Here is a 56,090-nt window from a genome sequence, read left to right on the forward strand (position 1 = left end):
GATGGCCCGCGGCGGGCTCGACCTTCACGACGTCGGCGCCCGCATCGACGAACAGCTTCCCGCAGTAAGCGCCGGCGATGCGGTCGCTGATCTCCACGACGCGCAGGTCACAGAGCGGAGTAGGTGCTCCGTCACTCACGCGCACAACCTCCCAGGCGTTTCTTTGCCATCCTAGTAACTTTTGCCGGATAGCGATCCCGTAGACCCCAGGTAGCACGGCTATCGCTGTTAACATTGCCACGCAATGACAACATTGGGAATCGGCCCAGAGGCCCGCCGCCGGCTCGGGGCCCGCAGAACGGCTGAGATCGTCGCCGATGAGCTCCGTCGTCAGATCATCGACGGCGAATTGTCCGACGGCGACCTGTTGCCGCGGCAAGAGATCCTCGTCGAGCAGTTCAACGTCAGCCTGGTGTCGTTGCGGGAAGCCTTGCGAATCCTCGAGACCGAGGGCTTGGTGTCGGTCCGACGCGGCAACCGCGGCGGCGCTGTGGTGCATGCGCCTGCCAAGGCGAGTGCGGCGTACATGATCGGTCTGTTGCTGCAGAGCGACACAGTGCCACTCGCCGACCTCGCAACCGCGCTACAGGAACTCGACCCGATGTGCACCGCGCTCGCGGCAAAACGTGAGGACCGCAGCGAGACCCTCATCCCGAAACTCAGGGCAATCAACGACTCGATGGCCGAGCACATCGAAGACGGCGCCAAATTCACCGAGATCGGCGGCCAGTTCCACGACGAGATCATCCGTGGCTGCGGCAACCACACGATGATCGCTGTGGTCGGCAGCCTGGAGACGCTGTGGTCCGGCCATTTGAACCTGTGGGCGAAGGAAACTGCGGCACGCGGGGAATATCCGTCGATGAGTAAACGGCGCATCGCGTTGACCATTCACAACAAGCTGACCGACGCGATCGAGGCCGGAGATGCGGACCGCGCGCGCAAGATTGCCGCCCGCCATATCGCTGACACCCAGACGTATTTCAGCGCAGCCGATCCTGAGCAGCGGATCGTCGCGCTATCGCCGCAGGCGTTGGCCCGGCGCCAGCGCTGAAGGTGCTGTGTGCGTACGGCGTTGATCACCGGTGGCAGCGGCGGCATCGGCAAAGAGTGCGGCCGCAAGCTCGCTGAGCTGGGCTATGACGTCGTACTCACCGCTCGCCGCGAGGAGCCGCTGCGGGCAGCCGCCGAGAAGATGGGGGCTCGTTATGTGGTGGCCGACGCCAGCGATCCGGAGAAATTCGCACCTGCGGTCGAGGCTGCCGGTGCAATCGACCTGGTCGTGCACGCATCAGGAATTCTCGGTGGAACATACGCCCGCAAGCAGACTTTCGACCAATGGCGGGCGACGATCTCAGCCAACCTCGACTCGTGCTTCGTCGTCACGTCCGCGGCGCTGCCTCGGATGAAGGCGGGTTCGCGGTTCGTGTTCATCTCGTCGTCTGCTGCCCACGAACCGATGATGGCGAGGACGGCGTACTCGGCATCGAAGGCGGGCATGAACGCATTCGCGGGCGCGCTGGCTCGCGAGGTCGACCGCGACGGCATCAACGTTCACATCGTGACGCCCGGGCCGGTCGAGACCGAGATGCTGCAGGACGTGCCGTTCGAGATGTATGCGATACGCGCGTCGGATGTCGCCGACGCCGTTGCGTGGCTAGACACACTCGACCCGTCGGTCGACCTACCCGAGATCCGACTGCACGCGATCACCCGCGGCCCCTCGGCACGATCTCCCGTCGTCCCAATGGAAGTCGAGCGCCGGACCACCAAGTGATTTCGGCGCGCTAATCGACGGTCAGCGCACGTAAGCGCGCCGAAATCGCTAGATCTCGCCGGGGAGTGCTTTGACGGTCGACGGCAGCCCGTAGAGCGCGGTCGCGTTGCCGCGCATGATCCGCTCCCGCTGCTCTGCCGGGAACCGCCGGATCGCCCAGTCCGGAGCGTCATAGCTCCAGTGCGGGTAATCCGTGGAGAACATGATGCAGTCGCCGAGGTCCATCATCTCGATGTACTCCCGGTACTCCACCACGTTGACCTCCTCGAGTGGCTGCGTGGTGAACCGCACATGCTCGCGGACATAATCGGACGGCCTGCGCCGCACATGAGGCAGATCGGCTTTGCGGTGTTCCCAGATTCGGTCCATGCGCGACATCACCGGCATGGCCCAGGTGAAGCCGCCCTCGACGAAGACGACTTTCAAATCGGGATGCCGGTCGAATGCGCCGTCGAACACCAGGCTCATCAGATGTGACACGTACAGCAGCGGCCATGACGCGAAGAAGTCGTGCCAGTGAGCCGGGTTACCGACGGGGTAGATCGGAATCAGCTCGTAGGGTGTCTGTCCCATCAGGTGGGTCGCCACCGGAAGGCCGTTGCGGGCGGCGGCCTCATACATCGGGTCGAAATGTGGACTGCCAAAAGATATTCCCCGAGTCTGGGGTGTCATCAGCACTTCGGCCATGTACGGGTGGCCGGCCCACCGCTCGATCTCCCGGGCGGCCTGGCCGGGATCCTGCGCGGTGACGCTGATCGCCCCGCGCCAACGGCCGTGCCAGTTGTTGTCGCCGAGCCATACATCGGCCAGCCAGTCGTTGTAGGTGGCCTTGAGCACGTGTTCGGCCTGCGGCAGCTGGGCGTCGCACATCGGCTCCAGCACGGCGATGCTGACACCGGCGTCGACCAACAGCTGCTTGGCGGCGAAGTCGGGATCGCTGCCCGCCGCTCCCCCGCGCGGCGGCGATGCGTCCACACGCAGCGAACTCGTCTTGTAGGCATCAGGTGTGTCATAAAAGTACGACATGGGCGACACAGCGTTGCCGGTCGGCCAGAGCTTGTCCTTCCACTCCGGCGGCGCATAGGACTTGAGCACCGCACCCGACACCGGCAGCGGATGCACGTCGGTGTCGACGATCGTCACCGCAATATCCTGCGCGACAGCGTCTTCCGTGCGTTCGACCGTCGTCATTTGCTACTTCCTTCCACCTTCGCCGTCACGCCGTAGGTGTCACTTGCGTTGCGCCACAGGACCTTTTCCCGCTGCTCGCCTGACAGGCCCGCAACAGAAGTGTCGGGGTCAGACGCCGACCAATGTGGATAACCCGACCCGAACATCAGCAGATCCGCCTTGTCGGTGAAATCCAGCCACCGCTCGGCCTGGCGTTCGTCGGTCGGCCCGTCCAACGCGGACGTGCAGTAACGGACATGGTCGGCAAGGTATTCGCTCGGATAACGGTCCACCCACGGCGTCTGGTCACGCATCGACATCCAGAACGTGTCGAGCCGCCACATGAGGGGGGTGAGAAGGTCGTAACCGCCGTCGGCGAAGACGAATTTCAGGTCGGCATGCCTGCCAAAAACGCCCTCGATGATCAGCGTCGCGAGGTGGACGAACGAGTTGAGCGGCATGAACGCGGCATAGCCGGGATAGGTGGAGGTGTGTCCGGCGAAGGTCGGCGCGTAGTCCACACCGTTGCCGCCGTTGATGTGCACCGCGACGGGTAACCCGTGCCCGGCGGCCGCCTCCCAGATCGGCTCGAACACCGGCTTTCCGTAGGGCTCCCGCGATTGCATCGGAACGCCGACCTGCACCATTTTCGGATGGTCTGCCAGGCGTTCGATCTCGCCGACCGCACCCTTGGCGTCTTCGGGATTGACGCGGATGGTCCCCAGGAAGCGTCCGGTGGCGTCGGGCTCGAGCCAACGATCGATCAGCCAGTCGTTGACACCGGCGCAGATCCGGCTGTTGAGCAGATAGTCGGCGATGTTGCCCCGCGTCAGCGGATTGAGGATCGCGCAGTCGGCGCCGCCGTCGTCGAAAAGGTGCCTGGCCACCGTATCGGGGTCAGACGCCGGATAGCCGTCGCCGTACAGATCTTCGCGGTAATCGCCGCCCGGTGCCTGATACCACTGCTGCTCGACGTCGGGGATCGCGCGCAGCTTGTGCGCGGGCGACAGATAGCGGCGGATCTCGGAGTTGTACCGGAAATGCGGCTGAACGTTGGTGTCGATGATCATGCGCCGACCTCGCAGGCTCCGCCGGCGCATACTGTGCTGTCGATTCGCTCGCCAGCTTCGCTCATGCCGTCAGGTACACCTGTCCGTCGTCGACATCCACTTGATACGTGCGGACCCGCTTCTGCGGGTCGGCCAGGTTGACCCCGGTGGTGATGTCGAACTCCCAGTTGTGCCATGGGCACCGAGCGATCTGGCCTTCACGCACGTAGCGGACCTGGCCGGGCGCGTCGGGCGCGAACTCGGTGGTGCCCACGACGTAGCCCGCGCACAGCGGCGCGCCCTCATGTGAGCAGTAGTTCGCGATTGCATAGACCGACCCGTCGATGTTGTAGACACCCACGCCGAACTGGCCTGCCTCGACCAGCTTCATGGTCCCCGGGGGCAGGTCCTCGATCGCACACACAGGACGGCGTTGCATCCACGACCCCTTTTCCTTGACCTAGAATACTAAAATAGTAAAGATAGAGCGACCGACCCGCTAGACGCTGCGCCGGGAGGCACGTGTGACCATCAGCACCGATTCGCAGGATCCGTCCAGCGCCCCCGACTTGGTGAACGATCCCTATCCCTACTTCGAGCACATGCGCAGAACGGCGCCGGTATGGCGCGGCACGCTCATGGAGAGCGATCTGATGCCCGACGAGCTCAAGGTCGAGGAAAACTGGACCTTGTTCGACTTCGAGAGTGTCTTCGCCGCGTTCCGCGAGGACACGGTGTTCGCATCCGAGATGTACAACCAGACGATCGGCCTCGTTTTCGGGCCGACGATCCTCGGCATGCACGGCAAGGAGCATCACGACCATCGCAGCCTGGTGAGCAAGGCTTTCAAACAGAGTGCGCTCAACAAGTGGGAACCCGAGGTGATCGACCCGATCTGCGATCAGCTCGTCGACGAGTTCAAGAACGACGGCGGCGCCGATCTGGTCAAGGCGTTGACATTCGAGTTCCCGACCCGTGTGACCGCTGCGCTGCTTGGCCTGCCCCAGGAAGATCTGGAGATGTTCCGACGGCTGTCGCTGCAACTCATTTCGATCACCGAGGACATCGAGGCGGGCCTGACGGCGTCGGTCGAATTGGGCACCTACTTCCAGGAGCAGGTCGATCAGCGGCGCAGCACGATGACCGACGACGTGATCGGCGATCTGGTCGCCGCGGAGATCGACGGCGAGAAACTCACCGACGACGCGATCATCTCGTTCCTGCGGTTGCTCCTGCCCGCCGGGCTGGAGACAACATACCGTTCCTCGGGGAATCTGTTGCAGCTGCTGCTTACCCACCCCGACCAGCTGCAGGCGTTGCAGCAGGATCGGAGCCTCATGTCGGCTGCGATCGAGGAAGGGATCCGATACGAGACCCCGCTGGTCCTGGTGATGCGAAACACCACCCGCGACGTCGAGATGCACGGGACGACTGTTCCCAAAGGCGCACAGGTGAATCTGTGCATGGGGTCGGCCAATCGCGACGCACATCGTTGGGAGCACCCGGACGCGTTCGACATCCACCGGCCGCGACGTGCGCACATCTCGTTCGCGGGCGGGATCCACAGCTGCCTCGGCATGCATCTGGCCCGCGTGGAAACCAAGGCCATGCTCAACAGCCTCTTCGATCGGGTGACGGACTTGCAGTTGATCGCAGACGTCGACACCAAGATCGTTGGCATGCCGTTCCGTTCGCCCAAGCACCTGCCCGTGACATTCCGCCCCCTCGCATGAGGACCCGTGCGGCGATCCTGCACGACATGGGCCAGCAGTGGTCGGTGGAGGATTTTGAACTCGACCCACCCAAGGCCGGCGAGGTTCTGATCGAGATGGCCGCCGCCGGGCTGTGTCATTCCGACGAGCACATCCGCAACGGCGACATGTCCGTGCCCAACGACGTGATGGAGTCGTTCGGCCTCCCCGGCATGTTTCCGATGATCGGCGGCCACGAAGGGTCGGGAGTGGTGGCCGAGGTCGGCGAGGGCGTCACCGAGTTCGCGCCTGGCGACCACGTAGTGACGTCGTTCGTGGCGGTCTGCGGGCAATGCCGATGGTGTAGCTCAGGCATGGAGTACATCTGTGACATGGGTGCGCAGGTGATGATCCCCGGTATGCCCACCGACGGCACCTTCCGCCACCACACCGCGGACGGTCGCAATCTCGGGCACCTGTCGAAGGTCGGCGCTTTCTCCCAACACACGGTCGTTTCCACTGATTCCATCGTCAAGATCGACCCGCATCTGCCGTTGCTGCCGATGGCGCTGTTGTCGTGCGGGATTCCGACCGGATACGGCTCCGCGGAGAACCGCGCGAAGGTGATGACCGGGGACACCGTCGTGGTCATCGGGGTGGGCGGAATCGGTACCGGGGCGGTCCAGGGCGCGCGGATCAACGGGGCCGCGCACATCATCGCCGTCGATCCGGTAGAGTTCAAGCAGAAGTCGGCGCTGAGCTTCGGTGCCACGCATAGTGTCTCGAACACGGATGAAGCCGCCGACCTGGTCCGCGGTCTGACGCACGGCGTAATGGCGGACAGTGTCATCGTCTCCCCCTCGCTGATTTCCGAGCACGACGTTCAGGCGGCACTGAGCCTGACGCGCAAGGGCGGCACCTGTGTTCTGACGGGCATGACCGCCACCACGACGAATTCCATTTCGATCAACCTGCAGGAGTTCATCCTCTGGAACAAGAGCCTGGTCGGCACCGTACTGGGATCGTGCAACCCGCGGGTTGACGTCGCTCGGTTCGCCAAGCTCTATGAGGCGGGACTACTCCAGCTCGACGAGATGATCACCCGGCGTTACCGGCTCGACGACATCAACGAGGGTTATCGCGACCAGCTGAGCGGCGAGATTGTGCGCGGCGTCATCGATTTCTCGCTCTGATCACACGATGCGCGACGTACGGCCCTGCCAATAGCGCTCGCGGATCCGCCTCTTGTACAGCTTGCCGTTCGGGTCGCGTGGCAGCTCGGCGTCGAATTCAATGGTGCGCGGGCACTTGTAGGCCGCGAGATTCGCTCGACAATATTCGATGAGCTCTGCCTCGAGTTCCGGAGCGGCCTGCACTCCTTCGACCGGTTGCACGACAGCCTTCACCTCTTCGCCGTACTCGTCATTCGGCACGCCGAATACCGCTGCGTCCAACAGCTTCGGGTGCATGACCAACAGATTCTCCGCCTCTTGCGGGTAGATGTTCACCCCGCCCGACACGATCATGAACGTCGAACGGTCGGTGAGGTACAGGTAGCCGTCCTCGTCGATATAGCCCATGTCACCCAGCGAACGCCATCCGCGATCGTTGGACACCGATGCCGTCTTCTGAGGGTCTTTGAAATATTCGAACTTCGGCCCGCCCTCGAAGTACAGCTCGCCGGATTCGCCGACGGGCAGTTCGGCACCATCCTCGCCGACGACGTGTACGGGACTGAACGGCTTGCCGACTGAACCAGGGTGGGCGAGCCATTCGTCGGGGCCGATGATCGTGCCCGCGAATCCCTCAGTGCCACCGTAGTACTCGTGGATGATCGACCCGAACCAGTCCATCATCCGATGCTTGACGTCGACCGGACATGGCGCGGCGGCATGGATGACACACTGCAGGCTGGAGACGTCGTAGCGTTCGCGAATCGACTCCGGCAGCTTGAGCATCCGCAGGAACATGGTCGGCACGAACTGGGCATGTGTGACGTGGTGCTCCTCGATCAGGCGCAGCACGGTTTCGGCGTCGAACCTGGGCATCAGAATCGAGGCGGCTCCTACCCGGTGCACCGCCATCGTGTAGTTGATGCCTGCTGCGTGGTACAGCGGCGCCGGAGACAGATACACACTCGACGAACTCATGTCGTATCGCTGCGTCAGCGAGTGCTCGAGCACTTTCTGCGCCCACGATCCTTGGCCGTCCTCGGGTAGCGGGCGCCGAACGGCTTTGGGTCGGCCGGTGGTGCCCGACGAGTAGAGCATCTCGGACCCGTCCGCAATCGCTGGAGCCGCATCGCGTTCAGTTACGGCATCGTCGTAAGGCCGCCACCCCGGCAGCGGAGCGCCGACACTGATGTGCACGTCGACACCGTCGTTGACAGCGAGGATCCGCTCCCCGAGCTCGGCCATCGACGCGTCGATGAAGACTGCCCTCGCGTCGGAGTCGCCGATGACGTAGGCCACCTCGTCGGGCGTGAAGTGCGTGTTCACTGCACTGTAGTACAGCCCGGAAAGCTGGCAGCCCCATGTGATGTCGAAGAACTCGGGGCGGTTCGGCAGCACCAGTGCCACCCCGTCGCCGCGTCGCAGCCCCGCCTTGTGCAGCAGGGCGGCGACGCGTTGGCTCCGTTCGAACAACTCGCCGTACGTGACCGTGGCGCCGTCAACGACGATCAAGGCCGGTGAGTCGGGGTCACCCTCCGCGTGGTCGGCGAGGTTCGCCACTGAACGGTCCTACGTAGCCGCGCCGTCTGACGCGGCCGCAGCCTGGCGACGCGCATGTTCGGACGGCAGCACCTTGTCCTTGAACACCTGCTGGATCAGCTGCTGCACGTCCTTGCTGATCGACGCGAGCGCGACCAGGTCGTTGGAGCTCTGCCAGTGCACCCGCATGCCCATCAACTCCCAGGCCCGCTTGAGGTTGGCCTTGGTGAGCATCAGCGTCGTCAGCGGAGCCTGGGCGATGTGGCGGGCGATCGCATCGACGCGCGCGTCGAGGTCCTCGCGCTTGACCACCTCGTTGACGAGGCCCACTTCCAGCGCCTTCTTGGCGTCGATCACCTCTGCTGTGAAGAGGTAATAGGCGGCTCGGCGCCAGTTCATGAAAACCCACGGCTCGATGGAACATTCGCCCGACGGCATGCCGAAACCCTGCAACGGCGGATAGGAGAAGTACGCATCGTCGGATGCGATCACGATGTCGGTGGTCAGGCCCATGTGGGTGCCGCCACCCACGCAGTAGCCGTGCACCTGCGCGATAGTCGGCTTGGAGAACTCCCACAGGTTCAGTGTCGGCTTGACGAAGAGGTCGGACTGCGCCTTCCAGGGGTGGCCTGTGATCATCGCGTTCTCCACGAACGCCGGATAGTCGGTGGCGTTGTCACCGATCGCATGTCCGGAGCAGAAGCCCTTCCCGTTGGCCTTCAGCACCAGCACCTTGATGTCGTAGTCACGATCGGCATCGAGCAGGGCGGCGTCCACCTCTTCGGCGAGCTTCTGGTCCTGCGCGTTGGCCTTCTCGGGCCAGTTCAAGGTGATCTTCGCGATCGGTCCATCCTTCTGGTAGATGATTCTTTCGCGAGTCTCGTTCATATCCATATGTCCTCCTGGCGATTTCGTTATGACGTGATGACGCCGATTTCGGCGCCGATGTCGTAGGTTGTGCCCACCGATCCCGTCCACTGCACGGTCCCCGATGCACCCGCTTCGATTTCCTGTTCCACCTTCTCGGTGGCGATCACATAGATCGGTGTTCCCTCCGCTACATGCTCGCCGTCGCCGACGAGAAGTTCGGTGAGCTCGGCTTCCGAGACGGCCACCGATACACGTGGGATACGGATGACGAACTCAACCATCGGCATCCGCTTTCTCCAACGTCCGCGCAACAGCTTCGACGACGCGCGCCGCCGACGGATAGATCTGCGCTTCGAGCGTCGGCGCGGCGGGTGTCGGGACAAATCGTGCAGCCACCCGCTCGATGGGCGCGGCGAGGTCACCGAAGCATTCGGCCTGGAGGACCGCGACGATCTCCGCGCCCGGGCCTGCGAACTCGACCGCGTCGTGCACGACCACCGCACGGCCGGTCCGTCGCACCGACTCGACCATGGTGTCGACGTCGAGCGGCACGAGAGTGCGCAGGTCGATGACTTCGGCGCTGATGCCTTGTTCATCCAATGTCTTGGCGGCGGCGAGCGATTCGAGCACGCTACGGCCGTAGCTGATCAGCGTGACATCCGAGCCGGGTCGCTTGACGTCGGCCTGACCGAGGGGAATCCGGAAGTCCGGATCGGTTGGCACCAGACCCTTCTGGGCTTGAAGCCGGATCGTCTCGACGAACAGGCACGGATCCTCGTCGAAGATCGCCGATGACAGCAGACCTTTACCGTCGCGCGGGGTGGAGGGCACGATGACCTTCATCCCAGGGATGTGCATGAACCAGGCTTCCAGCGTCTGGGAGTGCGTCGCTCCCGTCGCGAGACCGCCGTAGACCTGGGTGCGCACGGTGATCGGCGCGGTCGTCCGGCCAGCGGTCATGAACCGCAGTTTGGCGGCGTTGTTGATCAGCTGGTCCGCCGCGATGCCGATGAAGTCCATGATCATGATCTCCGCGACAGGCAGCAGCCCATCGATCGCGGCACCGATGGCCGCTCCGACGATCGCAGCTTCGGAGATCGGTGTATCGAGCACGCGGTCATGGCCGTATTTCGTCGACAACCCCGCCGTCGGGCCGGACGCACCCGGATCTGCGATGTCCTCGCCGAGCAGGAAAACCCGGTCGTCGGCGGCCATGGCCTGATCGAGCGCGAGGTTCAGCGCCTCGCGCATCGACATCTCTTTTTCGTCCATGGCCTTCCTCAGACGGGATACTTGATCGGGGTGGCGTACACGTCTCGGTCGAGTTCGTCGGCCGACGGTGGCTCCGCCGCCAGCACCGTCTTCAGCGCTTCCTCGACCGCGGTCAGCGCGCCCTCGTCGATGCCGCTGAGCTCGTCGTCCGACGAAAGACCTTTGTCGATGAGCCTGCGGCGGAACGCGGGTACCGGGTCGGCAGCCATCGCCGCCTCCAGCTGGTCCTTCGGGATGTAGGGCATCCGGTCGCCGAAGTAGTGCCCTCGGAACCGGAACGTCTCACACTCGATGAAGGTGGGTCCCTGGCCGCCGCGGGCTTTGCCGATGGCCTCGGCAAGCGCATCCGCGACCGCAAGCGGGTCGTTGCCGTCGACTCGGACGCCGGGCATGCCGTAACCGGCCGCGCGGTCGGCGACATGCTTGATCTTCATCGTGTCCGTGGTCGGCGTCATCTCGGCGTACATGTTGTTCTGGCAGACGAACACCATCGGCAGATCCCACAGCGCGGCCATGTTCGCCGCCTCGTGAAACGAGCCGGTGTTGGTCGCGCCGTCACCGAAACTGACGACCGTCACCCGGTCGAGCCCCTTGCGTTTGGCGGCCATCGCCAACCCGACACCGACCGGCGGCCCCGCGCCGACGATCCCCGTCGACAGCATCACACCTTTCTCGGGTTTGGCGATGTGCATGGTGCCGCCCTTACCGCGGCTTGCACCGACGGTGCGGCCCATCATCTCGCCGTAGATCTCTTCCAGCGGAACGCCTTTGCCGATCAGGTCGTGCAGACCGCGGTAGGTGGTCACCAGCTGGTCGTCTTCGCGCAGCGTGACACCCATTGCCGCAGCGATGGCCTCCTGGCCGCGCGACGGCCAGTACACGCACATGAACTCGCCGGTACCGATGCCCTTGGAGAGCCGGTCGTCGGCGGCCTTCATCAGCACCATCAATGCGTAGATGCGCCGCTGCACCTCGGCCGACGGTGTCATTTCTGGTACGACCCGATCTCCCGATAGACCTTGGGGATCGGCGGCGTCTCCATGTTGAGCAGTTCCAGCGACGACATCTTGCCGCTCCTGCCGAGCTCGCCCAGCCGGCCGACGACCGCGTCGAGGTCGTCGCACTCGAGTTCGTAGATGGCGATGAACGGACCTTCGCCGTCGGTGGGGGCGAAGCGGCGCGCGGAGACGATCCCGTCGACGGAGCAGATCTCAGCGAGATGAGTGTCGTTGTACCACTTGTGGTATTCCTCTTCGCGGTCCGGTGAAACCGGCCTCGTCTCCAGGTAGATGATCCCTTTGGCCATCCTCACTACTCCTTTACGCCGACCACGGTTTCACTTTGAGGAACCCGCCGGCGTCCACTCGAAGCTGTTGGCCGGTGATGTATCGCGCTGCGTCGCTGGCGAAGAACACCACCGCCTCGCTGATGTCCTCGGGTTCCACGTAGGGCACCGGCATCGCCTGCACCACAGGGAAAACCAGTTCGGCCTCCTCGCGTGTCGGCTCCTTGAGGTCCGGCCGAAACGCCCGGTACATCGGCGGGCTGTGCAGCATGTCGGTGTTGACGTTGGTCGGGTGGATCGCGTTCATCCGAATCGAGAACGGTGCGAGCGCGAGCGCGAAGTCGTTCACGTAGTGCGCCCCTGCCAACTTCGCGAATGCGTAACCCGCACCACCTGGACCGCCGTCGATACCGGTGGTGTTCATCGATGACATGAACGCCGCGTTCGATCCGGTCACGACGATCGACGCGCCCGCCTGCAGATGTTTGAGGCTCGCGTGCACGAGGTTGAGGACGCCGAGAAGATCCACGTCGACGGCGTCGGCGAACGCCTGCGGCGGCAGGCCCGCAGTCAGCGGACAGATACCTGCGTTCGCGACGACGATATCGAGCCTGCCGAACTCGGCAACCCCGCGATCGATCGCCGCCGACAGCGCGGCGCGGTCGCGCACATCAGCGATCTCGGCGTGCGACCGTCTGCCTTCCTTCTCCACCAACCGGGCGGTCTCGTCGAGGTCCTCGGGCCGGGCGAGCGGATACTCGTTGGTCTCGATGTCCTCGCAGATGTCGACGGCGATGATGTCAGCACCTTCGGCGGCCAGCAGTTGCGCGTGCGATCGACCCTGACCTCGCGCCGCCCCGCTGATCAGCGCAACCTTGCCCTCGACCCTGCCCATCGTCGCCCTCCTTGACTGTCCGCACGAGCCGGATTGGGAACCTTCGAGTCACCTCGCAGAAATCGCTATACTACCTAAAATTATAAAGATGCCAATCAGCCCGATCTCGAACAGGACACCGTGGACTTCTCATATCCGGCGGAGGTGGAGCAGTTCCGCAAGGAGTTGCGCACCTGGCTCGCGGCGAACCTGACCGACGACGTCAGGAGTGCCGACCGAGTCCGCGGCCGCAACCCCGATGCCTTCGACGTGCTTCGCGCGTGGGATGCGGCAGTGGCGGACGCGGCATGGGGTGCAGTGTCCTGGCCGCAGGAATACGGCGGCCGCGGTGCGACGGTGCTCGAACAACTCGTCTACGCCGAGGAGATGACACGAGCGCGAGCTCCGGTGCCCCTCAACGTGATCGGGATGAACAACATCGCGCCGGCGATCATGCAGTACGGATCCGACACGCAGAAGACGACGTTGCTCCCCCGCATGGTCCGCGCCGACGACATCTGGTGTCAGGGCATGTCGGAGCCGGAGGCCGGCTCTGATCTGGCGTCGCTGCGCACCCGGGCCGTCCGCGACGGCGATCACTTCGTGGTCAACGGCCAGAAAATCTGGACGTCGCTGGGTCACCGGGCAGACTGGTGTCAGCTGTATGTGCGCTCCGACCCCGAGGCTGCCAAGCACAAAGGCATCTCCTGTCTCATCGTCGACATGGCGCTGCCCGGCATCGAAGCCCGCCCGCTCGTCACGCTCAACGGCACGGCCGACTTCGCCGAGGTGTTCTTCAACGATGTCCGCGTGCCCGCCGACGCGCTGCTCGGTCCGTTGAACGCGGGATGGCAGGTCGCCACCACGACGCTCAGCCATGAGCGCGCAGGAGCGGCGCGCCTGTACGCGCAGTTGGAAGTGCTCTTAGCCGACCTCGTCGCGGACCTGACCGGGCACACCGTCGACGGCAAGCCGGTGCTCGAGGACGGCGTGACGTTGCGCAGGCTCGGCGACATCGCGGTGCGGATCAACTACCTCGAGTTGCTCTGCAAGCGGTCGATCTCGGCGACCTTGCACGGCGGTGACGCGCTCGGGTCGGCCAGCCTGGCCAAGAGTGTGTGGGCCGAGTTGGGACAGGAAGTCGCCGAGCTGGCATTCGACGTGCTCGGCGCGGATAGCGCCGGCCAACGCTGGGTGGACCGCCGCCTGTCGTCGCGCTCGCTGACCATCGCGGGGGGAACGACGCAGATCAACAAAGGCATCACCGCTACCCGGGTGCTGGGGCTTCCGCGGCGATGAACCTGGAGCTGACGGAAGATCAGGTCGCGCTTCGCGACACCGTGCGGCAATACCTCGCCGAAAAGGCAAGTGTGGCAGGGCATGTGCGGCCGCTGCTGGATGATCCGACGGGCAGCACCGACGCCGTGTGGCGTGGGCTTGCGAACCTCGGCGCGACCGGCGTGGTCGTTCCCGCAGAGCACGACGGCGCGGGTATGACGATGGTCGAGGCGGGTGTCGTCGCCGAGGAAATGGGCGCCGCGCTCAATCCCGGCCCCTGGTTGTCGAGTGCGGTCGCCTCGGCCAGAGCGCTGACCCGGACCGGTGCGGACCACGGGTTGCTGGCTGAAATCGCCGGTGGGGAAACGATAGCCACGGTCGCACCGCTCACCGGTGCGAGGCCTGTCGCCGACGGCGCGACGCTGCGCGGTCAACTGACCGCCGTCCCCGATGCTGCAGCCGCGAACGTGCTGTTGGCGCTCGTCGACGGATCGGCCGGTGCCGGGCTGTACGCCGTCGACCCCACCTCCGACGGTGTGACGGTGACGGCACGGTCGCATGTGGATCCGACGCGGAAACTGTTCGACGTCCGACTCGACGGCGTGACGGGAAGGCGGTTGGCCGACGCGCCAACGGATGCGATCGAAGGGCTCGTCGACGATGTGACGATCGCCCGCGCGGCGGATGCACTCGGGGCCGCCACTGCGGTGATGCACATGGCCATCGAATACGCGAAGGTGCGCAGGCAGTTCGACCAGCCGATCGGCAGCTTCCAGGCCGTCCAGCACCTGTGCGTCGACATGTACGAGGCCGTCGAACTTGCCCGAAGCGGCGTCGTTCACGCCTTGTGGGCAGCCGATGCGGCCGAACCCGCGGAGCGGCATCGTGCCGCGTTGCGGGCCAAGGCATTCGCGGGCCGGCTCACCGCCGTCGGTGACACCGCGATCCAGGTGTTCGGCGGCATCGGGTTTACGTGGGAGCACGACGCTCACCTCTACCTCAAGCGCCTCCTTGGTTGGAGTGCATACCTCGGCGCACCTGACCGTTACCTCGAGGAGGTCGGCGCGCAACTCGTCAGCGAACTGAATCGAAAGGTGCTGCAATGAGCCAAGTCCTGAGCGGCGTACGGGTCGTCGAGCTTGCGTCCTGGACTTACGTACCCTCAGCAGGTGCGGCACTGGCGGACTGGGGCGCCGACGTGATCAAGGTGGAGGACGTGAAAGCGGGTGACCCGGGGCGGGCGCTGGTCATCGGTGGTTTCACGCGACAGAACGCACGGGCCGACGTCGACTTCATCCTCGAGATCGGCAACCGCGGGAAGCGCAGCGTCGCGATCGACATCAAGACCGACACCGGCCGCGACTATTTCGGCCGCCTGCTGGCCACCGCCGACGTCCTACTGACGAACTGGCGTCCCGGCGCGCTGAAACGCGCGCGGCTGACCGTGGAGGACATCCGCTCGTTCAACCCGAACATCATCATCGCTCGCGGCACCGGCGCAGGCGTGCGTGGCCCGGACCGCGAAAAGGGCGGGTTCGACGCCGCCACCTACCTTTCGCGCGGCGGGGTGTCCTACACGATGACGCCGTTCGGCACCGAGACGCCCGCCGTGCAGGGCCCGGGGTTCGGCGACCTGCAGGGTGGAATCACGCTCGCGGGTGGCGTGTGTGCTGCGCTGTTCCATCGGGAGCGCACCGGCGAGCCGTCCGTCGTGGACTCGTCCCTTCTGGCACAGGCGATGTGGACCATCGCCCCGTCGATCTCGGTCGCCGATCTGTTCGGCATCGACGGGATCCCCGGTGCACCGCCGGGGCTGGCGATCAACCCATTGGTGAACCGCTACAAGACCCGCGACGGCAGGTGGCTGCAAATGGTCTTCCTGCAGCCCGACCGGTTCTGGGCCGGCTTCTGCGAGCGGATCGGACTGCCCGAGCTTGCGACCGACGAACGTTTCGTGCCGTCGAGCAACCTGATCGCGAACGCGGACGAAGCGTGCAAGCTCGTCGGCGAGAGGTTCGCCAGCGAGGACCTCGAGTACTGGCGCGAGGCGCTGGCCGACGAGCCGGGCGTGTGGGCGGCGCTGGCGACGCCGAAGGAAACGCTCAACGACCCGCAGGTGAGGCCGAACGGGTACGTCGTCCCCAATCTGGATGACCAAGGGGTTGAGTACCAGATCGTCGCCGCGCCAGTCCAATTCGACGAAACTCCCCCGTCGGCGGCGCGAGCTCCCGAACATGGGCAGCACACCGAAGAGATCCTGCTGGAGCTCGACCTCGACTGGGACGACATCTCGGCGGCCAAGGACAGCGGCGCGATTCTGTAGAGGGGAAGCGACCAATGACGATGGAGCGGCGCGAACTCGAAGCGGTCATCTACGAGCGTGAACCGCCGATCGCGCGGATCATCCTCAACCGGCCCGAGAAGGCCAACACGAAGGACGCGACCCTGGTGCAGGAAGTCGACGCCTGCCTCCACGAGGCCGACCGCGACAAAGAGATCAAGGTGGTGATCCTGAAGGCCAACGGCAAGGGCTTCTGCGGCGGCCACGTTGCGAAGTGGGGACCCGACGAGGACCCGTATCCCGATTTCGGCGACACGTTCGAGGATCTGTACAAGGGCACAGCCGACCTGTTCCTATGGCCGACCCTGTACCTGTGGGAGTTCTCGAAGCCGACGATCTCCCAGATTCACGGATACTGCATGGGCGGCGGAATCTATCTCGGGCTGCTGACTGACTTCTGCGTCGCATCCGACGACGCGTACTTCCAGATGCCGCTCGCCCAGAGCCTCGGCGAGCCCGGTGGCCACACGATGATCGAACCGTGGCTGATGATGAACTGGCATCGCACGATGGACTGGCTTCTGCTGGCGCCGACGCTTTCCGCGCAGGAGGCGCTCCAGTGGGGTCTGCTGAACAAGGTTGTGCCGAAAGACCAACTCGAGGACACCGTCGAGGAGATGGCACGCAAGATCGCCCAGATCCCGCTGACCACGTTGATGGCCGTGAAGAGCAACGTGAAGCGGGCGTGGGAGCTGATGGGGATGCGCGTGCACCTGCAGATGAGCCACGTCATGACCAACATGGTCGGTGCGGCATCCGACGTGCAGGCCCGCCGCGCCGAGCTCATCCAGTCAGGCTTGAAACCAAGGGATTTCGTCGCCGACGCGGAGACTCCTCCCGGCGAGTAACCGCTAGCGGCGCGCGGCGTGCAGGGCCGCGACGTAGCCGAAGATCATCGTGTTGGCGATGCTGCCGCCTGCACCCAGATAGTTGCGCCCCATCACCGTGGCCGTGATGTTTCCGGTCGCGTACAAGCCGTCGATCACCTCGTCGCGCTCGTTGAGCACCTGGGCGTGCTCGTTGGTGATCAGTCCCCCGCACGTGCCGACGTCGGCAGGCAGCACTCTGGTGGCGTAGTACGGCGCACGGTCCAGCGGCCCGAGCGCGGCGTTGGGTTTGTACCCGGGATCGCCCAGGCAGGCGTTGTAGGCCGACTGCCCGCGTCCGAAGTCAGGGTCGAGGCCCTTGACCGCGAACTCGTTGAAACGGTTGACGGTTTCCTCGAGCGCGGCGGGCGGGACTTCGATCTGGCGCGCCAGGTCGGCGATCGTGTTGGCCCGCTTGACCGCTCCCTGCTCGATGAGCGCTTCGGACAGCGTGCGCTTCTTCAACGGGTTGGCACCGGACACATACCGGCCGACGTATCCCTCGTCGAAGATCTGCCAGCACGGCACGGCCTTGGCGGCGTACATCGCCTTGCCCACCTCGACGTACGAGTTCGACTCGTTGCAGAACCTCTTGCCTGCGCCGTCGATGTAGATGGCACCGGGACGCTGCCGCCCGGACCCGAGCGACGCGGCGCCGGGATCCTGGAGGAAAACCATTGGCAACCACCATGCCTCGTCGAGCAGATCCGTCTTCGCGCCGAGATCCATCGCCGTCTGAAGGACTTCGCCGGTGTCGCCGGCGTTGGCGATCGACCACGATCCGTCGTTGGGCTGATTGCCGCTGTAGCGCCGCCGCATATCGGCATTGCGGCTGAAGCCACCGGCCGCCAGCAGAACTCCCCTCCGCGCCTCGATGTTGACCGGCGAGCCATCGCGGCTGACACGCGCGCCCACTACGCGGCCGTCTTCGACGATGAGATCTTCCATCGCTGCGTTGGTCCACACCGGCGGGTCGCCCGTGAGGTCGATGAGGACCTTCAGGATCTGACCGATGAAGGACGCGCCGTTGGTCATCAGGTCGCGCCGCCGGAGCTTGGCGATGTTGGTGCGCAGGAAGACCCGCATCGCGACGGCGAACGCCTTCGGGGATCGGTTGAAGTACTGCACCGAGCGCAGCTCATTCGTCTTGACCACGAACCCGTAGTTCTTGGCCATCGACGGCTGAACCTTGTCGCTCCAGTCGCCGAGCGCGGCTGAATCGTAGGGAACACCCTCGACGGAGCGGCCTGCCGCGTTGCCGCCCTTGTGGTTCGGGTAGTAGTCGCTCCACCCGGGACACCGAACCAACCGAACTCCCTTGCGCATCAGCAGGTCGATCATCTCGTAGCCGGCGGTCAGGAAGGTCTCGCGGCGGGCGGGTGAGGACGCAGCGCCGATGTCGCCGACGACGTCCTCGAAGTAGGCCAGCCCGTCCTCATGCGAGTCCGGTATGCCCTCGGCCCGCATCAGCGGATTGTTCGGCAGCCAGACCATGCCGCCCGACATCCCGGTGGAACCACCGATGAGATCCTGCTTTTCGACGACCAGCGGCTCGATCCCCGCGTCGATGGCGGCCAGAGCGGCGACCATTCCGCCTCCGCCGCTGCCCGCGATCAGCAGATCGACAGACTTGTCCCACTTCACCATGCATTGTCCTTCGGGGAATCAGGCATCCGACAGGAGTTTGTCGGTCAGCGCGAGATCGGCGACGGGTACGTCGATGGTGGTGTTGGTGGCTTGGATCGCCGGCACAAGCCGCTCGTAGGGCAGGCCGGCGAGAAAGCCGTCGATGACGCGCTCGAAGTTCGAGATCAGCCCCTCGATCTTGTCCGACAAGCGCATGTACTCAAACCCCTTGGCGTGCAGGCCTTTCTGCTGCTTGGGCAGGTTGGAGAAGTCCTGTGCGGGGATCATCGGCCAGCTCGGGTCGTCGGGTGCCAGGGGCTCCGGCGCCGTGGGCCTGCCCTGCGACTGGTCGTTCGGATACCGGGTGAGCGACCACACCTCGAACAGGGTCTGCTCCGGCCCGAGCGGGCGGATCCGGTACGACGAGGCGCTGCTGTACTGCGGTAACAGGAAGTAGTGCGGGAACGCGAATCCGATCGGATCGATCACGCGGCGGCGCTCCAGGTCGTTCAGGTCAGGAAAGTCGCAGTCGCGAGCCCGGTGCCACTTGGTGACCGCGTCATTGACCGCCCCACGCCAGGTCGCCATCGCGTGAGCAGGATCGTCGGGGAGCGACATGTGCTGCAGCCCCTCGGCGATCCGGATGTCGTTCTCGTGGGTCATCCCACCCATGCCCGAGCCGAGGGTCCGCATGAAGTACAGGCTGGCCTGGATCATTGGGTTCACCGTCGACGAGTCCGGCCGGAAGGATGCGGGCAGCAGCTGCGGATGCGTCTGCGGCACGTGATAGCCCTCCATGAAGGCCGCGGTTGCCAACTTCCAATTCACCGGCAGGAGACACGACTTCCACCACTCGATGCGCAGCGCCGACACCTTGAACTCGTCGTGTCGAGAGGCGAACGGCTCGATACAGTCGCGCAGCGGCGGAGCGTCGTCGTCGAGGTTGATCCACGCGCAGCCGCCCCAGAGGTCGCAGCGGACAGGGGCGAGTGCGAGGTCGTCGGCGCAGAGATTGTCTTCGTCGAACTCGTCGGAGCGAAGAACGAAGGTGCTCTTGCCGTCGAGACCCCAGCACCAACCGTGGAACGGGCAGACGAAGCTGCGGCGAGACCCGCTGCCCTCCACCAGCTTCATCCCGCGGTGGCGGCAGGAGTTGTAGTAGGCGCGGACGGTGGAGGCGTCGACCCGCACCACGATGATCGACTGGTCGAGGATCTCGTACTCGACGAAGTCGCCGGGTTTCGGGATCTCCTCGAGCCTGCACGCCATCTGCCAGACCCGCGGCCAGAAGAGCTCGGTCTCCAGCGCATAGAACTCCGGGTCGTAGTACCGCTGCTTGGGGACCCTGTCCACGGACTGGACCGCCCATGGCACCGCCAACGGTGTCCAGTCCACTTTCGCCAACTCGCTCACCCCTCGTCGGTGGCCCGGCTTCTAAAATAGCAAAAATAGCAAGACGGGCGGGAGCGCTTCTAGCCGGCGGTGATTACCTGGTAAATGTCGATCATCTCGTCGGCCGGCCCGGCGGGGATGGTGTGCTCCGATGGATCGCGGATCTGTTCGAAGTAGGCGCTCACATCCTCCAAGGTCAGCGACGGGTTGTAGTAGCCCTTGGTTCTGCCGATGAAGAACCGGGACACCTGACCTCCGCCGACCGTGTAGATCTCGCCGGAGACCGGGCAGTCTGCGTGGGCGAGAAACGCCACCACGGGGGCGACGAGTGCGGGGTCGAGCCGATCGAGGAACGGACGCATCAGCTGCTCCGCCTCGGCATTGTCGACCGTGGCGGCGCTGCCCATCGAGTAGTCCATCATTCGAGTGGCGGCGACGGGGACGATCGCGTTGACCTTGATGTCGAGGCCGGCCGCTTCGGCTGTGAGCGCGCGCGTCAGCCCGATGATCCCGGTCTTGGCGGCGCCGTAGTTGGTCATCCGCGGCGCGCCGAGGATGCCCGCCGCCGACGAGGTATTGATGATGCGGCCAAAGTTTTTCTCTCGCATGAATTTCCAAGCTGGCCGGGTGACGAAGAACGCACCCTTGAGATGCACGTCGACCAGCGGGCTCAGCCGCTCTTCGGTCATGTCCTCGAAATCCGCATCGCTCACGGTTCCTGCGTTGTTGACGAGGATGTCGACGCGGCCCCACGTGTCGATCGCGGTGTCGATGATCGCCTGGCCGCCGTCGGGCGTCGCAACGCTGTTGGTGTCCGCGACAGCGTCCCCGCCGTTGTCCTTGATCTCCTGCACGGTGTCGTTGGCGGGATTGCCGCCCGCTCCGTCGCCGGTCACCGAGCCGCCGAGGTCGTTGACGAGGACGCATGCGCCCCGTTCGGCGAGAAGCAGCGCGTACTGCCTGCCGAGCCCCCGGCCTGCTCCGGTGACGACGGCGACCCGGTCGTCGAATCGCAATTCGCTCATCAGACCGGCCACTCCTCAAGAGGTTGCGCGTACTGGATGGGCACCGGTCGAGGCAGTCGACTCGGGTTAGATGTGGATATCGCGTCGATCATCAGCGCGACGTACCGCTGCCAACCATCAGACGCGGGATCCATGGTCGCGAGAACGCTGTAGAGCATCGCGACCATGCGCGGCAGATCGTCGGCGACGAGATCAGCACGGACGAGACCAGCCTCCTGCGCCCGCCGGGTGAGTTCGGCCAGTGCCGCGTCCAGTTGCACCGAGACGTCGGCCAACGACCCGTTTTTCCGCGCCGCTGTCAATACATTGTGTTCGCGCGCGCCGAGTGCGACCGCCGCTTCGATCAGCTTCGCCAGGCCGCGCAGCGGGTTGCGACTGCGCAGCGCACGCCCGATCACCGGCGAGAGAGTTTCGGCGATGCGCTGGTCGATCACCGCCCTGGCCAACTCGCCCTTGGTGGGAAAGCGCCGGTACAGCGTCCTCTCCCCCACTCCGGCACGCCGAGCGATGGCGTCCAGAGGGGCGTCGGGTCCGAGCTCGGCATAGATGTCACGGGCGGCGCGCAGGATGCGATCGGCGTTGCGAGCCGCGTCCGCGCGCAGCGGACGGTCCGTCACCACAGTCACGACATCAACTGTAACTGACAGTTGACTGTCACTAAAGCCGGTTCTACGCTCACCACAACTGACAGTCGGCTGTCGATTGAGGAGCAGTGATGACGACGACCTCGGCCCACGGCGAAGGCACGGCACCCCCGGCCGTTCCAATTCCGCGGGACCGGCGGTGCCCGTTGAAGCCGCCGCCTGAGTTCGACGACTGGCGGGCATCCGACGGCCTGCAGCTGGTCCTGTGGCGTCATGAGCCGACGTGGTTGATCAGCCGCTACGAGGACATCCGGGCGGCCTTGACCGATCCGCGGCTGTCCGCGAACACACTTCCCGAACCCCTACGGGCCAAGTCGTACGACGACGACGACGTTCCTGTTGTCTTTGCTCGCATCGACGATCCCGAACACAACCGGTTGCGACGCATGATGACCCGCGACTTCACGTTTCGCCGTGCCGAAACGATGCGCCCGCAGATTCAGGAGTTGGTCGACGGCTTCCTCGACGACATGGTCGACAAGGGGGCGCCGGCCGACCTGGTGCGCGATTTCGCGCTGCCCGTGCCCTCGCTGGTGATCTCACTGCTGCTCGGGGTCCCCTACGCAGACCACGAGTTTTTTCAGAAGAACAGCACAAAAGGTCTGGACGCGCGATCGACCGACGACGAGAAGATGGCGGCGATCGGCGCGATGTTCGACTACATGTGGAAGCTCGCCGACCTCAAGGCGAAGGAGCCCGGCGATGATCTGATGAGCCGGCTCATGGCCGACTATGTCGCCACCGGCGAACTCAACCGCGCAACCGCGGTGATGAACTGCGTGATCCTGTTGCAGGCCGGGCACGAAACCACGGCAAGCATGATCTCGCTGGGCACCGTGGCTCTGCTGCAGCACCCCGACGCACTGGACCGGCTCCGTCGAACTGACGACCCTGCCCTGGTCGCCAATATCGTCGAGGAGTTGATGCGCTACCTGACGATCGTGCACACCCAGGTGGACCGTGTTGCCCTTGAAGATCTCACGATCAACGGTCAACTCATCAAGGCGGGCGAGCAGGTGCTGATGAATCTGCCCGCAGGCAATTGGGATGCGGCATTCGTCGACCGCCCCGACACCCTGGATATCGACCGAAATCCCCGCGGACACCTCGGCTTCGGATTCGGGGTGCACCAGTGCATCGGACAGAACCTAGCTCGTGTCGAGCTGCAGGTCGCCCTCGGGTCGCTGGCGCGTCGACTGCCGGGCCTGCGGCTGGCAGTCTCCCCGGAGGACCTGAGCTTCGCGGGCCAGCAGGAGATCTACACGATCCACGAGCTGCCTGTCACATGGTGACTCAATTGAGCGCGTAGAAGCGCTGTGCGTTCAGCCCACCGATCTTCGCGCGCGTCTCCTCGCTGATGTCGGGCCGGGTACGTAAATGCTTTGTGCTCTCCGGCCATTCGCCGTCCCAATGTGGGTAGTCGCTGGCGAACATGATGAAGTCGTCGCCGAGCACGTCGATGACGCCAGGCAGGATGGGCTCCTCGGGTTCGCAGGTCGCCCAGATGTTTCCGGCCGACAGATACTCCTGCGGGTCCCGCTGCCAACCGCCGTCGATCCAGTCACCGCGCTTCTCGAAATGTTCATGGAGCCGATCGATGAAGAAGGGCACCCACCCGACCCCGGCTTCGAGAAACGCGACGCGCAAATCCGGGTGCCGGTCGAAGACCCCGCCCGAGACGAGCGCGGTCATCGCCGTCATCTGGTCGAACGGAAAGCTGATGCAATGCACCTGAATGTAGTTCGTGAATCGGTCGACGCCGATCTTCGGAAGGTGGACACCCGGGGCGCCGTGGATGCCGAGCGGCATCTGCAGCTCGACGGCGGCGGCATAGAACGCGTCGAGATCCGGGTGGTCGAGGTTGCGGGCCTTGAGCGCGGGCGGGAGATGGGTGGCGACCAGGCCGAGATCCTTTGCCTCGCGCATGATGTCGATCGCCACCGCGCCGTGCTCGATGGGCGTTACGGCGATGCCGTGCAAGCGGCCGCCCGATGACCTGCAGTAGTCCGCTATCCACTCGTTGTAGAGCCGGGCGAAGCCCGCGGCGAACTCGGGGTCTTCGAGCGTCGGAGTGCACAGGCCGAGGCTGGGATAGAGCACCATCGTGTCGATCTGGTCGCGGTCGGCGTCGCCGAGCACGCCCTCTGGCGATCTGCAGTTGATCCCCTCCGCGGCGGAGATGCCGTGCTCGGTCGGGCAACCGGCGCCGGGTCCGCTGGACTCGGGATAGTTGCGGCCCTCGATCACCAGGCCCAACGAGTCCGTACGCGGCACGATGTGGTCCGGCCAGCGCCGCATCGCTTCGGCCGCCAGTGATGCCCCCTCGGCGACGTGACCGTCGGCGTCGATGATCCGCATCCTTATAAAGATACGACCGCCGGACGTACCGATAGCCTTTTCGCTCGTGATCGTGTTGCTGCCCCCCTCTGAGACCAAGCGGACCGGAGGCGACGGACCGCCGTTGCGGCTGGATGCCCTGAACTTCCCCGCGCTGTACCCGGTGCGCGCCAGACTCGTCGACGAGCTGGTGGCGCTGGCGGCGGATCCCGCGGCTTGCAGGCGCGCGCTTGGGCTTTCTCCATCCCAGGATCACGAGATCGATCGCAACGGTGCGCTCACCGCCGCGCCCACCATGCCCGCGATCCACCGGTACACCGGCGTGCTGTACGACGCACTCGACATCGAATCCCTACGTGGCACAGCACTTTCCCGGGCACGCTCTCGGCTCACCGTCGGCTCCGCACTGTTCGGGCTTCTGCGCGCAGACGATCCGATACCGGCCTACCGATTGTCGGCTTCCTCGAAGCTGCCCGGACAACCGACCCTGGCGGCGCGCTGGCGTCCCGCGCTTGAACCCGTCCTTGCCGACCTCGCGGCCGACGAACTCGTGGTCGATCTGCGTTCAGGCTCCTATGCGGGGCTGGGCAGACTACCTGCCGCGGTGCGCGTCGACGTCGTCTCCGAACTCGCCGACGGCCGACGAACCGTGGTCACTCACTTCAACAAGGCACACAAGGGCAGGTTCGCGCGGGCGCTCGTCAGCAGCAGGGCCGAACCCGACGACGCGGCCAAATTGGCCGCAGTCGCGAGGAAGGCCGGTATACGGGTCGAGCGTTACGGCAATGAACTGACCGTCGTCGTCGACGCCTAGCGATTTCGGCGCGCTGATCGACGCTCAGCGCACGTGAGCGCGCCGAATCACGCTTTGGCGAGCTGCTTCTGCTCGTAGAGCCGCGCCCACTCCTTGCGTGGTCTGATCGAGACGTCGACATCTGTGGCGTTGGCGCGCAGAGCAGCGACCGTCGCCTGCTCGCGAGGTGTCCGGGCGAACGGATCCCAGCCGAAAAACCGGCAGGAGTTCTGCCAGGTGATCTTGTTGATGTCGCCGTCGTCGGCGCCCGCCGCGTTGAGTTCGGCAAGCACCTGCTCGGGCGCGTCGGGCCAGAAACAGTCGGAGTGCGGGTAGTCGCACTCCCAGGCGATGATGTCGATGCCGATCTCATGGCGCAGCTTCAGCGACGTCTTGTCGGTGACGTAGCAGGCCAGCGAGTGCTCACGGAACACATCGCTTGGCAGCTTGTCGCCGAAGTCGCGGCGCAGCCACTTCTGGTTGGTGTAGTGCCGGTCGCTGCGGTCGAGGTAGAACGGGATCCAGCCGATGCCGCCCTCCGAGAACGCGAACCTCAAATCCGGATATTTGCGCATCGCCGGACCCCACAGCAGATCCTGTGCGCACATCGCCGACACCTGGGTCGCCAGGATGATCAGATTGTCGATCGGCGCGTTGGGGGCCATGCTGATCGCCCCGAAACCGGTGCCGATGTGCAGGCACATCACGACATTCTCCTCTGACAGAGTGCGGAACACCGGGCCCCAGTAGTCGTCGTCGTGATAGCTCGGAAGTCCTTCAAGGTGCGGCAGTTCCGGCATGGTGACCGCGCGACAGCCCTTGGCGGCGACCCGGCGGATCTCGGCACACATCGCCTCGGGGTTCCACGTCGGCAGGACTGCGATCGGGATGAATCGGTCCGGGTAACTGCCGGCCCATTCGTCGATGTGCCAGTCGTTGTAGGCCGAGACCATCACCAGCGTCACCTCCTCGCGGTGCATGTTGAGGTGCCTGGCCGAGAACCCGGTGAAGGTCGGGAAGCACATCGACGCGAGGATGCCGTTGCGGTTCATGTCCCTGACGCGCTCGTGCACGTCGTAAACGCCGGGGCGCATCTCGGCGAAGCCGGCCGGGTCGCGCCCCCACTCCTCGGGCGGCCACGACACCACGGCGTTCAGCCCACTCACGCCCTGCGGCCTGCCCTGATACATCCACTGGTCGACGCCTTTGTCGTCCGTGACGACGATCGGCGCCTCGGCCTTGTACTTGGCGGGCACGTGGTTGAGGAACATGTCCGGGGGCTCCACGACGTGGTCGTCGATGCTCACCAAGATCAGGTCGTCGGTCTGCATAGTTCAGTAGTACCGTCTACCGGTGTGACCGTCTCTGCGCTATCGGACAGAGGTTTAGCCCAACCGGCCAATGACCAGCCCGGCGATTCCCGGCACCCCGCCGGGCGGGTGATCGAACTCCGCCGCGGCGGCCGGGCGTTGGGCGGGAGCTATCTCTATGAGGGCGAGGGTCTGATCACCGGTTGGCACAGCCACGAGGTGCACCAGATCGAATACGCGATCGGCGGAGTCGTCGACGTCGAGACCGCCTCTGCGCACTACCTGCTGCCGCCCCAGCAGGCGGCGTGGATTCCGGCCGGGCTCGAGCACCAGGCGACGATGGCGCCGGGCGTGCGGACCGTCGCGGTGATGTTCGATGCGCTGATGATTCCCACCGGCGGTGACCGGGCCCGAATCCTGGCGGTATCGCCGCTGATTCGGGAGATGATGATCTATGCGCTGCGGTGGCCGATCGATCGCCCGCACGGCGACGACATCTCCGACGCGTTCTTCCGTACGCTTGCCGACCTGGTTGTCGAGGCCCTGGATCACGAAGCGCCACTGAGCCTTCCGACCTCCGAGCATCCGATCGTCGACGCGGCGATGGCCTTCACGAAGAAGCACCTGCAGTCGGTGAGCGCCGACCGGGTGAGCCGCGCGGTAGCGGTCTCGGAGCGCACGCTTCGCCGACTCTTTCACGACGAGCTCGGCCTGTCCTGGCGGACCTATCTACTGCACGCGCGGATGCTGCGGGCGATGGCGCTTCTGGCCTCACCCGGGCAGACGGTGCAGGAAACGTCGACCGCAGTAGGCTTCGACAGCCTCAGCTCGTTCACCCGTGCCTTCACGCAATTCAGCGGGGAGACACCATCGACGTACCGGAAAAGGGTTGCCCGCGAGAAGGTTTGACGCCGGATGGATGACGTTTAATCGGGACGGCGGAACAGTCCCTCGCGCAGCAGCATCGTGACAGAAGAGTGCCATCGTTGAAGCTGCGCGGGGCTGGTCAACGGCTCGGGCAGGTTGCGCTCGATGTGGCCACGCAGAATGAAGGTGCCAAGAGCCAGCACAAGCGAGTTGACGGCAGCCCACGTCAGATCGATATCCGGGCGGGTTTCGCCGCGTTCCCCTCGCTGATTCCACCGCGCCGTGCCGGCATTCAGCAGGGCGTCGAAGATCATGAATCCCACAGGCCGCCCGTCGATCAAAGCGCGGCCGACATAGTTCGTGACGTCGGGATTCTCGGAGATCATCGCGGTCACGCGGTCACTGATCTCGGCTACCGAATCCGACGTGGTGTCCGGAACCGGCTGCGTGATCTGGTTGATCACCGCCGCGAAGACGTAGTCGTCCACAGCCTTGATCAAGCCTGCCTTCGTCGCGAAGTGGTGCTGCACCAGACCGAGGGACACCCCTGCGGCCGCGGCCACCGCACGTAGCGATGTACCTGAGACGCCCTGAACGGCAACCATTCGCAATGCCGCATTGCGGATTCGCTCGACGGTAGTGAGCTCTACCGCGCCGACTCTGTCGGCTTCCGGTAGCAGGGTCATCGTTCGCCGAAATCAGTGGTCACACGCTCAGAGTAGACAATACAACTGTATCGTGTCTACGATACAAGCGTATTGCCGTTCACAGGATGTCGGGAGGTTCAGTCCACGTACCCCATGCTGATAGACGAACCGTCGACCTTCGCCTGTACACGCGATCCCGATCGGTGGACGACCAGGGCCGACGACGGCGCCAAGGCGCTGTGCCGCGCATGCCCCCGTCGCTGGGCCTGCGCTCGAGAAGCCTGTAAGACACAGGGGGCCGAGGGCGTATGGGCAGGCATTTTGATACCCGAGGCAGGCCGCGGCCGTCGGCACGCGCTCAAGCAACTGCGTGAACTGGCAGAACAAAACGGGTTTCCGGTCCAAAGCACCTGAACTCGCCGCATGACGGCGACCGGGCTGTTAGTTTCGTTTCCGCCGAAACGGGGCAACATCTGATCGTCATGTTCGGCTAGTCACCAGGGGGACCTTCGTGGATGAGCGGCTCGCTCCTTCTGACCAACCGGCGTCCGAGGCCATCGCGACGACGGGGCTCTTCCTTAACATCGCCTCGGTGATCGCCCTCGCGGTGAGCCTCGCCAGCTGGGGCGCGTCCGATGTCGTCATCGCCTCGCTCGCAGGCGTGACTGCGGTGCTCGCCTTCGTCGGCAGCCTGATCTGCTTTGCGAAGCAGGCCGAGGACGACGAAGCTCGGCAACCCGCCTGAGCGCTCGCCTGGCGGCGTGCCGCCCCTGCACACCGACGCTCTTGACGACTTAGAGTGCGGGATAGACGATCCCGTTGCGGCAATGTCTCGGGCCCGAGATTTTGGGCCGATAATTGCCTTGAAGGAGCACTAAATGATCTTCATCGTCGTCAAGTGGCGGCCGAAGGCCGAGTACGTCGAGGACTTCACCGACCAGGTTTCCGAATTCACCGCGGCCACCCGCAACGAGGCAGGGAACTTGTTCTTCGAATGGTCACGCGGTGTGGATGATCCGTCGGAATACGTTCTGGTGGAAGGGTTTCGCGACGCCGACGCAGGCGAGGCCCACGTCACCAGCGAGCACTTCAAAAAGTTCGTCGCCAGCGCCCCGGCACTGCTCTCATCGACACCGCGGATCATCAGCCACGAGATCGATGCGGATGAGTGGGGCGAAATGGGCGAGATAAAGGTCGACTAGCGCGGTCACTGCTCAGGCGGCGGCGGCACCAGCGGGCGGCAGTCGTTGATCACCGGATCCCACCAGCCGTCGGGCGAACAATTCTTTGGCAGCACCAGACCGGTCGGGCGGCACTCGTTAGCCATCGGATCCCAGTACTCGGTGCCGAAGGTGCAGTCGGCGTGGCTGACTGCAGGCGAGATGACAGTGACAAACGCGAGCGGAGCGATCCCGGCCGCGGCGACGGACGCAATGCGACTAATGATTTTCTGCATAGTCGGAGGTTCTCCGGTGAACCGACTTTTCAAACACGTAATTAATTGACGACGATTTAAAGAATTGCCACATCGCCGACTTCTGCATGAGGGCCGTTGTCTGCGCCAGATCACGACCCTGCTGCAGAAGTCGAGAGAATTTCGGGGTGCGCGAGGGGGGACTCGAACCCCCACGCCCATAGGACAATGGCACCTAAAGCCATCTCGTCTGCCAATTCCGACACTCGCGCGTGAGCGCAATGATGGTATCGCGGTACCGTTGAACGGTGTCCACTACGCGGCGTAGGAGACCGGCGCTCATCGCGCTGGTGGCCGTCGCCGCCGCTGGCTGCCTGATGCTGGCCTGGTGGCAATGGACCCGCTTCGAGTCCGCGTCGGGCACCTTCCAGAACCTCGGCTACGCCCTGCAATGGCCGTTGTTCGCCGGGTTTTGTGTGTACGGCTACTACAAGTTCGTCCGTTACGAGGACGCTCCGCCGGAACCGACGAACCACCACGCCATCACCGAGATCCCTTCGGGGCTGCTGCCCGAACGACCCAAGCCCGCAACACGATCCGACGACGATCCCGCGATGCGGGAGTACAACGCCTACCTTGCCGACCTAGCCGAGAAAGACAAGGAACCGTGACCGATACCCCCGTACCGACCACCCCCGTCGAGTCCATCCGCAAGGCGCTGGTCGGCTATCGCGTGATGGCCTGGACCACCGGCCTGTGGCTGATCCTGCTGTGCTACGAGATGGTCGCCAAATACATCTACAGCGTGGAAGGCCTGAACTGGATCGCGGTTGTGCACGGATGGGTCTACTTCGTCTACCTGCTTTTCACCGCCAACCTCGCGGTGAAGGTGCGCTGGCCGATCGCCAAGACCATCGGCGTGCTGCTGGCAGGCACCATCCCGCTGGTCGGCATCATCGTCGAGCACTTCCAGAGCAGCGACGTCAAGGCAAAGTTCGGCATCTAGCCATCAGTGAGGTGATTGAGCACCTCTTCAGCCAGGCGCTCACCACGATCTTCCTGAAGGAAGTGCGACGCCCCTTCGACCTTCACCTGCTCTCCAGCGGTCGAGATCAGATCGCAGAACACTTGGCCGGCTTTTGGATATGGGAAAATCCGGTCCTGGTCCGAAAACGCCACCAGCGCAGGCTTCTGCCAGCGCGACAGTTGGTCGGCAACCTCTCGCATCACATCGGCACCTGCCGCATCCTCCGACGTCGGAACCAACAACGGGAACTGCGCGGCACCGGATTTCGACTCCACATTTGGGAACGGTGCCTCATAGGCGGCGATCACGTCCTGCGGCACCTCTGTTGCGGTCGCACCCTGGATCACGAACCCCACCGGCAGATCCGGGTTCTTCTCCGCGAAGGCACGCCAGGCGAGAAAGCCCTTCGAGACGCGGCCCGTGAACAAGCCCGTATTCGAAATAGACAATGCCGCAACACGATCGGCATTGTCGACGGCCCACCGCAGGCCGATCGCACCACCCCAGTCTTGGACTACCACGATCGCGTCATGCAAATCGAGACTGCCGAGCACCCCGCTCATCAACTCGCTGTGCCGGTCGTAGGTGTACCAACGCCTATCGGTGGGTTTGTCCGACCGGCCGAAGCCCGCAAGATCAGGAACGATTACCCGGTGCCCAGCGTCGACGAACGGGCCGATCATTTTGCGGTACAGGTACGACCAGCTCGGTTCCCCGTGGAAGCAGACGATCGGCTTCCCCGTTTTCGGTCCCTCGTCCAGGTAATGCATCCGCAGACCGTCGACATCGACATAATTCGGAGCGAAGTTGTACCCCGGCAGGTTCTCGAATCGCTCGTCCGGAGTTCGAAACACGTCGACTTCAGCGGTCATCGGAGCAACCTATCGGTAATGCACCGGCCCGATTACTGTGTCCTCGTGAAACCATTTCCTTAGCTGAGCTATAGAATTCGCGGCTACACTCGACGCGGTGTTGGCCAGCCCTGAAGTGCGCTGCAGCGGCGCGCTCCGAGGTAGCGGCCACAGTGAGCCGCTTGAACGCAACGGAAAACGCGACACCCGCAGCCCGGCCCTGACCGGCATGCGGGCCGTTGCTGCGCTCCTCGTCGTCGGCACGCACGCAGCTTTCGCCACCGGCCAGCTCAGCCACGGATACCTCGGCGCCGTCTACGCGCGCCTCGAGATCGGTGTCGCGCTCTTCTTCGTACTTTCCGGGTTCCTGTTGTTTCGACCGTGGGTAGCGGCCGCCGCCGCCGGCGCCAGACCACCGGGTCTGGGCCAATACGCACGGCGTCGGGTACGGAGAATCGCGCCCGCCTACCTGGTCACGGTGTTGGCGATTTTCGAGCTGTACGTGGTGTTCACCCCTGGGCCGAACCCCGGACAGACGTGGCACGGATTGCTCCGCTACCTCACGCTGACGCAGACCTACACGGACGACTACCTGACGACATACCTGCACACCGGGCTGTCTCAGATGTGGAGCCTCGCCGTCGAGGTGTCGTTCTACGCCGCGTTACCCGCAATCGCCTACGTGGTTCTGCAACGACGCCGGCCGCAGTGGCGGGCCGCCCGCGTCCTCAAGGCGTTGGCGGCAATCGCCGCGGTGACCCCGGCGTGGCTTCTGGTCGTCGCCGCCACCGACCAATTTCCGAATTCCGCGGGGATGTGGCTGCCCGCGCACCTTGCGTGCTTCGCGGGCGGTATGGCGCTGGCGGTCCTTCGCATTGTCGGTAGACGTTGGCGCGCGGATGTCGCGCTGCTGTTGGCCGGTGCGCTGTTTCTGATCGTCGCCACACCGCTCGGCGGCGCGATCGTCGGACCCGTTCCCGTTTGGGCACTGGCAACCAAGGCCGTGCTGTATGCCGCGATCGCGACGCTGACGGTCGGCGCCCTCGTACTCGGCACATCGGACCGATATGCGCGGATGTTGGGCAACACACCGATGGTGCGGATCGGCGAGATCTCGTACGAGATTTTCCTGCTGCACGCGGCCGTCATGGCGGTGACGATGAACCTGCTATTGCGCTGGCCACTGTTCACCGGATCGCTGACGGTTCTGTATGCGACGACGCTTGCGCTGACGATCCCGTTGGCGTGGGCCCTGCACCGGGTGACCGGACCCCGGCCGGCGCGGACTCTAAACCAGCTCGCTCAAGGCGGGCACCAACAACGCCAGCGCCCTGCCGCGATGCGACGCCGCGTCCTTCTCCTCCGCAGATAACTCGGCCGCCGTCCGCGACGAACCCTCCGGAAGGAAAACCGGGTCGTACCCAAATCCCCCGTCGCCCCGCGGTTCTCGCGCGATGGTCCCCGGCCACATGCCGCGCACCACAACTTCCTTGCGAACATCACCCGTGCCGTAGACGAGCGCGCACGCCGAAACGAACGCGCCGTGACGCCGCTCATCGGGTACGTCATGCAACTGTGCCAGCAGCAGCGCAGTGTTGGCCGCATCCTGCCCGTGCACACCCGCCCACCGCGCCGACAGCACACCCGGCATGTGATTCAGCGCGTCGACCTCGAGGCCGGAATCGTCCGCCACGCTCGCCAGACCGGTCGCCTCGAACGCGTCACGCGCCTTCGCCACCGCGTTCTCCTCGAACGTCGCACCCGTTTCGGGCGCCTCGTCGAACGCCGCCACATCATCCAACGACAACAGCTCGAGACCCGAGATGCCGGCGGCGTCGAGTACCCGCCGCAATTCGGCCAGCTTCTTGCGATTGCGGCTGGCGACGAGCAGGTCAGTCACGCGCTCAGGCTAGTCCGTGCCGAATTACTTGACAGGTCACTGTGCTCCCCTGAGTGGAAACTGCCGACTAGCTGCGTGTTCGCCAGACGATCATCATCGACCTCGCCAGCAAACTATTTGCCGGTGCAACAACTCGCAGCCGAATTTGCATTCATAGTCTCCGGCCTCGCCTACAACCCCTAATGTCCATCAAACGGGCTGATCGATCGCCCGCACCACATGGGGAGGAAAGCAAACAACATGATCACCTTCACTCGCGGACTGGCACTCGGCGCAGCCCTCATCGGCGCACAGATCGCCCTGGCAATCCCGGCGTCGGCCGACCCAGCCGCCGGGGCCTATACCGGGACCATCCTGGAGGCTGAACAGTACAACGCCGGCGATACGGCCCCGTTCACCGTGGACCCGTGCGGACCGGACTGCGTCCATGTCGTGCAGACAGGCAAAGGATGGGAACTGCACCGGCAGGGCAACATCTGGGCGGAGTCTGACGACCGCGGCTCAGCATCGCTTGACGAAGGCACGCTCGTCCTCACCGTCGATTCCGTTGCCGACGGCCACGTCGTCATCGGGCTCGTCAAGAACGCCTAACCGCCGAACGCCTTTTTCGCAGGGGCGTCGGATTCGGGAAGCACGCCGGGATAGGGCAGTTCCAGCGCCTCCTGCTGAACGACGAACAACTGGTCGCAGGCGGCCAGTGCGGCATCGAGCAGCTTGTCCAGCGTCGAGCGTGGGAACGTTGCGCCTTCGCCGGTGCCCTGGACTTCCACCAGCGTGCCGGTGTCGGTGGCGACCACGTTCATGTCGACCTCGGCCCGCGAATCCTCCGTGTACGGCAGATCGGTGCGGACTCGTCCGTCGACCACGCCGACGCTCACTGCGGCGATCGCACACGACAGCGGACGAGGGTCGGCGAGCTTTCCGCCCGCGGCCAACCAAGTGACCGCGTCGGACAGCGCCACATACGCGCCGGTGATCGCCGCCGTGCGGGTTCCACCGTCGGCCTGCAGCACATCGCAGTCGAGGGCAATCGTGTTCTCCCCCAACGCCGAAAGGTCGATGCACGCCCGCAGCGACCGCCCGATCAGCCGGCTGATCTCCTGCGTGCGCCCGCCGATCTTGCCGCGGACCGACTCGCGGTCCGACCGCTCATGGGTGGCTGCAGGCAGCATCGCGTACTCCGCGGTCAGCCAGCCAAGCCCGGAACCCTTGCGCCAGCGCGGCACGCCCTCGGTGACGCTTGCAGTGCACATGACCCTGGTCTGACCGAACTCCACCAGGACCGATCCCGCCGGGTGAGAGGTGAAACCGCGGGTGATGACCACCGGACGCAGCTCGTCGTCAAGCCTTCCGTCTTCTCGTCTGGACACCCGCCAACCCTAGCCGGTGCCCCCGTCATCAATGCCGAGTGACGGGGAAGGACTCTCCGCACACCACCGCATGCACGGGCCCGTCAAATTCCGCCTTCGCCTCGCTGATCACGTCCTCGCGCGACGTCCACGGCGGAATGTGGGTCAGCAACAGCTCGGCGACGCCGGCACGGGCGGCGGCCTGGCCCGCCTCGGTGCCTGACAGATGCAGGTTCGGTGGTCGCGTCGGGTCGTGCGTCCACGACGCCTCGCAGAGGAACACGTCGGCGCCGCGGGCGAGATCGACGAGCGAGTCGCAGGCTCCGGTGTCACCGCTGTAGACGAACGTCGCCCCGGACGGATCGGTGATCCGCATTCCGTAAGACTCGGTCGGATGGCACACCATCCGCGGCTCGACGTTCAGTGCGCCGATTCGCACGGCCTCCCGGTCAACCCAGTGTCGGATGTCGAAAATGTCGCTGAAGTCGTCGATCTCAGCGCCTTCCGGCGACGACGCCGCACCAAGGCGCGCCCACGTCTTCTGCGGGCCGAACATCAAGCCGCGCTCCGGCGCGGGCGACGGGTGGTAACGACGCCACACGAACAGACCCGGAAGGTCCAAGCAGTGGTCGGCGTGCAGATGCGAGAGCAGAACATGCACCGCGTTGGGATCTGCATGGCGCTGCAGCGCACCGAGAACTCCGCCGCCGAAATCGATAACAAGAGGAGGCGTGTCGGGTGCAGTCAGCAGATACCCGGACGCTGGCGAATCAGGCCCGACAACACTGCCGGAGCAACCGAGTACGGTGATTCGCACACTCACTAGCTTGCCATGCCCACCAGCCCGGTGGCGAAAACATCACCGCATTGACTGACGATCGTCATCATTGGGCGCCGACATGACGCTGAACAGGTCGAACGCCGTCGAGAGTCGGGCCGAGGAAACGCGCCGCGAGTGTGGTGAACGCTTCAGGATCGCCGGTCGCCTCGAACTGCCTTTTTGCCCGCGGCGCGTCATGCGGGCGAAGCAGGTCGAGCTCGGTCAGCACCCGCAGCAAGTCCTTGGCCGTTTCTTCGGCACTGGACACCAGGGTGACCTGGTCTCCCATCGCCAACTGGATGAGCCCTGACAGCATCGGATAATGGGTGCAGCCCAACACCAGGGTGTCGACATCGGCGCGCTGCAGTGGTTCCAGATACCCCTCGGCGAGACCAAGCACCTGCCTTCCGCTGGTCACACCGCGTTCGACGAAGTCGACGAACCGTGGGCACGCCACCCCGGTGATCTGGACGTCGCGCGCGGCGGCGAACGCGTCCTGATAGGCGCCCGACGCGATCGTCGCCTCGGTGCCGATCACGCCGATGCGCCCGCTACGCGTCGACGCCACGGCCCGTCGCACCGCGGGCAGGATCACCTCGACGACCGGCACCGGCGCGTAGCGCTCCCGCGCGTCGCGCAGGCACGCCGAGGATGCCGTGTTGCAGGCAATGACCAACGCCTTGACGCCGCGGCCAACCAGGTCATCGCCGATGGCCAGGGCATGCGCTCGAATCTCGGGGACGGTCAGTGGGCCGTAGGGCCCGTTGCCGGTGTCCCCGACGTAGACGATGTCCTCGTCGGGCAGTTGATCGATGATCGCCCGCGCGACGGTTAGGCCGCCGACGCCGGAATCGAAAATGCCGACAGGGGCTAGTGGTGAGGTCACGTCCCGAAAGTCTGCGGCAGCGACGCGCCGCGCTTTCTGGCCTCGCGCGCCTTCCGCTCTGGACCGGACAACAGGTACGCCGCGACCACACCCGCGACCGCTCCGCACAGATGGCCCTGCCACGAGACCCCGGGAGTGCCGGGCAGCACACCGAGCAGGACGCCGCCGTAGACGAACAGCACGACGACGCCGACCACGATCTCCCATACCGTGCGGGTGAAGAAGCCGAACACGATCAGGAACGCCAGCCAGCCGAAGATCAGACCCGACGCGCCGATGTGGTTGGTCTCGCAGGTGACGCCGACGTAGGGGCAGTGCGCACCGATGTTGCCCACCAGCCAGGTGCCGAATCCGCCGAGAATCCAGATGATCGCGGTAGCGAAGATGAACCGCGACATACCGGCGAGCGTCATCAGGAACCCGAGGATCAGGGCGGGGATCGTGTTGGCGATCAGGTGGTCCCAGTTCGAGTGCAGCAGCGGCGCGAACACGATGCCCATCAGGCCGTCGGTCTCCAGCGGCCGGATGCCGTTCTCGTCCAGCCGATGATCCGACAGCGAATCGAACAGCTCGATGACATAGAGGAGCACGACGAAGCTGAGGATCGTGACGCCGCCAACCACCCACGCCGGCCGCTTCTTCGGCGTCGGCTGGGTCGGATAGCCCGGCTGCGTCATGCGCAATCCGCTTCCGCTTCGCGCCCTGCTGTCATGCCCACAACTGCCCTTCCAAAGCGTCTTCCGCTTCGTCAAGGCTACCGGCGTATGCGCCGGTCGACAGATACTTCCACCCGGCATCACACACCACGAACGCGATGTCGGCACGCTCGCCCGCCTTGAGCGCCCTTGCGGCCATGCCGAGAGCCGCGTGCAGTATCGCGCCCGTCGAGATGCCCGCGAAGATGCCCTCGACCTGGACCAGCTCACGGGTTCGTTTCAGAGCATCGAACGAACCGACCGAGAAGCGCGTCGTCAGTACGGCAGGGTCGTAAAGCTCGGGGACGAAGCCCTCGTCGATGTTCCGCAGCGCGTACACCCCTTCGCCGTAGCGCGGCTCGGCGGCGACGATCTGTATGCCTGGCACGTGCTCCCGCAGGAACCGTCCCGTGCCCATCAGCGTGCCGGTGGTGCCGAGACCGGCAACGAAGTGTGTGATCTCCGGCAGGTCGGCCAGCAGTTCGGGACCGGTGCCGAGGTAGTGCGCATCGGCGTTGGCGGGGTTGCCGTACTGGTAGAGCATCACCCAGTCGGGGTTCTGCGCGGCCAGCTCCTTAGCGTGCGCCACCGCGGTGTTCGACCCGCCCTCGGCGGGCGAGAAGATGATCCGCGCGCCGTACAACTCGAGCAGCTGACGGCGCTCGATCGACGTGTTCTCCGGCATCACGCAGATCATCTTGTAGCCCTTTAGCAGGGCAGCCATCGCCAGCGAGATGCCGGTGTTACCGCTGGTCGGCTCCAGGATGGTGGCGCCGGGTTCGAGCAGTCCGCGCCGTTCGGCGTCCTCAACCATCCGCAGAGCGGGCCGGTCCTTGATCGAGCCCGTCGGGTTGCGGTCCTCGAGCTTGGCCCACAACCGCACGTGCGGTTCGCCGTGGGCGTCGTCCCACCGCGGCGACAACCGCCGCATACCCACCAACGGTGTGTTGCCCAGCGCCTCCAGCAGAGAGTCGTACCGCGTCAAAGTCAGCCGCCTGCGACTGCGGGCAGGATGGTGACCGAATCGCCATCGGAGATCTCGGTGTCGAGTCCGCCGGAGAAGCGCACATCCTCGTCGTTGACATAGATGTTGACGAAGCGGTGCAACTTGCCAGGATTAGCCGAGTCGACGAGGCGATCGGATATGCCCGAGTAGTTGGACTCCAGATCGCTGATGACGGCCTGCAGTGTGCTGCCCGTGGCGCTGACGCGCTTCTCGCCGCCGGTGTGGCTGCGCAGAATGGTTGGGATCGATACCAAGACAGACATGGTCGGTCATTCCTCTTCTCTTCGACGTCTAGTACTGCTCGACGATCTTGACGGGTTCCTCGGTGACGACCCCGTCGACGATGCGATAGCTGCGCAGCTCGTGCTCGTCGGGGTCGCGGGTGGATACCAGCACATAATGTGAGTCTGGCTCGGATGCATATGAGATGTCCGTACGGCTGGGATAGGCCTCGGTCGCGGTGTGCGAGTGGTAGATGACGACTGGCACCTCTTCGGCCTGGTCCATCGCCCGCCAAACCTTCAGCTGTTCCATCGAGTCGAACCGGTAGAACGTTGGCGAACGTTCGGCGTTGAGCATCGCGATGTGCCGTTCGGGGCGGTCCGAGCTCTCCGGACCGGCCAGCACGCCGCACGCTTCGTCGGGATGGTCGGCGCGGGCATGTGCGACCATCGCGTCGACCAAATCGGCGCGAATCACCAACACGACAACATCCCCTTCCTCACTCAAGCTTGTTGAGCGAACGCTCCGGGCAACATGTCCCGGTAGGTCGGTATTCCGGCCACCGACTCTGCCGCAAGCACGCCGACGAGCACCGCCCGGGCCAGCACATCGGCCGCGGCGGCTCCGACGGCGGTGATCAGGGACACTTCGGGTGACATCGACGCAGGCGTCTCGGGATCCGGCGGCACCTCGACAGCACCGGTGGCCAGCGCAAAGACGGTATCGCCGTCCAGCGGGGTGTGGCATGGCCGGATCGTCCTCGCCAGGCCGTCGTGTGCTGCGATGGCGATCCGGCGACACCCTGCCGGGCTCAGCGCAGCATCGGTGGCGACGACCGCGATCGTTGTGTTGAGCGGGCTGAATTCGACGTTCCTGGCGGCGAACGCGGCGATCTGGTCGGCGGGTGGCCGGGTCAGGCCGAACTCCTCGCTCTGGTCGGCCTGCCACGGCAACCCTGTGGCGGTGTCGATCACTTCGCCCGCGGCGTTGACCACGACGATCGCGCCGACGGTGACACCCGATTCGAGCGTCACCGACGCGGTTCCAACGCCGCCCTTGAGCACTCCGACGCGCGCGCCCGCCCCCGCGCCGACAGTGCCGAGCGCCACCTCTGTCCCCGCCGCTTCGGCGGCGGCGTAGCCGAACGCGGCGGTCGGTCGGCATTGCCAACCGCCGACGGGCAGGTCGTAGACCACAGCGGCGGGAACGATCGGCACCACGCCGCCTTCCATCGCCACCCCGCGTCCGTGCTCCTCTAGCCAACTCATCACCCCGTCGGCTGCGGCGAGGCCGTAGGCGCTACCGCCGGACAGCACGACGGCATCGACGTGGCGCACCGAGTTACTGGGGTCCAGCAGGTCGGTTTCGCGCGTGCCCGGCGCACCGCCGCGGCCATCGACCGCACCGACGGTGCCCGGTGGAGTCAGCACGACGGTGGTACCGCTCGCCCAGCCCGAACCGAGCGTCGCGTCCGCATCGACTCGATGGTGTTGGCCGACGCGGATTCCACCGACGTCGGTGATAGCGCTCATGGCTGTCTGTTCTTCGCGCAAGCGCTCATCACTTCTTATCCATCAGGCCGAGGACCAGATACTCCTGCAGCACCGTGAGCCACTGGTACACGTCGTAATGGCCTGCCATCGGATGGTCGGGAGGCATTCCGTTGGGGCCCTCCGGACCGATGTCAAGCATCGTGCCCAGCGCAAGCCGGACGTCGTTGACGGCAGCCGCCCACGCATGCGCGTCCTCGGTGGTCAGCTCGAACCGGCCGCCGCCGTCGGGCACGGTGTCCAGCACCCGTTGCGCCGCATGACGTTTGGCGGCAATGATCTCGGGCTCATGCAGGCTGCGCAGCGCGCTGTTCAGGCTCTCGGCGGTGCCTGACCCGGCAGGATGGTCGTTCTGCGGGCGGAAGAAATCGGGCAGCAGCCGCTTCATGGTTTCGTCCTCCGGGGGACGTGAGTTACCCGTCTTCAAGCCGGTAATTTCCTCGAGTTCGTCTGGCGGCGAGGATGATTCGCGCTCCTCGAGCATGGCGACCATCGACGTCACCAGGCTTGCGAGCAGCGCGGCCTCGTGCGATGCCAGGGCCGATCGAAAGCGCGTGCCACTTGCGGTGTCGACCCGCTTCCACTTGCGCACTGTTGCGTCCCGGCTCCGGTGTCTCAGCGGTCGTGTTGCATGGTCGCCCACAGGCCTGCGGCATGCAGCTTGGACACGTCGACTTCCATCGACTCGCGGCTGCCCGCCGATACCACCGCCTTGCCCTCGTTGTGCACCTGCAGCATGAGCTTGGTGGCGTGCGGCTCGCTGTAGCCGAACAACTTCTGGAAGACGTACGTCACGTAGGTCATCAGGTTGACGGGGTCGTCCCACACGAGGGTCACCCACGGGGACTCGGTGTCCTCGGCGGTGTCGACGTGCTTCTCCTCGCGAGTTCCCGGACGGGTCTTCGCTGGGGTAACCATCTGCCCAGAATAGCCGGGGCCTAGGAGGGCACGGGAACGGTTACGGTTGCGGGGTGACCGCGGCGTTGCTGACCGACAAGTACGAGCTGACCATGCTTGCGGCAGCGCTGCGCGACGGGGCCGCGCATCGGCGCACCACGTTCGAGGTGTTCGCTCGCCGCCTGCCGGAGGGGCGGCGCTACGGCGTGGTCGCCGGGACCGCGCGCTTCGTGGAAGCGTTGGCGGACTTCACCTTCGACGACACCGCGCTGCAAGCGCTTTCGGACTTCCTCGACAGCGACACCCTGGAGTATCTGGGCGACTATCGATTCCGCGGCGACGTCGACGGTTATGCCGAGGGCGAGTTGTACTTCCCCGGCTCGCCGGTGCTGGCGGTTCACGGCACCTTCGGCGAGTGCGTCGTGCTCGAAACGCTGGCGCTGTCGATCTTCAACCACGACACCGCGATCGCGTCGGCGGCGACCCGGATGGCCAGCGTGGCCGAGGGGCGCACCCTCATCGAGATGGGCTCCCGTCGCACACACGAGCAGGCCGCGGTGGCCGCCGCCCGGGCCGCCTACCTGGCCGGGTTCGCAGGATCGTCCAACCTCGAGGCCCAGCGCCGCCACGGCGTACCCGCGCTGGGCACCAGCGCCCACGCGTTCACATTGCTGCACACCTCGGCCGACGGGCCCGACGAGGTGGCGGCATTTCGCGCCCAGGTGGACGCGCTCGGCGTCGGCACCACCCTGCTCGTCGACACCTACGACATCACCGCGGGCGTCGCGAACGCGGTCGAGGTGGCAGGCCCCGAACTCGGCGCGGTGCGCATCGACTCCGGCGACCTCGGGGTGCTGGCCCGGCAGGTCCGCGCGCAGCTCGACGAGCTCGGCGCGACGAAAACCCGCATCGTGGTGTCGGGCGACCTCGATGAGTTCGCGATCGCCGGACTGCGCGCCGAACCCGTCGATATCTACGGGGTCGGCACATCGGTCGTGACCGGCTCGGGAGCGCCCACCGCGAGCATGGTCTACAAGCTGGTCCAGGTGGACGGTATCTCGGTGCAGAAGCGCAGCCTGCACAAGGAATCCCACGGTGGCCGCAAGAGAGCCACCCGGCTGGCCAAGCCGTCGGGAACCGTCGTCGAGGAACTCGTCTATCCGGCCGGCGAAGCCGCACCGCAGTCCGAGCTGGTCGCCCGCGACTTGACGGTTCCGCTGGTCGAGAACGGTGAGCCCGTCGCGGATCTCGACCTTGCCGCGGCCCGTGACCGCGTGGTGGCGGGGTTGGAGAGCCTGCCGTGGGACGGCCTGAAACTGTCCCGCGGCGAACCCGCGATTCCGACCCGGATGATTCCGTCCGCCGGCCGAGGCGCGTAGGAGGAACCACGCCCGACGCAGCTCCGGTCCCTGAATTGCTCGCCACCGCGGTCGCCGCGCTCGGTGGCAGCGAGCGCAGCGGTCAGGTCGAGATGGCCGAGGCCGTCGCCCACGCGTTCGACTCCGGCGAGCACCTCGCCGTTCAGGCGGGCACCGGCACCGGCAAGTCGCTCGCCTACCTGGTGCCCGCAATCGCGCGGGCACTCGCCACCGACGAACCCGTCGTGGTGTCGACGGCCACCATCGCGCTGCAGCGTCAGCTCGTCGATCGCGATCTGCCCGCGCTCGCCGACAGCCTGGCCGGCGTCCTGCCCCGACGGCCGACATTCGCCCTGCTGAAAGGGCGCGGAAACTATTTGTGCCTGAACAAGATTCACAACGGCTCGGCAGAACCGGACGATCGTCCGCAGGAGGAACTCTTCGACGCGGCGGCATCGACCGCGCTCGGGCGGGACGTACAACGCCTGACCGCCTGGTCATCGAGCACCGACACCGGTGACCGCGACGAGCTCACACCCGGTGTGCCGGACCGGTCGTGGAGCCAGGTCAGCGTTTCGGCCAGGGAGTGCATCGGCGCGACGCGGTGCCCGTTCGGCACCGACTGCTTCGCGGAGAAGGCACGCGACAAGGCGGGGCACGCCGATATCGTCGTCACAAACCACGCGCTGTTGGCCATCGACGCCATCTCCGACGCTGCGGTGCTTCCCGAACACGAGCTGCTGGTCGTCGACGAGGCCCACGAACTGGCGGACCGGGTCACCGGCGTGGCCACCGCCGAGCTGTCCAACGCCGTGCTCAGCGCAGCGTCCCGACGCGTCGCGCGGCTCGTCGAACCTGAACTGGCACAACGACTGGAGGCCGCGGCGGCGACGTTCACGTCTGCGATACACGACGGGACGCCGGGTCGCATCGACCGCCTCGATGACGAGATGACGACCTACCTGATCGCGGTGCGCGACGCCGCGAGCCGGGTGCGGTCGGCGATCGACATGTCACCGTCGGACCCGAAGGCCGCGTCGGCGCGCGCAGAGGCGGTGACAGTGCTGTCGGACATCAGCGACACCGCGACGCGCATAGTGGCGTCCTTCGTTCCCGAGATCCCGAACCGTGACGACGTGGTGTGGCTCGACCACGAGGACAACCGCGGATCGATCCGCGCCGTGATGCGGGTGGCGCCGCTGTCGGTGGCAGGTCTGTTGCGCGGCAGGCTGTTCGAACAGTCCACCGCGGTGCTGACGTCGGCCACGCTGACCGTCGGCGGGTCCTTCGACGCGATGGCCGCGGCATGGGGTTTGACGAGCGCGGACGACAAACCGCAGCAGTGGCGTGGCATCGACGTCGGCTCTCCGTTCGAGCACGCCAAGTCCGGAATCCTCTACGTCGCAGCGCATTTACCGGCACCGGGACGCGACGGCACCGGCTCCGCCGAGCAGCTCACGGAGATCGAGACGCTCATCGACGCCGCGGGCGGTCGCACACTGGGCCTTTTCTCCTCGATGCGGGCCGCGCGGGCCGCCGCCGAAGTGATGCGCGAACGACTGTCAACGCCGGTGCTGTGCCAGGGCGACGACACTACGTCGGCACTGGTGAAGCAGTTCGCCGACGACCCGTCGACGTCGCTGTTCGGCACGCTGTCGCTGTGGCAGGGCGTCGACGTGCCCGGTCCGTCGCTGTCGCTGGTGCTGATCGACCGCATTCCGTTCCCGCGCCCCGACGATCCGCTGCTGTCCGCGCGCCAGCGGGCGGTGGCCGCCCGGGGTGGCAACGGATTCATGGCGGTCGCGGCCAGCCACGCCGCGCTGCTGCTCGCCCAGGGCGCGGGCCGACTGTTACGGCGCACCGAAGACCGCGGGGTGGTGGCGGTGCTGGACTCGCGGATGGCCACCGCGCGCTACGGCGGCTATCTGCGCGCGTCGCTACCGCCGTTCTGGGCGACCACGGACCCGGTCCGGGTCCGGCAGGCGTTGGAACGCCTCCACACCGCCAACGCCGCACTATCGTGACGCCAATGAGCCGACGATCCGGCACCGGCGCGGTGCTCGCCGTCTGCGCAGCGCTGTTGATCGCGTCCTGCTCGACAACGGTGACGGGTACGGCGGTCTCTGTCTTCGACGATCCGTTCAAAGTGGCAGGCATGCCCGCCGTCGACGGGCCGACGGGGCTGCGGCCCGTCCCCGAGCGACCGTCCCGCGAGGTCGAGGACAGCGACGGCGGCGAGATCGACGACCTCGCCGCATCGTCGATCAGTGACATCGAGGACTTCTGGGAGACTGCCTACCCCGAGACGTTCGACAAGGACTTCACCCCCGTCAAGGAGCTGATCTCCTGGGATGCGAACGGATACGACAGTCGAGAGTTCTGCGGGCTGGACACCTACGGCCTGGACAACGCCGGTTATTGCTTCCTGGACCACACCATCGGGTGGGACCGCGGGCAGCTATTACCCGAGTTGAAGGACAACTTCGGTGACATCGCCGTCACCAATGTGCTGGCCCACGAGTACGGGCACGCGATTCAGCGCCAGGCCAAGCTCAAGAAGACGGACGCCCCAACGCTGGTGGCCGAGCAGCAAGCCGACTGTTTTGCAGGCGCATACATGCGCTGGGTGGCCGAGGACAACTCCCCCCGCTTCACCCTGAGCACCGGCGAAGGGCTGAACAACGTACTGGCGGCGATGATTTCGTTCAGCGACCCATTGCTGAGCGGAAACGAGTACCTCCCCGGCGACAATGAGCACGGCTCGGCGTTCGAGCGGATCAGCGCCTTCCAGTTCGGCTTCACCGACGGCGCTTCCTCGTGCGCGGCGATCGATGAGAAGGAGATCGCTCAACGTCGCGGCGATCTGCCGGTTGAGCTGCAAGGGGATCAGACCGGCGAATGGCCGGTCAGTGAGGAGTCGGTGAAGTCGATCGTCGAGGCGCTCGGGACGCTGTTCTCACCGGCCAGCCCACCCGAACTCAGCCTCGACGCGGATTCGGCGACCGACTGCCCGGACGCGCGGCCCAGTCCGCCGGCCTCGTTCTGCCCGAGCACCAACACGATCGCTGTCGACGTACGAGAACTGAAAACGCTTGGCACGCCATCGGGTCCCAGCAGGGACGGCGGTGTGGTGTCCGGGGACAACACGGCGTACTCGGTCCTCGTCTCCCGATACATGCTGGCCCTGCAGCACGAACGCGGTGGGATGGCGCTGGACAGTGCGGAGGCCGCGCTACGCACCGCATGCCTGACCGGGGTCGCGACGACGAAGATGACCGAGGCCGTCACCACGGCGGACGGCAACACCGTGGCGTTGACCGCCGGCGACCTCGACGAGGCCATCTCCGGTCTGCTGACCAACGGGTTGGCCGCCAGCGACGTCAACGGCGAGACGGTGCCTGCCGGCTTCTCCCGGATGGACGCGTTCCGCATCGGCGTGCTCGGCGATGCGGACCGCTGCTTCAAGCGCTTCCCGTAATAGCGATTTCGGCGCGCTCACGTGCGCTCAGCGTCGATAAGCGCGCCGAAATCACTAAACCTTCTTGGTGACGCCGTAGTAGCCGAGGATCGCGTCGGAGACGTCGGTGGACCGGGTCAGGAACGCATACGACCGGATGAAGGATTCGCCGACGCATCCATCGATCTTGACCCGAAAGCCCGTTATCTGAATCCAGGGCTGCGCGCCCTTGAATTCCTTCTTGCTGACCGGGACGACGTTGATGATCCCCGGTTTGAGCGCCACCGCGAGTGATCCACTGATCGGCGTCAGAAACGTCGGAATGCCGGTGAGTCCGCCCGTGCCGAGACCCGCGACACCCAGGCCGGGCGTCAGGCCGAGGCTGCCGCTCATCACGACACCATTGCTGGTGCTCATGTCGATCCCGCAGCCGATCTGGTAGCCGACTTCGAACGTGCCTTCCGGCGGGTCGGCCTCGTCGGGACCCTCCATCTTGGCGTTGAACAGACCGCCGACCTCGTATTCGCGGGTGGAGATCGCCGTGGTCAAGGGCTGAATCACCCGTTGCGTCTCGTCCTTGGCCGACACGGTCAGCGTCCAGCCGTCGGGCGACTTGCTGGTGGCAGGTGGCGACGATTCGACGAGTTCCACGGGGGGCGGCTCGGGTGGCGGTGCACCGTCCGGCAGCGCACCCTCTGGTGGCGCAGGCGCCGTTTCCGCCGTGTCGACAACGGGCTCGGTCTCCGGGTCGGCCGATGCGATCGGCACGATCAATGCGGACGCCATCACCCAGGTGGCCAACAACGGAGCGCAACGAAACATCACCGGAACTTACATCGACCGTGAAGCCGGTCGACCCGAAGTCAGACGAATCGGTGCAATGTCAGGCGAGTGTCACCAGTCCGAGCTCGGTGTCGGAGGCCAGCAGCGGATGGTGTGGCAGGACGCGCACCGTATAGCCGACGGGACCGGCAACCGGCAGCGGCGTCGTCGTCGAGAAGATCTCGTTGCCGCCGTCGGCGGTTTCGGTGTGCGGCATCGGCACGGTCACCGGATCGATCAACCCGTCGGCGGTGTCGACCCGACCGAGCACCGCCTGGACGGAAACCTCGTCGGGACGCAGACCTGCCAGCTGCACGGTCGCCGAGAGTGTCAGCTCGCTCCCGAGAAGCGGCGTGTCCGGCAACCCGGTGCTGTCCACGTCGGTGATCTGGATCTTCGGCCACGCCTCGTGCGCACGCTGCCGGTAGGCGGCCAGATCCCAAGCGGCACCGAAAGGTACGCCGCCGTCCTCGCGGGGCTCGACGGTTCTGCGCAGTGACTGCGCGGCGGGCGCGTAGTACTTCTCGGTGTAATCGCGCACCATTCGCGATGCCAGCACCTTCGGCCCGAGCACCTCCAGCGTGTGCCGGACCATTTCGACCCAGCGCATGGGGACGCCGCGGTCGTCGCGGTCATAGAACTTGGGCGCCACCGATCGTTCGACCAGGCTGTAGAGAGCCGCGGCCTCCAGGTCGTCGCGCCGACTCTCGTCGGCCAGCCCATCGGCAGTCGGTATCTCCCAACCGTTTTCGCCGTCGTACCACTCATCCCACCAGCCGTCGCGGATGGACAGGTTCAGCCCGCCGTTGAGCGCGCTCTTCATTCCCGACGTGCCACATGCCTCGAGCGGACGCAAGGGATTGTTCAACCAGACGTCGCAGCCGTAGTACAGCTGGCGGGCCATCGACATGTCGTAGTCGGGCAGGAACGCGATGCGGTGTCGTACCTCGGGCCGGTCGGCGAACCGCACCACCTGCTGGATCAGCGCCTTGCCGCCCTCGTCGGCGGGATGCGATTTGCCCGCCACGATCAGTTGCACGGGCCGCTTCTCGTCAAGCAGCAGCTTCTCGAGCCGGTCCTGGTCGCGCAGCATCAGCGTCAGCCGCTTGTACGTCGGCACTCGCCTCGCGAAACCAATTGTCAGCACATTCGGATCGAAAGCGGTTGCGATCCAGCCTAGTTCGGCATCGGATGCGCCGCGCTCGAGCCAGGACCGTCGCAGCCGAACCCGGACGTCGTTGACCAACTGCTCCCGCAACTGAGATCGAATCCACCACAAATGTCCCGGGTCGACCTGCTGCAGCCGTTCCCAGAGCGCGGGCTCCCACACCGCTGGGGCGCTCGGCAGGTCGCCACCGGATAGCTCCCGGCTAAGCTCCAGCCATTGCGGCGCCGCCCAGGTCGGCGCGTGCACACCGTTGGTGATCGAGCCGATCGGCACTTCCGACGGGTCGAAGCCGGGCCACAGTTCGTTGAACATCTCCCTGCTGACCCGACCGTGCAGAAGCGAGACGCCGTTCGCCCGCTGCGCGAGACGCAGACCCATGTGGGCCATGTTGAACTTCGACGGGTCGTCCTCGGCTCCGAACGCGATCACCCGATCCAGCGAGACGCCGGGCAGCAGCCGTGACGTGGCACCCGCCGGGCCGCCTTCGCCGGTGCCGAAGTAGCGCTTCACCATCTCCACCGGGAACCGGTCGATACCGGCGGCGACAGGGGTGTGCGTCGTGAAGACCGTGGACGACCGCACGACGGTCAGCGCAGTGTCGAAGTCGAGCCCGGAATCGATCAGCTCGCGAATCCGCTCGACACCGAGGAAGCCCGCGTGGCCCTCGTTCATGTGGAACACCTCGGGCGTCGGCAGGTTCTCGATCTCGGTGAATGCACGGATCGCCCGCACGCCGCCGATACCGGCCAGGATCTCCTGCTTGATCCGGTGCTCCTGGTCACCGCCGTACAGCCGGTCGGTGACGCCACGCAGATCGTGCTCGTTCTCCGGGATATCGGAGTCCAGCATTAGCAACGGGATTCGACCGACCTGGGCGACCCACACCCTGGCCCGCAGCTGGGCCGAGTCGGGCATGGCCAGTTCCACCAGCACCGGGTCATTCTCGTTGTTGGTGAGCAACCGCAGCGGCAGGCCCTGTGGATCCAGCGACGGGTAGTTCTCCCGCTGCCAGCCGTCGGCGGTCAGCGACTGCCGGAAGTAACCGGAGCGGTAGTACAGACCCACCGCAATCAGTGGCAGCCCCAGGTCGGATGCCGACTTCAGGTGGTCGCCTGCGAGGATCCCCAGGCCGCCCGAGTAGTTGGGCAGCACCTCTGCGACACCGAACTCCATCGAGAAGTATGCGATGCCGTTCGGCAACTGGACTCCGTCGGCTGCGCGTTCCTGATACCAGAGCGGGCGAGCCAGGTAGTCATCGAGCTGTGCGGCGATCTGGTCCAGCCGGCCCACGAATGACTCGTCGGCGGCGAGCTCGTCCAGGCGTTTCGGTCTGACCTGGCCGAGCAGGGCCACCGGATCGCAGCCGACCTGCGGCCACAACGCCGGATCGATCGCCGCGAAAAGGTCTTGAGTCGGTTTGTCCCAGGACCAGCGAAGGTTGACGGACAGCCGCTCCAGCGCGACGAGTCGCTCGGGAAGATGCGCGCGGACCGTGAAACGGCGGAGGGCTTTCACGCGACCCAACCTTACTGATGATCTGCGCATGTGCAGTGATGAGCGTTCGCAGGAATTGAACAGACGGCCGGACCGTCGGCGTGATCGTTCACGCGCATGGGGTTGGGCCGGACACTACGGTGGGTATAGGGCGCGACGAGGCTGTAAACGAAATCCAGACGACAGCGGCCCTATCGCAGGCCGCGCCATGAAGGAGTGGGTAGGTGGCCGGTCGGATCGGGATCGATGACGTCGCACCTGTGGTGTCTGCAGGGCGCTATCCCGCCAAGGCCGTCGTCGGCGAAGTAGTGCCGGTGCGGGCCACGGTGTGGCGCGAGGGGCACGACGCCGTCTCGGCGACCCTGGTGGTGCGCTTCCACGGAACGGACTATCCGCAGCTCGCCGGCGGACCTGTCCTGGACAAGCCCGCAAAGCCCGTGCCGATCCAGACGGTGGTCACGCCGGGGTCCAAGGTAAAGCCGCAGGCGATCCCGATGTGGGCGGGTCAGACGCCCGATGTTCTTCACGGCCAGTTCTGCCCCGATCGGGTTGGACTCTGGACGTTCCGGGTGGACGGCTGGGGCGACCCGATCGCGACCTGGCGGCGGGCAGTCACCGCCAAACTCGATGCGGGTCAAAGCGAGAGCGAGCTGTCCAACGACCTCATCGTCGGCGCCCGGCTGCTCGAGAGGGCGGCCACCGGCATGCCGCGCGCGCTGCGGGATCCGCTGATCGAAGCCGCGGAGATGCTGCGCAAGCCGGGTGACCCATTCACCCGCGCGGGCGCGGCGCTGTCCAGGGAGGTCGGCGAGCTACTTGCGCAGTATCCGCTGCGCGACCAGATCACCCGCGGCGATCAGTACGGCGTCTGGGTGGATCGGCCCGAGGCGCGCTTCAGCGCCTGGTACGAGATCTTCCCGCGTTCCACCGGCGGCGTGGACGAGAAGGGCAAGCCGGTGCACGGCACATTCGCCACCGCGGCGAAGGCGCTGCCGCGGATCGCCAAGATGGGCTTCGACGTCGTGTACTTGCCGCCCGTCCACCCGATCGGCAAGGTGCACCGCAAGGGGCCCAACAACTCGGTCACCGCCGGACCCAAGGACGTCGGGTCACCTTGGGCTATCGGCAGCAAAGAGGGCGGACACGACGCGATACATCCCGAGCTGGGCACCATCGACGACTTCGACGACTTCGTCGCCGCGGCGCGCGATCAGAACCTGGAGGTGGCGTTGGATCTGGCGCTTCAGGCCGCGCCAGATCATCCGTGGGCCAAGGAGCATCCGGAATGGTTCACGGTGCTGCCCGACGGCACCATCGCTTATGCCGAGAACCCGCCGAAGAAGTACCAGGACATCTACCCGATCAACTTCGACAACGACCCCGCGGGCATCTACAACGAGGTGCTGCGCGTGGTGCGGCACTGGATCAGCCACGGCGTCAAGATCTTTCGCGTCGACAACCCGCACACCAAGCCGCCCAACTTCTGGGCGTGGCTGATCGGACAGGTGAAGGCAACCGATCCCGATGTGCTGTTTCTCGCGGAGGCATTCACCAGGCCCGCCCGGCTGTACGGACTGGCCAAACTCGGTTTCACTCAGTCCTACAGCTACTTCACGTGGCGCACCGCGAAGTGGGAGCTGACGGAATTCGGGGAGCAGATCGTCGAGCACGCCGACTATGCCCGGCCGAACCTCTTCGTCAATACGCCAGACATCCTGCATGAAAGCCTTCAGTACGGCGGTCCGGGCATGTTCGCCATCCGAGCCGTATTGGCATCCACGTTCAGTCCGGCATGGGGCGTCTACTCCGGTTTCGAACTGTTCGAACACCGCGCTGTGCGTGAGGGCAGCGAGGAATACCTGGACTCCGAGAAGTACGAGTTGCGCCCCCGTGATTTCGAGGCCGCGTTGGCCAGGGGCGAGTCACTGGAGCCGTTCTTGAGCCGGCTCAACGAGATTCGCCACGTGCACCCCGCCCTGGCTCAACTACGGACACTGAAGTTTCACCATGTCGACAATGATGCGCTGCTGGCCTACAGCAAGTTCGATCCGGTGACCGGCGACGCGGTGCTCGTGGTCGTCACGTTGAACCCGTACGGGCCCGAAGAGGGCACCCTCTGGTTGGACATGGGTGCGCTGGCGATGGAGCCGTATGACCGATTCTGGGTGCGTGACGAGATCACCGGCGAGGAATATCAGTGGGGACAGTCGAACTACGTTCGTCTCGAGCCGGCCAGGGCGGTTGCCCACGTGCTGAACATGCCTCGAATACCAGCCGAACAACGACCAGCCCTGCTCAGCAGGGAAAGAGGGAAGTGACGTAAAAAGATGACACGGACCAATCGACTGACCAGCCCGAACTTGCGGCCGGATCCGGCAGACCTGAACCGGCTGGTCGCCGGCGAACACCACAACCCGCATTCGATTTTGGGTGCGCACGAATACGGCGATCACTCGGTCATCCGCGCCTATCGGCCCCATGCCGTCGAGGTCGCGGCGGTGATCGGTGACCAACGATATGTGTTCTCCCACATCGATTCGGGCCTGTTCGCGGTCGCAGTGCCCTTCACCGACCTCATCGACTACCGCCTGCAGGTGAGCTACGAAGCCGGTGCAGAGTCGCCGCACACCATCGCCGACCCCTACCGGTTCCTGCCCACGCTCGGGGAGCTCGACCTCCATCTGTTCTCCGAGGGTCGCCACGAACGGCTATGGGACATCGTTGGCGCCCATCCGCGCAGCTTCCGGACAGCCGACGGAATCGTCGAAGGTGTCTCGTTCGCCGTATGGGCACCAAACGCCAAGGGCGTCAGCCTGATCGGTGAGTTCAACCATTGGGACGGCGACGAGGCGCCGATGCGTGTGCTCGGCTCGACCGGCGTGTGGGAACTGTTCTGGCCCGACTTCCCCGTTGACGGCTACTACAAGTTCCGCGTGCACGGCGCCGACGGCTCGGTCACCGACCGTGCCGATCCGATGGCATTCGCCACCGAAGTGCCACCGCAGACGGCTTCTCGGGTGACCAAGAGCGATTACACGTGGACGGACGCCGAGTGGATGACCCGTCGCGCAGAAGTCAATCCGGTGTTCGAGCCGATGAGCACCTACGAGGTGCACCTGATGTCGTGGCGGCCGGGCCTCAATTACCGCCAGCTCGCCGAAGAGTTGACGGAATACGTTGTGTCGCAGGGCTTCACGCATGTCGAGTTGATGCCGGTCGCAGAACACCCGTTCGGCGGATCGTGGGGCTACCAGGTGACGTCGTACTACGCTCCGACGTCGCGACTTGGGACGCCTGATGAGTTCCGCCACCTGGTCGACACACTGCACCAGGCAGGCATCGGTGTGATCATGGACTGGGTGCCCGCACACTTCCCCAAGGACGCGTGGGCGTTGGGTCGCTTCGACGGCACGCCACTGTACGAGCACTCGGACCCGCGTCGCGGCGAGCAGCTCGACTGGGGCACTTACGTTTTCGACTTCGGGCGTGCGGAGGTGCGCAACTTCCTGGTGGCCAACGCTCTGTACTGGCTTCAGGAGTACCACATCGACGGTCTGCGCGTCGACGCGGTGGCCTCGATGCTCTACCTCGACTACTCGCGACCGGCGGACGGCTGGACTCCGAACATCTACGGCGGCCGCGAGAACCTCGAGGCGGTCCAGTTCCTGCAGGAGATGAACGCAACGGTGCACAAGCTGGCGCCGGGCATCGTGACGATCGCCGAGGAGTCGACGTCGTGGCCCGGAGTGACACGGCCGACGAACCTTGGCGGTCTGGGCTTCTCGATGAAGTGGAACATGGGCTGGATGAACGACACGCTCGAGTTCATCAAGCGCGACCCGATTCACCGGACCTACCACCACGGTGAAATCACCTTCTCGATGCTGTACGCCTACAGCGAGAACTACGTGTTGCCGATCAGCCACGACGAGGTCGTGCACGGCAAGGGCACGCTGTGGGGCAGGATGCCGGGCGGCGACCACGCCAAGGCGGCCGGCTTGCGCAACCTGATCGCCTACCAGTGGGCCCATCCGGGTAAGCAGCTGTTGTTCATGGGCCAGGAGTTCGGCCAGCGTGCGGAGTGGTCCGAGGAACGTGGGCTCGACTGGTATCAGCTGGATGAGAACAGCTTCTCGAACGGCATCCAGACCATGATGCGCGATGCCAACGCCCTGTATCGGACCCGACGGGCGCTGTGGTCGCAAGACACGCGCCCCGAAGGCTATTCATGGATCGACGCGAATGACTCCGCCAACAATGTGCTGAGCTTCCTGCGCTTCGGCGACGACGGATCGATTCTCGCGTGCGTGTTCAACTTCTCCGGGTCAGAGCACTCGCGCTATCGACTCGGCCTGCCGCACACGGGAACCTGGCGAGAGGTACTCAACACCGACGCCGACATCTACAACGGGTCGGGCATCGGCAACATGGGTGCCGTCGAGGCGACCGAGGAGCCGTGGCATGGCCGCCCGGCATCGGCGTTGATGGTGCTGCCGCCGCTGGCCGCGCTGTGGTTCGAGCCTGCCTGAAGTCAGTACAGCGCGTTGGCGAGGTTGCGCCGGCCCGCGATGACGTCCGGATCGGCCGGGTCGAACAAATCGAAGAGCTCGACCAGTCGCGTACGAACCGTCGCCCGCTCGTCGCCGGCTGTGCGCCGAACCAACCCGATCAAACGGTCGAACGCAGCCTTCACGTTCTGCGCGAGGATCTCGACGTCCGCGGCGGCCAGTGCGGCCTCGATGTCGTCAGGCGCGGCGTCGGCGCGAGCAATGGCTTCCGGTGACAGTGCGGATGCACGTGCGAGGAACGCGATCTGACGCACGGCGCCTTTGGCCTCTTCGTGAACGGGGTTGGCGTCAAGGATCTTCTGGTAGGCGCTGAGCGCGGCGTCGAAGTCGCCGGCGTCCAGATGCGACCGTGCCTGCGCCAGTTCCGGGTCGACCTTCTCGGGCTCGTCGCCCTCGACTGCGCCTGCGCCACTGAGCTTTCCGGCGGTAGCGTCAAGCAGCGAGTCGATCCACCCGCGCAACTGGTCGGGCGGTTGCGGCCCCTGAAAACTCGACAACGGTTGTCCCGCGGCCAACGCCACCACCGTCGGCACCGCCTGGACACCGAAGATTTGAGCGACCCGCGGCGTCGTGTCGACGTTCACGTTGGCCAGCGACCACTTGCCCGCGTCGGCGGCGGCGAGGCTCGCAAGCGCATCGCCCAGCTGCACACTCGCATCGCTTCGTGGCGACCACAGCACCACGACGACCGGAACCTCGTTGGACTTGAGAAGGACCTCGGCCTCGAAATTTGCCTCGGTGATCTCCACACCCGCGGGCGAGCCTGAGTCTTGCCCTGGCGATCCCGCAGGGGCTGGGCGTTGCTTGAGAGCGGAAAGGTCGACCGCGCCGGCGATGGAGGGTCCTGGTCCGACAGGGGGACGGGAACGTGTCACGCCCTCAAGTCTGTCACGTTGTTTCGGGTACCGATCGGCCTGGTTGCGGCACCCCCGCGTAGGCGCTGGCAGCACCCATCCGGCCGGTCCGATCGGCCCATATGAGGAAGATCACACTGCACAGCGGCACGATGCTCGCCAGCAACGCCAGCAACCATGTGCCGAGCGTCCACCTGACGGCCATCCCCACCAGAAGACCGGCCACCAAGAAGGCGATGAAGACGAGCCCGTGAACCATGCCGAAGACCTTCACGCCGATCTCGGTTCGCGGCGTGCCCAGGTACTTGAAGTACATCCCGATCAGCAAGCCGGCCCAGCTGACCGCCTCGGCCATGGCGATCAGGCGAAACCAGCCGGCCCGGGTACGGAGATCAAAAGCGCTTGTCATAAGCGCCATTGTGCCCGAGGTGGAGGCGAATTACTACAATGCGTCGTAGACGCTAGTCTGCCCGGAGGATCAGCGCGTCACCCTGACCGCCTGCGCCGCAGAGAGCCGCAACGCCGTAGCCGGAGCCGCGTCGCGCCAGCTCAAGGGCCACATGCAAGGTGATGCGCGCTCCCGACATGCCGATCGGATGCCCGATGGCGATCGCGCCGCCGTCGACGTTCACCTTGTCGGGGTCGATACCGAGCTCCTTCACCGACGCCAGTGCGACCGCGGCGAACGCCTCGTTGATCTCGACGACGTCGAGCTGGTCAACTGTGATGCCTTCGCGGGCGATCGCCTTCTTGATGGCGTTGGCGGGCTGTGATTGGAGGGTGGAATCGGGGCCTGCGACCACCCCGTGTGCGCCGATCTCCACCAGCCAGCTCAGCCCGAGCTCCTCGGCCTTGGACTTGTTCATCACAACCACGGCGGCGGCACCGTCGGAGATCTGCGACGCCGAGCCCGCGGTGATCGTGCCGTCCTTGCGGAATGCCGGCTTCAGACCGGACAGCGACTCCGAGGTGGTGTTGGCCCGGATGCCCTCGTCCTCGGTGACCTCCAGCGGGTCGCCCTTGCGCTGCGGGATCTTCACCGGCACGACCTCGTCGGCGTAGACACCGTCTTTCCATGCGGCAGCGGCCTTTTGGTGCGAACTGGCGGCGTACTCGTCCTGCTCGAGGCGGGTGAACTTGTCCTGGTCGTTGCGCTGCTCGGTCAGCGCCCCCATCGGCTGGTCGGTGAACACGTCGTGCAGACCGTCGTAAGCCATGTGGTCGAGGGCTGTGACGTCGCCGTACTTGTAGCCCGACCGGCTGTTCATCAGCAGATGGGGCGCCTGCGTCATGGACTCCTGCCCGCCTGCGACGACGACATCGAACTCACCGGCGCGGATGAGCTGGTCGGCGAGCGCGATGGCGTCGATCCCGGACAGGCACATTTTGTTGATGGTGAGTGCGGGCACATCCCAGCCGATCCCCGCGGAGACGGCGGCCTGCCGGGCCGGCATCTGACCGGCACCCGCGGTCAGCACCTGGCCCATGATCACGTACTCGACGGCCGACGCGGGCACTCCGGCCTTCTCCAGCGCACCGGCAATGGCGATCGCACCCAGATCGCTGCCCGAGAAATCCTTCAGGGAGCCCATCAGTTTGCCGACCGGAGTACGTGCTCCAGCAACGATCACGGACGTCGTCATGCTTACCTCCAGAAACGATCAAGAACAGCCCATTCGGGACATCGCACAGGCGCGATCTTCCCCGCCAGGTTACCGTTACGTTATGTCCACCGAGCAAGTTGATGCCCGCCCCGTGCTGGCAAGCGCCCTGGTGACAGCAATCGACCATGTAGGCATTGCGGTCGCCGACCTGGACGCCACGATCAAGTGGTACCACGACCGCCTCGGCATGATCGTCCTGCACGAAGAGGTCAACGAGGAGCAGGGCGTTCGCGAGGCGATGCTGTCGGTGCGCGGCGCCCCGG

At 65.4% G+C, this 56,090-nt stretch carries 60 protein-coding genes and 1 tRNA gene (1 of these 61 running past the window's edge); 24 read left to right on the forward strand and 37 right to left on the reverse strand.

Annotated features, from left to right (window positions below):
• A partial coding sequence (locus tag QOJ24_RS19220) for a CoA transferase (protein WP_526264201.1) occupies positions 1–139 on the reverse strand: 139 nt, incomplete at its 3' end.
• A gap of 105 nt (positions 140–244) precedes the next feature.
• Between QOJ24_RS19220 and QOJ24_RS19225 the strand changes: the two genes are divergently transcribed.
• Positions 245–1,054 carry a FadR/GntR family transcriptional regulator gene (locus tag QOJ24_RS19225; RefSeq protein ID WP_526264080.1) on the forward strand — a complete coding sequence of 270 codons (810 nt, stop codon included), beginning with the start codon at positions 245–247 and terminating at the stop codon, positions 1,052–1,054.
• A 9-nt stretch (positions 1,055–1,063) separates the two neighbouring features.
• Entirely contained in the window at positions 1,064–1,777 is a 714-nt protein-coding gene (locus QOJ24_RS19230; RefSeq protein ID WP_526264082.1) for an SDR family oxidoreductase, read from the forward strand.
• Positions 1,778–1,825: 48 nt separating this feature from the next.
• On the opposite strand, the gene QOJ24_RS19235 is transcribed toward QOJ24_RS19230, so the two are convergent.
• The 3 genes from QOJ24_RS19235 to QOJ24_RS19245 all read right to left on the reverse strand — a co-directional run bounded on the left by QOJ24_RS19235 (position 1,826) and on the right by QOJ24_RS19245 (position 4,435).
• Positions 1,826–2,968, reverse strand: a complete 1,143-nt coding sequence (locus QOJ24_RS19235; protein ID WP_526264084.1) for an amidohydrolase family protein — start codon at positions 2,966–2,968, stop codon at positions 1,826–1,828.
• Complete coding sequence (locus tag QOJ24_RS19240; protein WP_526264086.1) at positions 2,965–4,017, reverse strand: amidohydrolase family protein; 1,053 nt, start codon at positions 4,015–4,017, stop codon at positions 2,965–2,967. Before QOJ24_RS19240 ends, QOJ24_RS19235 begins: the two co-directional genes overlap by 4 nt.
• Positions 4,018–4,078: 61 nt before the next feature.
• Complete coding sequence (locus tag QOJ24_RS19245) at positions 4,079–4,435, reverse strand: Rieske (2Fe-2S) protein (RefSeq protein ID WP_526264088.1); 357 nt, start codon at positions 4,433–4,435, stop codon at positions 4,079–4,081.
• 85 nt (positions 4,436–4,520) lie between these two features.
• Here QOJ24_RS19245 and QOJ24_RS19250 point away from each other — a divergent pair, with 85 nt between their 5' ends.
• Together QOJ24_RS19250 and QOJ24_RS19255 are read left to right on the forward strand one after the other, a co-directional pair.
• Positions 4,521–5,729 (forward strand): cytochrome P450, encoded by a 1,209-nt coding sequence (locus QOJ24_RS19250; protein WP_526264090.1) that lies wholly within the window; start codon positions 4,521–4,523, stop codon positions 5,727–5,729.
• Complete coding sequence (locus QOJ24_RS19255) at positions 5,726–6,880, forward strand: Zn-dependent alcohol dehydrogenase (RefSeq protein WP_526264092.1); 1,155 nt, start codon at positions 5,726–5,728, stop codon at positions 6,878–6,880. Before QOJ24_RS19250 ends, QOJ24_RS19255 begins: the two co-directional genes overlap by 4 nt.
• Here the strand turns inward: QOJ24_RS19255 and QOJ24_RS19260 are convergent, their stop codons facing one another.
• The 7 genes from QOJ24_RS19260 to QOJ24_RS19290 are packed head-to-tail and all read right to left on the reverse strand — an operon-like array spanning position 6,881 to position 12,720.
• Positions 6,881–8,419, reverse strand: coding sequence for an AMP-binding protein (locus tag QOJ24_RS19260; RefSeq protein WP_526264094.1), 1,539 nt, complete (start codon positions 8,417–8,419; stop codon positions 6,881–6,883).
• A 9-nt stretch (positions 8,420–8,428) separates the two neighbouring features.
• Complete coding sequence (locus QOJ24_RS19265) at positions 8,429–9,292, reverse strand: enoyl-CoA hydratase/isomerase family protein (protein ID WP_526264096.1); 864 nt, start codon at positions 9,290–9,292, stop codon at positions 8,429–8,431.
• Positions 9,293–9,312: 20 nt separating this feature from the next.
• Positions 9,313–9,549, reverse strand: coding sequence for a biotin/lipoyl-containing protein (locus QOJ24_RS19270; RefSeq protein ID WP_526264098.1), 237 nt, complete (start codon positions 9,547–9,549; stop codon positions 9,313–9,315).
• Positions 9,542–10,540, reverse strand: a complete 999-nt coding sequence (locus tag QOJ24_RS19275; protein ID WP_526264100.1) for an alpha-ketoacid dehydrogenase subunit beta — start codon at positions 10,538–10,540, stop codon at positions 9,542–9,544. Before QOJ24_RS19275 ends, QOJ24_RS19270 begins: the two co-directional genes overlap by 8 nt.
• 8 nt (positions 10,541–10,548) lie before the next feature.
• Positions 10,549–11,529, reverse strand: coding sequence for a thiamine pyrophosphate-dependent dehydrogenase E1 component subunit alpha (locus QOJ24_RS19280; RefSeq protein WP_526264102.1), 981 nt, complete (start codon positions 11,527–11,529; stop codon positions 10,549–10,551).
• Positions 11,526–11,846 carry a hypothetical protein gene (locus tag QOJ24_RS19285; protein WP_526264104.1) on the reverse strand — a complete coding sequence of 107 codons (321 nt, stop codon included), beginning with the start codon at positions 11,844–11,846 and terminating at the stop codon, positions 11,526–11,528. Before QOJ24_RS19285 ends, QOJ24_RS19280 begins: the two co-directional genes overlap by 4 nt.
• 13 nt (positions 11,847–11,859) lie before the next feature.
• Entirely contained in the window at positions 11,860–12,720 is an 861-nt protein-coding gene (locus tag QOJ24_RS19290; RefSeq protein ID WP_526264106.1) for a mycofactocin-coupled SDR family oxidoreductase, read from the reverse strand.
• Positions 12,721–12,840: 120 nt separating this feature from the next.
• On the opposite strand from QOJ24_RS19290, the gene QOJ24_RS19295 reads away from it, so the two are divergent.
• Genes QOJ24_RS19295 through QOJ24_RS19310 form a run of 4 tightly spaced genes read left to right on the forward strand, consistent with a single transcriptional unit; the run spans position 12,841 to position 17,166 of the window.
• A complete protein-coding gene (locus tag QOJ24_RS19295) occupies positions 12,841–13,998 on the forward strand; it encodes an acyl-CoA dehydrogenase family protein (RefSeq protein ID WP_526264108.1) in 1,158 nt (385 codons plus the stop codon).
• Positions 13,995–15,083: an acyl-CoA dehydrogenase family protein gene (locus QOJ24_RS19300; protein ID WP_526264110.1), complete on the forward strand. Its 1,089-nt coding sequence runs from the start codon at positions 13,995–13,997 to the stop codon at positions 15,081–15,083. Before QOJ24_RS19295 ends, QOJ24_RS19300 begins: the two co-directional genes overlap by 4 nt.
• Positions 15,080–16,300 carry a CaiB/BaiF CoA transferase family protein gene (locus QOJ24_RS19305; RefSeq protein ID WP_526264112.1) on the forward strand — a complete coding sequence of 407 codons (1,221 nt, stop codon included), beginning with the start codon at positions 15,080–15,082 and terminating at the stop codon, positions 16,298–16,300. The genes QOJ24_RS19300 and QOJ24_RS19305 overlap by 4 nt, the downstream gene beginning before the upstream one ends.
• A gap of 20 nt (positions 16,301–16,320) precedes the next feature.
• Positions 16,321–17,166: an enoyl-CoA hydratase/isomerase family protein gene (locus QOJ24_RS19310; protein WP_526264203.1), complete on the forward strand. Its 846-nt coding sequence runs from the start codon at positions 16,321–16,323 to the stop codon at positions 17,164–17,166.
• A 3-nt stretch (positions 17,167–17,169) separates the two neighbouring features.
• Here the strand turns inward: QOJ24_RS19310 and QOJ24_RS19315 are convergent, their stop codons facing one another.
• The 4 genes from QOJ24_RS19315 to QOJ24_RS19330 all read right to left on the reverse strand — a co-directional run bounded on the left by QOJ24_RS19315 (position 17,170) and on the right by QOJ24_RS19330 (position 21,853).
• Complete coding sequence (locus tag QOJ24_RS19315; RefSeq protein WP_526264114.1) at positions 17,170–18,831, reverse strand: FAD-dependent oxidoreductase; 1,662 nt, start codon at positions 18,829–18,831, stop codon at positions 17,170–17,172.
• Positions 18,832–18,849: 18 nt separating this feature from the next.
• Positions 18,850–20,214 carry an aromatic ring-hydroxylating oxygenase subunit alpha gene (locus QOJ24_RS19320; protein ID WP_526264205.1) on the reverse strand — a complete coding sequence of 455 codons (1,365 nt, stop codon included), beginning with the start codon at positions 20,212–20,214 and terminating at the stop codon, positions 18,850–18,852.
• A gap of 68 nt (positions 20,215–20,282) precedes the next feature.
• Positions 20,283–21,227, reverse strand: coding sequence for an SDR family NAD(P)-dependent oxidoreductase (locus tag QOJ24_RS19325; RefSeq protein WP_526264116.1), 945 nt, complete (start codon positions 21,225–21,227; stop codon positions 20,283–20,285).
• Entirely contained in the window at positions 21,227–21,853 is a 627-nt protein-coding gene (locus QOJ24_RS19330; RefSeq protein WP_526264118.1) for a TetR/AcrR family transcriptional regulator, read from the reverse strand. The genes QOJ24_RS19325 and QOJ24_RS19330 overlap by 1 nt, the downstream gene beginning before the upstream one ends.
• An 89-nt stretch (positions 21,854–21,942) precedes the next feature.
• On the opposite strand from QOJ24_RS19330, the gene QOJ24_RS19335 reads away from it, so the two are divergent.
• Positions 21,943–23,163, forward strand: coding sequence for a cytochrome P450 (locus QOJ24_RS19335; protein WP_526264120.1), 1,221 nt, complete (start codon positions 21,943–21,945; stop codon positions 23,161–23,163).
• Between the two features lies 1 nt (position 23,164).
• Here the strand turns inward: QOJ24_RS19335 and QOJ24_RS19340 are convergent, their stop codons facing one another.
• Complete coding sequence (locus tag QOJ24_RS19340; RefSeq protein WP_526264122.1) at positions 23,165–24,229, reverse strand: amidohydrolase family protein; 1,065 nt, start codon at positions 24,227–24,229, stop codon at positions 23,165–23,167.
• A gap of 46 nt (positions 24,230–24,275) precedes the next feature.
• Between QOJ24_RS19340 and yaaA the strand changes: the two genes are divergently transcribed.
• Complete coding sequence (gene yaaA, locus QOJ24_RS19345) at positions 24,276–25,022, forward strand: peroxide stress protein YaaA (RefSeq protein WP_526264124.1); 747 nt, start codon at positions 24,276–24,278, stop codon at positions 25,020–25,022.
• Between the two features lie 47 nt (positions 25,023–25,069).
• Here the strand turns inward: yaaA and QOJ24_RS19350 are convergent, their stop codons facing one another.
• Complete coding sequence (locus tag QOJ24_RS19350) at positions 25,070–26,332, reverse strand: amidohydrolase family protein (protein ID WP_526264125.1); 1,263 nt, start codon at positions 26,330–26,332, stop codon at positions 25,070–25,072.
• Between the two features lie 24 nt (positions 26,333–26,356).
• Between QOJ24_RS19350 and QOJ24_RS19355 the strand changes: the two genes are divergently transcribed.
• Complete coding sequence (locus QOJ24_RS19355; RefSeq protein ID WP_526264127.1) at positions 26,357–27,220, forward strand: AraC family transcriptional regulator; 864 nt, start codon at positions 26,357–26,359, stop codon at positions 27,218–27,220.
• Between the two features lie 17 nt (positions 27,221–27,237).
• On the opposite strand, the gene QOJ24_RS19360 is transcribed toward QOJ24_RS19355, so the two are convergent.
• On the reverse strand, positions 27,238–27,864 hold the full coding sequence (locus tag QOJ24_RS19360) for a TetR/AcrR family transcriptional regulator (RefSeq protein ID WP_526264129.1): 627 nt from the start codon (positions 27,862–27,864) through the stop codon (positions 27,238–27,240).
• A gap of 114 nt (positions 27,865–27,978) precedes the next feature.
• Between QOJ24_RS19360 and QOJ24_RS19365 the strand changes: the two genes are divergently transcribed.
• The 3 genes from QOJ24_RS19365 to QOJ24_RS19375 all read left to right on the forward strand — a co-directional run bounded on the left by QOJ24_RS19365 (position 27,979) and on the right by QOJ24_RS19375 (position 29,027).
• Positions 27,979–28,239: a WhiB family transcriptional regulator gene (locus QOJ24_RS19365; RefSeq protein WP_526264131.1), complete on the forward strand. Its 261-nt coding sequence runs from the start codon at positions 27,979–27,981 to the stop codon at positions 28,237–28,239.
• 97 nt (positions 28,240–28,336) lie between these two features.
• The gene (locus QOJ24_RS19370) at positions 28,337–28,570 is read left to right on the forward strand and encodes a hypothetical protein (protein WP_526264133.1); all 234 of its coding nucleotides are present in this window, start codon (positions 28,337–28,339) and stop codon (positions 28,568–28,570) included.
• A 133-nt stretch (positions 28,571–28,703) separates the two neighbouring features.
• Complete coding sequence (locus QOJ24_RS19375; RefSeq protein WP_526264135.1) at positions 28,704–29,027, forward strand: putative quinol monooxygenase; 324 nt, start codon at positions 28,704–28,706, stop codon at positions 29,025–29,027.
• A 5-nt stretch (positions 29,028–29,032) separates the two neighbouring features.
• On the opposite strand, the gene QOJ24_RS19380 is transcribed toward QOJ24_RS19375, so the two are convergent.
• Positions 29,033–29,281, reverse strand: a complete 249-nt coding sequence (locus QOJ24_RS19380; protein ID WP_526264137.1) for a hypothetical protein — start codon at positions 29,279–29,281, stop codon at positions 29,033–29,035.
• A 147-nt stretch (positions 29,282–29,428) separates the two neighbouring features.
• A tRNA-Leu gene (locus tag QOJ24_RS19385) sits at positions 29,429–29,511 on the reverse strand.
• 36 nt (positions 29,512–29,547) lie between these two features.
• Here QOJ24_RS19385 and QOJ24_RS19390 point away from each other — a divergent pair.
• Positions 29,548–29,910, forward strand: coding sequence for a hypothetical protein (locus tag QOJ24_RS19390; RefSeq protein ID WP_526264139.1), 363 nt, complete (start codon positions 29,548–29,550; stop codon positions 29,908–29,910).
• Entirely contained in the window at positions 29,907–30,245 is a 339-nt protein-coding gene (locus QOJ24_RS19395; protein ID WP_526264141.1) for a DUF3817 domain-containing protein, read from the forward strand. The genes QOJ24_RS19390 and QOJ24_RS19395 overlap by 4 nt, the downstream gene beginning before the upstream one ends.
• On the opposite strand, the gene QOJ24_RS19400 is transcribed toward QOJ24_RS19395, so the two are convergent.
• Positions 30,242–31,138 carry an alpha/beta fold hydrolase gene (locus tag QOJ24_RS19400; protein ID WP_526264143.1) on the reverse strand — a complete coding sequence of 299 codons (897 nt, stop codon included), beginning with the start codon at positions 31,136–31,138 and terminating at the stop codon, positions 30,242–30,244. The two genes, QOJ24_RS19395 and QOJ24_RS19400, sit on opposite strands and share 4 nt — an antisense overlap.
• A gap of 97 nt (positions 31,139–31,235) precedes the next feature.
• Between QOJ24_RS19400 and QOJ24_RS19405 the strand changes: the two genes are divergently transcribed.
• On the forward strand, positions 31,236–32,489 hold the full coding sequence (locus QOJ24_RS19405) for an acyltransferase family protein (protein ID WP_526264145.1): 1,254 nt from the start codon (positions 31,236–31,238) through the stop codon (positions 32,487–32,489).
• On the opposite strand, the gene rdgB is transcribed toward QOJ24_RS19405, so the two are convergent.
• On the reverse strand, positions 32,406–33,017 hold the full coding sequence (rdgB, locus tag QOJ24_RS19410; protein ID WP_526264147.1) for an RdgB/HAM1 family non-canonical purine NTP pyrophosphatase: 612 nt from the start codon (positions 33,015–33,017) through the stop codon (positions 32,406–32,408). The two genes, QOJ24_RS19405 and rdgB, sit on opposite strands and share 84 nt — an antisense overlap.
• Positions 33,018–33,257: 240 nt before the next feature.
• Here rdgB and QOJ24_RS19415 point away from each other — a divergent pair, with 240 nt between their 5' ends.
• Positions 33,258–33,608: a hypothetical protein gene (locus QOJ24_RS19415; RefSeq protein WP_526264149.1), complete on the forward strand. Its 351-nt coding sequence runs from the start codon at positions 33,258–33,260 to the stop codon at positions 33,606–33,608.
• Here the strand turns inward: QOJ24_RS19415 and rph are convergent.
• The 10 genes from rph to clpS all read right to left on the reverse strand — a co-directional run bounded on the left by rph (position 33,605) and on the right by clpS (position 40,463).
• Positions 33,605–34,387 (reverse strand): ribonuclease PH, encoded by a 783-nt coding sequence (gene rph / locus QOJ24_RS19420; RefSeq protein ID WP_526264151.1) that lies wholly within the window; start codon positions 34,385–34,387, stop codon positions 33,605–33,607. The genes QOJ24_RS19415 and rph overlap by 4 nt on opposite strands.
• A 28-nt stretch (positions 34,388–34,415) precedes the next feature.
• A complete protein-coding gene (locus tag QOJ24_RS19425; protein ID WP_526264153.1) occupies positions 34,416–35,189 on the reverse strand; it encodes a cyclic nucleotide-degrading phosphodiesterase in 774 nt (257 codons plus the stop codon).
• A 61-nt stretch (positions 35,190–35,250) separates the two neighbouring features.
• Positions 35,251–36,072, reverse strand: a complete 822-nt coding sequence (gene murI, locus QOJ24_RS19430) for a glutamate racemase (protein ID WP_526264155.1) — start codon at positions 36,070–36,072, stop codon at positions 35,251–35,253.
• Complete coding sequence (locus QOJ24_RS19435) at positions 36,069–36,749, reverse strand: rhomboid family intramembrane serine protease (protein WP_526264157.1); 681 nt, start codon at positions 36,747–36,749, stop codon at positions 36,069–36,071. Before QOJ24_RS19435 ends, murI begins: the two co-directional genes overlap by 4 nt.
• Positions 36,750–36,780: 31 nt before the next feature.
• A complete protein-coding gene (locus tag QOJ24_RS19440) occupies positions 36,781–37,752 on the reverse strand; it encodes a PLP-dependent cysteine synthase family protein (protein ID WP_526264159.1) in 972 nt (323 codons plus the stop codon).
• Between the two features lie 2 nt (positions 37,753–37,754).
• Positions 37,755–38,036: a MoaD/ThiS family protein gene (locus tag QOJ24_RS19445; protein ID WP_526264161.1), complete on the reverse strand. Its 282-nt coding sequence runs from the start codon at positions 38,034–38,036 to the stop codon at positions 37,755–37,757.
• A gap of 28 nt (positions 38,037–38,064) precedes the next feature.
• Positions 38,065–38,502 (reverse strand): M67 family metallopeptidase, encoded by a 438-nt coding sequence (locus QOJ24_RS19450; protein ID WP_526264162.1) that lies wholly within the window; start codon positions 38,500–38,502, stop codon positions 38,065–38,067.
• Positions 38,499–39,527 carry a P1 family peptidase gene (locus QOJ24_RS19455; protein WP_526264164.1) on the reverse strand — a complete coding sequence of 343 codons (1,029 nt, stop codon included), beginning with the start codon at positions 39,525–39,527 and terminating at the stop codon, positions 38,499–38,501. Before QOJ24_RS19455 ends, QOJ24_RS19450 begins: the two co-directional genes overlap by 4 nt.
• Before the next feature lie 28 nt (positions 39,528–39,555).
• Entirely contained in the window at positions 39,556–40,137 is a 582-nt protein-coding gene (gene aosR / locus QOJ24_RS19460; RefSeq protein ID WP_526264166.1) for an oxidative stress transcriptional regulator AosR, read from the reverse strand.
• Between the two features lie 23 nt (positions 40,138–40,160).
• Complete coding sequence (clpS, locus tag QOJ24_RS19465; protein ID WP_123028569.1) at positions 40,161–40,463, reverse strand: ATP-dependent Clp protease adapter ClpS; 303 nt, start codon at positions 40,461–40,463, stop codon at positions 40,161–40,163.
• A 53-nt stretch (positions 40,464–40,516) separates the two neighbouring features.
• On the opposite strand from clpS, the gene QOJ24_RS19470 reads away from it, so the two are divergent.
• The 3 genes from QOJ24_RS19470 to QOJ24_RS19480 are packed head-to-tail and all read left to right on the forward strand — an operon-like array spanning position 40,517 to position 45,278.
• Positions 40,517–41,821, forward strand: coding sequence for a nicotinate phosphoribosyltransferase (locus QOJ24_RS19470; protein ID WP_526264168.1), 1,305 nt, complete (start codon positions 40,517–40,519; stop codon positions 41,819–41,821).
• 35 nt (positions 41,822–41,856) lie between these two features.
• Positions 41,857–43,824, forward strand: coding sequence for an ATP-dependent DNA helicase (locus QOJ24_RS19475; RefSeq protein WP_526264170.1), 1,968 nt, complete (start codon positions 41,857–41,859; stop codon positions 43,822–43,824).
• 5 nt (positions 43,825–43,829) lie between these two features.
• A complete protein-coding gene (locus QOJ24_RS19480; RefSeq protein WP_526264172.1) occupies positions 43,830–45,278 on the forward strand; it encodes a neutral zinc metallopeptidase in 1,449 nt (482 codons plus the stop codon).
• 54 nt (positions 45,279–45,332) lie between these two features.
• On the opposite strand, the gene QOJ24_RS19485 is transcribed toward QOJ24_RS19480, so the two are convergent.
• Positions 45,333–46,079 carry an MspA family porin gene (locus QOJ24_RS19485; RefSeq protein ID WP_526264174.1) on the reverse strand — a complete coding sequence of 249 codons (747 nt, stop codon included), beginning with the start codon at positions 46,077–46,079 and terminating at the stop codon, positions 45,333–45,335.
• Positions 46,080–46,140: 61 nt separating this feature from the next.
• A complete protein-coding gene (glgP, locus tag QOJ24_RS19490; protein WP_526264176.1) occupies positions 46,141–48,762 on the reverse strand; it encodes an alpha-glucan family phosphorylase in 2,622 nt (873 codons plus the stop codon).
• A 203-nt stretch (positions 48,763–48,965) separates the two neighbouring features.
• Here glgP and QOJ24_RS19495 point away from each other — a divergent pair, with 203 nt between their 5' ends.
• Together QOJ24_RS19495 and glgB are read left to right on the forward strand one after the other, a co-directional pair.
• Positions 48,966–51,059 (forward strand): maltotransferase domain-containing protein, encoded by a 2,094-nt coding sequence (locus QOJ24_RS19495; RefSeq protein ID WP_526264178.1) that lies wholly within the window; start codon positions 48,966–48,968, stop codon positions 51,057–51,059.
• A gap of 9 nt (positions 51,060–51,068) precedes the next feature.
• Complete coding sequence (glgB, locus tag QOJ24_RS19500) at positions 51,069–53,270, forward strand: 1,4-alpha-glucan branching protein GlgB (RefSeq protein ID WP_526264180.1); 2,202 nt, start codon at positions 51,069–51,071, stop codon at positions 53,268–53,270.
• Positions 53,271–53,272: 2 nt separating this feature from the next.
• Here glgB and QOJ24_RS19505 read toward each other — a convergent pair whose 3' ends face one another.
• From QOJ24_RS19505 to QOJ24_RS19515, 3 genes are read right to left on the reverse strand one after another with little or no spacing between them, the layout of a single operon-like run.
• Positions 53,273–54,184 (reverse strand): tetratricopeptide repeat protein, encoded by a 912-nt coding sequence (locus QOJ24_RS19505; protein WP_526264182.1) that lies wholly within the window; start codon positions 54,182–54,184, stop codon positions 53,273–53,275.
• A gap of 13 nt (positions 54,185–54,197) precedes the next feature.
• Positions 54,198–54,581: a DUF3817 domain-containing protein gene (locus QOJ24_RS19510; RefSeq protein WP_526264184.1), complete on the reverse strand. Its 384-nt coding sequence runs from the start codon at positions 54,579–54,581 to the stop codon at positions 54,198–54,200.
• Positions 54,582–54,624: 43 nt separating this feature from the next.
• A complete protein-coding gene (locus tag QOJ24_RS19515; RefSeq protein WP_526264186.1) occupies positions 54,625–55,806 on the reverse strand; it encodes a thiolase family protein in 1,182 nt (393 codons plus the stop codon).
• 82 nt (positions 55,807–55,888) lie between these two features.
• On the opposite strand from QOJ24_RS19515, the gene mce reads away from it, so the two are divergent.
• Positions 55,889–56,090: the start of a methylmalonyl-CoA epimerase gene (gene mce / locus QOJ24_RS19520; RefSeq protein ID WP_526264188.1), read on the forward strand. The gene runs 269 nt beyond the window's last position; only the first 202 of its 471 coding nucleotides appear in the window; the start codon lies at positions 55,889–55,891; its stop codon lies off the right edge, out of view.

Source organism: Mycobacterium sp. (genome assembly GCF_032159775.1).
Lineage (GTDB): Bacteria > Actinomycetota > Actinomycetes > Mycobacteriales > Mycobacteriaceae > Mycobacterium.

Bases quoted from the DNA above. Each gene is read 5' to 3' on its own strand.
- QOJ24_RS19225 (WP_526264080.1), top strand. From the start codon at position 245: ATGACAACATTGGGAATCGGCCCAGAGGCCCGCCGCCGGCTCGGGGCC.
- QOJ24_RS19235 (WP_526264084.1), bottom strand. From the start codon at position 2,968: ATGACGACGGTCGAACGCACGGAAGACGCTGTCGCGCAGGATATTGCG.
- QOJ24_RS19240 (WP_526264086.1), bottom strand. From the start codon at position 4,017: ATGATCATCGACACCAACGTTCAGCCGCATTTCCGGTACAACTCCGAG.
- QOJ24_RS19245 (WP_526264088.1), bottom strand. From the start codon at position 4,435: ATGCAACGCCGTCCTGTGTGTGCGATCGAGGACCTGCCCCCGGGGACC.
- QOJ24_RS19255 (WP_526264092.1), top strand. From the start codon at position 5,726: ATGAGGACCCGTGCGGCGATCCTGCACGACATGGGCCAGCAGTGGTCG.
- QOJ24_RS19265 (WP_526264096.1), bottom strand. From the start codon at position 9,292: ATGGATATGAACGAGACTCGCGAAAGAATCATCTACCAGAAGGATGGA.
- QOJ24_RS19270 (WP_526264098.1), bottom strand. From the start codon at position 9,549: ATGGTTGAGTTCGTCATCCGTATCCCACGTGTATCGGTGGCCGTCTCG.
- QOJ24_RS19275 (WP_526264100.1), bottom strand. From the start codon at position 10,540: ATGGACGAAAAAGAGATGTCGATGCGCGAGGCGCTGAACCTCGCGCTC.
- QOJ24_RS19280 (WP_526264102.1), bottom strand. From the start codon at position 11,529: ATGACACCGTCGGCCGAGGTGCAGCGGCGCATCTACGCATTGATGGTG.
- QOJ24_RS19285 (WP_526264104.1), bottom strand. From the start codon at position 11,846: ATGGCCAAAGGGATCATCTACCTGGAGACGAGGCCGGTTTCACCGGAC.
- QOJ24_RS19290 (WP_526264106.1), bottom strand. From the start codon at position 12,720: ATGGGCAGGGTCGAGGGCAAGGTTGCGCTGATCAGCGGGGCGGCGCGA.
- QOJ24_RS19300 (WP_526264110.1), top strand. From the start codon at position 13,995: ATGAACCTGGAGCTGACGGAAGATCAGGTCGCGCTTCGCGACACCGTG.
- QOJ24_RS19305 (WP_526264112.1), top strand. From the start codon at position 15,080: ATGAGCCAAGTCCTGAGCGGCGTACGGGTCGTCGAGCTTGCGTCCTGG.
- QOJ24_RS19310 (WP_526264203.1), top strand. From the start codon at position 16,321: ATGGAGCGGCGCGAACTCGAAGCGGTCATCTACGAGCGTGAACCGCCG.
- QOJ24_RS19315 (WP_526264114.1), bottom strand. From the start codon at position 18,831: ATGGTGAAGTGGGACAAGTCTGTCGATCTGCTGATCGCGGGCAGCGGC.
- QOJ24_RS19325 (WP_526264116.1), bottom strand. From the start codon at position 21,227: ATGAGCGAATTGCGATTCGACGACCGGGTCGCCGTCGTCACCGGAGCA.
- QOJ24_RS19335 (WP_526264120.1), top strand. From the start codon at position 21,943: ATGACGACGACCTCGGCCCACGGCGAAGGCACGGCACCCCCGGCCGTT.
- QOJ24_RS19340 (WP_526264122.1), bottom strand. From the start codon at position 24,229: ATGCGGATCATCGACGCCGACGGTCACGTCGCCGAGGGGGCATCACTG.
- QOJ24_RS19350 (WP_526264125.1), bottom strand. From the start codon at position 26,332: ATGCAGACCGACGACCTGATCTTGGTGAGCATCGACGACCACGTCGTG.
- QOJ24_RS19360 (WP_526264129.1), bottom strand. From the start codon at position 27,864: ATGACCCTGCTACCGGAAGCCGACAGAGTCGGCGCGGTAGAGCTCACT.
- QOJ24_RS19365 (WP_526264131.1), top strand. From the start codon at position 27,979: ATGCTGATAGACGAACCGTCGACCTTCGCCTGTACACGCGATCCCGAT.
- QOJ24_RS19375 (WP_526264135.1), top strand. From the start codon at position 28,704: ATGATCTTCATCGTCGTCAAGTGGCGGCCGAAGGCCGAGTACGTCGAG.
- QOJ24_RS19380 (WP_526264137.1), bottom strand. From the start codon at position 29,281: ATGCAGAAAATCATTAGTCGCATTGCGTCCGTCGCCGCGGCCGGGATC.
- QOJ24_RS19400 (WP_526264143.1), bottom strand. From the start codon at position 31,138: ATGACCGCTGAAGTCGACGTGTTTCGAACTCCGGACGAGCGATTCGAG.
- QOJ24_RS19415 (WP_526264149.1), top strand. From the start codon at position 33,258: ATGATCACCTTCACTCGCGGACTGGCACTCGGCGCAGCCCTCATCGGC.
- QOJ24_RS19435 (WP_526264157.1), bottom strand. From the start codon at position 36,749: ATGACGCAGCCGGGCTATCCGACCCAGCCGACGCCGAAGAAGCGGCCG.
- QOJ24_RS19445 (WP_526264161.1), bottom strand. From the start codon at position 38,036: ATGTCTGTCTTGGTATCGATCCCAACCATTCTGCGCAGCCACACCGGC.
- QOJ24_RS19455 (WP_526264164.1), bottom strand. From the start codon at position 39,527: ATGAGCGCTATCACCGACGTCGGTGGAATCCGCGTCGGCCAACACCAT.
- clpS (WP_123028569.1), bottom strand. From the start codon at position 40,463: ATGGTTACCCCAGCGAAGACCCGTCCGGGAACTCGCGAGGAGAAGCAC.
- QOJ24_RS19480 (WP_526264172.1), top strand. From the start codon at position 43,830: ATGAGCCGACGATCCGGCACCGGCGCGGTGCTCGCCGTCTGCGCAGCG.
- QOJ24_RS19485 (WP_526264174.1), bottom strand. From the start codon at position 46,079: ATGTTTCGTTGCGCTCCGTTGTTGGCCACCTGGGTGATGGCGTCCGCA.
- glgB (WP_526264180.1), top strand. From the start codon at position 51,069: ATGACACGGACCAATCGACTGACCAGCCCGAACTTGCGGCCGGATCCG.
- QOJ24_RS19510 (WP_526264184.1), bottom strand. From the start codon at position 54,581: ATGGCGCTTATGACAAGCGCTTTTGATCTCCGTACCCGGGCCGGCTGG.
- QOJ24_RS19515 (WP_526264186.1), bottom strand. From the start codon at position 55,806: ATGACGACGTCCGTGATCGTTGCTGGAGCACGTACTCCGGTCGGCAAA.